Here is a 57,671-nt window from a genome sequence, read left to right on the forward strand (position 1 = left end):
CGCGGCGTTCCCGCCCTGCCAGCGGTAGCGCTCCCCGTCGAACTCCCAGCGTTGCACGCCCGATTCGTCCTGGTAGGGAGTGGCGCAGTGCTTGAGCTCCCACTGGAGGTAGAGCGGCAGCCAGGGCTGCCGCCAGACCCGGGTGTACTCGGGCCAGGGGCCCTCGGACCGGCCGTCCGGGTCGGCGAGGATGGCGTGCAGCGCGGTGCGGCCGGTGCTGCCGTCGCCCGTCGCGGTGGTGCGTACCGCCTGGTCGAGCAGGGCGAACTCGGCCAGCAGCGGGGTGAGTACGGTCGGCAGGCCGTCGGCGTTGGGCGGCAGCGAGGGGGAGGAGGGGCGCTCCGTCCACCGGTCGTTGATCTTCACCCGGGTCAGCAGCCGGGACGGCAGGCGCAGCGGCAGCGGGTCGTCCTCGTCGCGGCCCAGCGGGGGCGTCACCGAGTGGCCGCTGAGGGCGAGCACCGGGTCGGCGGGGCGGTAGTAGCTCCGCTGCGGGGAGCGCTTCAGCTCCAACTCCGGTGCCAGGCCCATGCGCTGGGCGTAGGCGTCGATGGCGGCCTGGACTTCTTCGGGGGTGGTGCCGTGCGGGACGTCCGGCACGGCCGCAAGGGCCTCCCGCGCCGTCGCCACCTGGGACTCGGCCCGGGCAATCTCGCGGTCCCACTCCGCCGGGTCGAAGGCGTAGTCGTGCGGGCGGCGGTTCTCGGGCAGGTTGCGCAGCCACCACAGGGACCACAGCCGCCACTGGGCGTCGTCCAGTTGGCGCAGGGCGCGGTCATAGGCGTCCTGGTCGCGGTTGAGCCGGGCCACCCAGGAGGGCTGGGCGGGCGGCGGCTGCTGCGCATCGGCGCCGTCCTGCGGCCGGTTGACCACCTGCCAGGCCGCGCCGCCGTCATGGGCGCTGAACCAGGACCGCCGGGTGATGTCGTCCAGCGGCAAGCGCCGGTCGGGGTCGTCCAGTTCGTCCGGGCTGCCGGTGAACAGGGCGCGGACCAGGTCGCCGGTGCGGGCGGAGCCGGTGCGGTGGGCGGTGAGCGCGGCCACCGCGTCGGCGGTGCTGTGGCCCACCGCGACGGTGACACTGTCGCCGTCCGGCCGGTCGGACGGCAGATGCCCGCCCTCGCGGTCCCAGGTGACGCCCAGTACGGTGCCCGCGTAGCGGGTACGGGCCACCGTGTCCGGCATGTCCGGGGGCGCGGCCCAGCCCAGGGCGGCCAGCACATCGGCGGCGCGCGCCGGGTCGGCCTCCGGCGGCAGCAGGCCCTCGATGCCGGCGGCGGTGCGGAGGATATCGGCGTCGTCGCTGCTGTACCAGCCGAGCACCAGATAGCTGACGGTGCACGGCGGCGGGTAGTTCTCGTTCTCCTTGAGATCGGCGAGGGTGTCGCGGAAGGAGAAGACGTTCTCGTGGTACGGCGCGAAGGCGGCGAAGGCGGGCAGGCCGCTGCCGATGGCGGTCAGAAACGGCGGCCGGGCCGCGGCTTCCTCCCAGGGGCCTTCGGTGAGCGGGTGGACCCGGCCGATCCAGGCGGCGCGCGGCGCGTCCGGGTCCACAAACGGTGTGGTGGCCACGTCCGTGTCGCTGTCGGCGGTCTCCAGGTAGTCGCTGTGCACCAGGAAGCCGGCCGTGCGCAACCGGCCGCGTACCTCGGCGTAGCGGACCACCAGCCACCGGTTGGGCACCAGCGGGAACCGTGACTCCCCGGTGCGCTGGTCGATGACCCCGGTGGCCAGGGCCTCCGGGAGCTGCCACTGGATGTGGATGCCCTCCCCGGGCCGGCCCTCGGAGTATTCGATGCCCGGTTCGGCGTGGTAGCGGTGGCGATCACTGAAGGTCCGGGCGAACCGCGGCCGCCAGCGCCGGAAGCTGTCGTGGTTGGCCACCGCGTAGTTGGCGACAAGGGCGTGCACCTCGATGGGCACGATCAGATCGGTGTCGGTCATCGGGTGTTCTCCTGGTGATCCGCCGCGGCTCGCACGGTGAGGCGCTGTTCGACGGGGGCGTTGACGAGTTGGAGGGCGAAGCCGCCCGGGGTGAGGTCGGTGAGGTCCGGGTCGAGCGCCCTGGCGAGAGCAGGGACCAGGCCGCCCTCGCCGCGCAGGGCGAGCACATCGGGGGTGCCGTCGGGCCGGGGGCGCAGATGGTGGTCGAAGAGGCTGCCGCCGTCGGCCGGGTAGGTACGGCCCAGCGGGAAGCCCAGCGGGTCACCGGGGTTGATGTCGCGCAGGTTGACCACGCCATTGCCGTGCCGGTCGGTGTCGATACCGAAGTGCAGGCCCTGGCCCGGTTCGCGGATCACCACCTCGTCCGGGACGGCATCGAGCAGCACCAGCACGGTGTCCGGGGCCATATGGTCGCGGCGCAGCTCGGCGACCGGCGAGCCCCCGGCGCTGGCCCAGAGGTCGAACACCGGGTAGGCGTGGGCGAATTCGGAGCGCATCAGCAGTCCGGCCGCCGGGCGTACCGCGCCCGTACGGGCACCGTCCACCGCCGCGGTGAGCGCGAAGTCCACGGCGGCGTCCAGCGAGGTGTGCACTCCCACATCGCGGGCGCCCGCCTCCAGTGCGCCGAGCCAGGCCGCATCGACCCGGAAAAGCCGCAGCGACTCCGGTGGCAGCATCCGGGCGTCCGGCACCAGGTAGGCGAACGGCACTCGGCGCAACAGCCGCAGGCCGTCCAGCCAGTCCGGCAGGGTACGGACCTGCCGGGCCGCGGCGGCGCGCAGGGCGGCCTGCCGGGGAGTGGAGGCCAGCAGGGCGCGGGCCTCGGTGCGGGCCATGCGGGTGCGGGGCTCGGGCGGCGGCGGGTCCGACTCCCTGGAACGGCCGCGGGGCTGGGCCAGGGCGTCCAGCAGTTCCCGGGCGAAGCCCGGGTCCGCCAGCTCCCGCAGGGCGGTGCCGCGCGGATCGGCCGGGTCGTCGGCGGAGGCCAGCCGGGGGTCGGCGGCCGTGGCCATGGTGCGGGTGGCGGTGTTGGCCAGCTCCCGGCGAGCGCGGGTGATCTCCTCGGCGTAGTCGGGGTCGGAGAGGGCCAGGGTGCGCCCCAGCGTCCACGCGGCGGCGTAGGAAACATCGAAGAGCCCGTGCTCGGGATCGTAGATCAGCGCGTGGTCCGCGGTGGTCCTGGGCTCGTCGCGGATGAAGTCCCGGGTGGGCGCGGCGGTGACCGGGGTGAACGGGCCCCGGTACCAGCCATAGGTCGTCTCGCCGGAGAGCAGCCGGTAGGGCACGGGCACATAGCCCAGCTCCAGGCGGCGCCGCGCATAGCTTGCGGCCTCGTCCGTACTGTCACTCACCGCGGGCGAGGTCAGCCGGAGCACCAGATTTTCCGGGTCCTCGTGGGCCGGTGCCACCAGATTGCCCAGCAGAGCCGAGGCATTGACCCGGCCGTCGGGGTCGCTGGTGAAGCTCCAGGAGTGCAGCACACACAGCCGCACCGCCTGTGTGCCGGCCGGCAGCGACCCGGGGGCGAGCCGCCCCTCGAATCCCTCCAGGGACACCAAGTGAGCGGACCAGGAGCCCGGTTCGCGCGGCAACCGGTTGGCGGCGACGACCGCGTACTGGCCCTCGGCGACCACCTCGCCGTTGTCCCGCTGCTGCGGCGCGGTGGTGACATCACGGACGTGGGCGAGGTAGTTCAGCTCCTCCTCGCGCGGCACGACGGCCGTGAAGAGCCCGGCCGGGACGTCGAGGGTCTGGCAGCGGGTCGCCTCTATCTCCGGGGTGATCCCGTCATCGCTCAGCAGCGGGCCGAGGATGCCCGGGCCCGGCCGGCGCAGCTCGGCCACGGTGCGGGTGGCCGTGGCGCCCAAGCCCTCGGGATCGTCCGGCAGTTCACCGGCCCGCACCACCAGCACCGCCAGCCAGGGCGCCCGGTCCGGCGCCCGCCGGGCGCGCAGCTCCCGTTCCCACGGCAGGATCGAGCGGTTGAGGGTGATATGCGGCAGGACGCGGGAGTAGTCGCCGCTGCCGCCGGGCGGCGGGTAGGTGGCATGCACCGAGGAGGGGTCGAGAACGAACCGCACGGCGCGGATCTCGAATCGCTGCTCGGCCGGTGCGATGGGCGAATCGGCGTCCAGGCGGCTGCCGTTGTGGGTCAGGTGCTGCTCGGTGCGGATGGTGTAGACGCCGGCGGTGGCCACCGGGCGGCGGTAGTCGTGGAAGGCGACCCGCAGGTCGTCGGCCGCGCTCATGGTCGGCTCACCTCTCGGCTGTGGTGGTCATGGGCGGATGGGTGAACAGGGCATGGGCGCGCTCGGCGAAGCCGGACACCGGGCCGTCGGGGCCCGGGGCGAGGCCCATGGCGGCCAGTGCCGAGTGAACGCCGGCCCGGGCGCGGACCGTTGATGCGGCGGCGATGCCCCGGTCCGGATCGGTGAGCACGGCGATGCTCTGCGGGTCCGGCTCGGACGGCGGCCCGGCGGGCGTATCGTCCCGCAGTCCGATGGGGGCGTACGGCAGCCCGTCCGCCGCCAGCGCCTCGGCACGCACCGGGCCCAGACTGTGCCCCAGTTGGAGCGGCGGCACCCGGAACTCGATGCCGGAGAGACAGCCGGTCAGCAGGCCGTCCTCGTCCAGCGCGTCCCCGGGACGGGACAGCGGACGCCCCCACAGGGCACGTGGCAGGTCCTGGGTGAGCGGGGTGACGGTCCATCCCGTGGTGTCGTATGTGGTGTCGAACCGGCGGATGGTGACGTGCTGTTCGGAGACGACGCCGCTCAGCCGCATCGGGCGGACGTCGATGGTCTCCCGGCCCTGAGTCTCGGCCAGCACCCGGCCGTTGAGCAGCAGCCGCACCGCCGGGACAGCGGACTCGGTACGTATGGCGAAGCCGTCGGCCGAGGCCAGCACCGGCTCGTCGGCTGCCGTGCGGGCCGCGCTCTCCGCCGGATCGACGTCCACCAGCAGTCCGGCCAGCGGGGTCACCGACAGCGGGGCGGGCAACTGGGTCCGGAACTCCGGCCAGTCCACCTCGGGTGCGGCCTGCCGTCCCGAGCCGATGTGCAGGGTGAAGGTGATGAACCAGACCTTCACCAGCGCCCGGCCGCCGATGGGCGGGCCCCACAACTCCAGGGAGACGCCCACCTCCAGCGAGACCCGGACCCGGACAAAGGCCACCTTCACCGTCGCCGCGACGCCGATGCTCTGGCCCATGGTCAGCTCGAAGGCGAAGGGCTTCCACTGCACCAGCACATCGAGCCAGGCGGTGAACCATGCCTGCAACTGGATGCCATGGGACTGGTCGTAGGAGGCGGACAGCTCGCCGCCCGCCATAAACGCCCGGTCGGTCAGCGCCGCGTACACCTGCCCGCGGATGGTCACCGGGCCGCGTGCCCACCGCCAGCCGACGCGTGCCGGGCGGGGGTAGTAGTCGGGGATGTCGAAGCGGGGGTGGTAGCCGCCGATGGTGAACACAAAGCCCTTGCCGCCGCCGGAGGCGGTGCGGTCCCGGCCCCACAGACGCAGGGAGAGGCCGCCGGTCAGCTCGGCGGCCGGGTCGATCACATAGGAGCCGGGCGCCAGGGCCGCGTCCATGGCGAACAGATCCTGGTCGGCGTGGTAGGCGATGGCCAGGTCCACGATGATCCGGGCGAGCGGGTGCGTATTGGTGGCCCGGCCGCGCGGCAGATCCAGCGTTGTCCGGCCGGTCAGCAGCACCTGCCAGGTCTCGCCGCCCTCGACCAGCAGCAGCGCACGGGCCCGCAGGAACTCCAGGACGCTTCCACGCCGCCCGCGCCCCAGTACTGGCCCTCGCGCGGAGTGACCCAGCCGCCCGGACCGGCCAGCCGCTCCAGCACCTCCTCCGGTGTGGTGCCGGTTTCGGTGCCGGCCAGCCGCTGCACCAGCGGGAACTCGCCGACCTCGGCGATGGACGGCGGGCGCACGGTGGAATTGACGCCGAAGCCCAGCGAGATGGCGATCACCCGGAACTGCGGCGGGCCGAACAGGCCCTTGTCGCCCCCGGAGATCTCGCCGAACAGGAACATCGACGACCAGCCGGCCTCGGCCTTGGCATAGGAGCCGGCGGCGGTCAGGGCGAAGAAGCCGGTCTCCAGGGCGACCAGGCCGTTGTACTGCTCCGTTATCCCCGGCGCCACATCGGAGCCGGTGCGGCGCTCCAGCAGGCCGCCGAGTCTGAGCGGGGGCTTGTTCAGCTCGACGCCGGCGCCGCGCAGGACCGGGGCGACGCGCAGTTCACCGTCGATGCCCAGGCCGAGTCCGAGGAGGATCAGCCGCACGGGGCCGACGGTCAGTTCGGCGTCCAGGGCGACGAATATCCGGCCCTGGGCGGAGCCCAGCCGGATCCGGCCGAGGCGTACCGGGCCGAAGACCAGGCCCAGTTCGCGTACGGCGCCGCCATCGGGGGAAGCGGCGGTGCGCGCGGGCGGGGGAGCGGCGCCGGTGACGACCGTGCCGCTGCCGCCCGTGGTGAGGGGCAGGACGAGCGGGTCCAGACGCTCCCCGGCCACGGTCAGTCCGACCTGGACGGCCATTCCCGGTACGGCGGCGGTGCCGGTGGCAAACCGGGGGAGCCGCTGGGGTTCGTTCGGATCGGCCTGGTCCAGTTCGGAGTTGAGCGCCGCGGCCCGCTCCGGCGTCCAGCCGGAGGGGGCGCTGGTGAAGGTGAGGGCGTCCAGCACCAGGTCGGAGCCGGCCGGGATGGCCTCGCCGACCAGGGGCAGTTGGGAGGCCCGGGCGTCCAGGGCGACCCGGGCCGCGACCGCCATGCCGGGCTGTCCGGCGGCGGTGGCGAAGACCCAGCCGGTGTGCTCGGTGACGGCCGTCAGCAGCAGTCGCCCGCTGCCGCTGTGGTACCGCAGGGTGAGCGCGGTCAGCTCGGGCCGCAAGATCTCCGGGAGATCGGGGAGTTCGACGCCCAGCGCCGAGGCGAGGTCGGTGAGCCCGATGCCCGGCTGGGCGGACCAGGTCCCGGTCACGGTGGCCCCGGAGCCGTCCTCCTGGTAGTCCACGGCAAAGCGCAGCACACGCGGCCCGGGGTCCTGCTCACCGGTCAGCGTGCGCCGGGCGTACGCCTCCTCCGCGTCCGCTTCGGAGTCGGGGAGGGTGATGTCCAGCACGCCGGTGATGGAACGGTCGTAACCGCTGCCGGACTCACGGCGATTGAGCTGGGTGTCCAGGGTGAGTACGGCGTCCGCCGTGCCCATCGGGAAGGCCAGCGCCCCGCCCAGCTCGAACCGCCGACCGTTGCCGTCGAAGCCGACGGTGAGTGACAGCAGCTCCAAGTCCTCCAGGAGGGAGGGAGGTTCGGCGTCAAAGGCCGCGAACAGCTCGCGGGCCGTCAGATGCGAGGCGATACCGCCGAAGGTCCAATTGCCGCCCTCGTAGGCGGCACGGAGCAGTACCTTGCCGTCGCCCAGCTCCCATATGGCTTCAAGCGAGCCCTGCCACCCGGTCGGGCCGCCGATCAGCAGCGAGAGCGCGAGGTCGGTGGTGACGACCGGTTCCACCGGCCGCCAGGTGCCCGCCAGCGCCAGATCCATGCCGAAGGCGGGTGCGCCGTCACCGGCCGTGGTCTCGAACCGCAGATCACGCACGGACAGCGCGTCTGCGGGCAGCCCCGCCCCCGGGAACCACCGCTCCAGCACTGGGGTCAGGGGCACCGGATCGACCAGCTGGGCGATCACCCTGCATTGCGGCAGCACCACCTCGGCACTGAGCTCCACCTGTTCGGCGACTGTGAAGAAGCCGCTGATCAGCGCCTGGACGGCAAAGCCGCCGGGGGCCAGGGTCACCGCGAACTCGGCCGCCGGATCGGAAATCTCGAAGTACCCCGGAAAGACCGACCAGGTGGCGTCCAGCTCCACCCGGATCCACGCCGACAGCAACCGGCCCGGCCGGCCACCGTCGCCCGGCGCGAAGGTCACCGACAGGCCGCCGATGGCCAGTTGGCCACTGCCGAACTCCGGCGGCAGCGAGAACCGTCCCGGTTCCAGTCCGGGGATCAGCGAGGCCAGATCGTCGAGACCGCGCAAGGGGACCGGCTCGAACTCGCCGGAGAGACACCAGGCGCTGTCCTCGTACGGCGGATCGAAGCCCGTGACATAGGCCAACGCCTCATCGTCCGCCCCGGCCCCGGGAAAGGACCGGGACGCGCCCAGGCCCACCCGGGGGAGCACAGCGCCGTCCGCCGCCGGTGTGGCGTCCAGGAGCAGATGCAGCGCGGTGAAGCCGAAGGTGCGCAGGACCGCCGGGTCGATGTCCAGGTGCTCCGGGGGCACGGTCCAGTCCGGAAGCTCCGCGTCGATCCGGATCCCGGCCACGAACTCCTCGTTGTCGTCGGCGAGGAAGGAGACCAGCACGGTGACGGCCATGGCAAGATGCCGCAGCCGCAGCTCTCCGACGACCGCCAGCTCGGAGGGGAAGGGTTCGCAGGCGGACAGCGTCAGTGTGGCGCCGTCCAGATGGTCGTGGAACAGGGTCTCCGCGGCGGGTATGCCCAACTCCTCGGCGGTGAGCCGGAACACGCTGCCGGCGCTTGCGGCCAGTTGCTCCCGCAGGGCCGCGATGGCCAGTGTCATACGACTTTCTCCGCTCACTTGTAGCCGAGCTTGTAGGTGTTGGGGCCGTCCGCGTCGATGGTCAAATGCCAGTCCACGCCCTTCGCGAAGCCGGTCTCGCGCTCATCGTCGGGCGGCAGCTGGCACATATTGGTGGCCAGGCCGGCGATGGCCTTCTCCGTCCGGAATCGCTCGTCCACCCGGCGGGGCAGGTCGCCGTCCTCGTCGGCGAAGTACGCGACCTTGGGCGCCGATCGCGGCTTCGCGGGCGCGGGGAGCGGCGGTTTGAAGCCCTTGCGCTGCTCCAGCACATGCTCCAGGTGGCTGAAACTGGGCATTCCGGTGCCATGGCGCCCAAAGGTTTTCGTGCCGGCGCTGATCAGCAGCCCGTCCGGGGTGAGACGTGCCAGCCATTCATCCGAGGTGGAGGTGGTGCTGCCGTGGTGCCCCATCTTCAGCCAGGTGTTGCCCGTGCGGCGGAGCCCGGGGGCGGCGTCCCCCAGGTTCTCCAGGATGCTCTTCTCGACATCGCGGCCGGCGTCCGCCGTCAGGAAGACCCGCTGCCGGGCGCCGGATGGGTTCCGTCCGGCCAGCATCAGCACGATCGAGCCACGGTTGCTGTTGTATTCCGCGGCACGCCTGTGCCTGGTCCCGGCCATCGCGGTATGGGGGCTGTCCAGGCGCTCCACCGGCAGGGGCCAGCGGTGGGAACGGGCGGCGGCGAAGGGGGCCTTGCGCTTCCGGGGACGTCCCCGGCTCGCCGCGGTATTGGCGGCGAGCACATAGAGCTCCGCCGGGTTCGTGCCCGGCCCGCTGAGCAGCAGCCGTGGCGCGGTGGGCGACGGCTCGGTGACCGGGGCGCCGGACCGCCAGGGCGGCGGGGCGCTCGAATAGGACCGCCAGTTCTCCAGAATGTCGGCTATGGAGACGCCGCCGTCCAGGTCGTTTCGGTAGTGCCCCAACTCGCCGCTGAACCGGACCTGTTTGATGGTGTAGCGGAGCTTGTTCTTGTCATTCAGCAACACCTTGGGCAACAGGTTGTAGTGATCCCTGTCGGGGTGTGTCAGGACCAGGCAGTCAAGGACATTGGGGTTCTTCATGCGCCCCAGATACTGGGCGAGCTTGGCGCCCACCCGCTTGGCGTGATCCGCCTCGCCACGGCGCAGCGGGGGCTGCTTGCTCTGGCTCCCGCAGTCGATGAGAACGGCCTTCTCGCCAACTCCTGATCCCCGTAGAAGATCAGAAGGGTGCAGTCTCCCTGGCCCACATTGAAAAAGATCACTTCAGTTGAGAAAGCGGTGGGCGTAGTGCCCCCAAGGGCAGAACCGGACACCAACGAAACCCCCTGAAAGAGAACCAGCCATGGCCGCGCGCGGCGCTGCGGACGGTGGCCGGCCGGGGACCGGATGACCGCTCCCCAACTCCATGACCTCGCTCGTCACATGGGGGAACCGGCCGGTCACGGAGGATTGGCGCGAGGCGAGCACAATGTAGCCGCGACTTGATCATGTAACAACACAGGGCGACGCGGTACTAACCGAAAGGTGATCAAGCGGCGGCCGCGGCACTGTCGGACGGCTGTTCGCCGCGCCTTGCGGGACGGCAGGCGGGGAGGGCGGGGTCGGCGCCAAGAGTGGCTGGAAATGGCCGTGGTGAGGGTCATGGCAGCGCCCAACGAATAGCGCAACGAGGGTGCCTGGCACCCGGAACCGTCGCTACTGGAATGGCGTCCACCTGGGCATGCAAGATCGCTACCTCTACTTGGCCCGCCATGGTGAGGCGACTCCCGACGAACGCGCGCTCACCGAGGCCGGGCAACGGCAGGCCGAGTTGCTGGGCAGGCGCCTGCGTGGAGTGCCGCTGACGGCCGTCCACCATGGCCCGCTGCCCCGCGCGGCGCAGACCGCCCGGCTGATCGCGGAACAACTGGGCACGGTGCCGCTGCGCGAGTGCGAGGCGGCCGGGGACTACATCCCGTACGTCCCGGAACGCGGGGAGCTCCCCCCGGACATCGCCGAGGCCATGCTGCCCCGCCTCGCCTCGGTGCCGGCCGGGGAACGTGCACGCGGCGCGGAGCTGGCCCGTCAGGCGCTCACGGACTTCACCGGGCCGGAGGAACACGGGGATCGGCCCCGTCACGAACTCGTCGTCACCCATGCCTTCCTCGTCGCCTGGCTGGTCCGCGCCGCCATGGGTGCCCCGGCCTGGCGCTGGATGGGACTCAACCATGGCAACGCGGCGCTCACGGTGATCCGTTACGCTCCGGCCCGGCCCGCGGCCGTGCTGGTCTACAACGACGTCGGTCATCTTCCGGACGACCTGCGCTGGACCGGGTTCCCGCCCGAATTGCGGACGCCGTGACGGTCTGCGACCGGGAGCACCGGCCGACGCCTGCCCGGTGCGCATCGCTCTCACCAGCCAGGGAGCGCCCTGTTTGCCGGGGCCGACGTCACCCGCCGCGCGGTGCTCGATCTTGCAAGAGACGGTGGTCGGGGAGAAGCGCCCCCTGGGCCGGGCGCCCTCGGCCGGTTAGCGCGGCGAGAGCTTCCGTTCGCCGGCCCGGATACCGCGGAGTGTCCAGAGCCCGTACAGAGCCAGCAGGGGTTTGCCGAGCAGCCACTCGCCAGGACGGTAGTCATCCGCACGCACCAGCCGCTCGGCAAGATCGGGGCGCTGGCGCCGCAAATAGGCGCGGGCCTTGAGGGCATGAGCCGGTTGTGAGGCGATCTTGATGCGGTCCACGTCTTCGAGCAGCGGGATCACGTTTATGACGTTCTCCCATGTGGTCCTGCTTCGGTCTTCGAGGAGCACTTCGCCGTCCCACCGGAGCACCGACCTCGCATAGTCGGCCAGCAACTCCGCTTCCGCGACGCCCTTGCCGGTGGCACCGCCGCTGAAGATCAGGCGGGTGTCCCGCGCATGGTCGCCGGTGATGGAACGGATACCGGCCCGGACGCGCCAGCGGTTGATGAAGTTCGCCGCCGGTTGGGGGTTGCGGAAACCCAGTACCACCACGGCCTCGGAAGGGCCCTCCCGGTTTCCCACGAGAGCTTGGGACCAACGCCAGTTCAACCATTCACCCCAGACCAGGGCGGCGGCCGCGGCCACTGCCAGTCGTGTCCCTCGTTGCATACGGCGACTCTAGAGCACCTGATATCCGGCGGCAGAGGCACCAGTTGCAGGGCGGGTGCCGGATGCGGCGAGAGCCTGCCAGTGGTCATCGTCATCATGGAGTCATGACCAAGACCAACCCCCACCTGACCACCGGCAGTATCTGGCGGCTTCACCACGGCAACCAGGAGATTGCCCGGCTGACCGTGACCGGCGCCGATATGCCCTGGACGCACGCCGAAATCGAGACGCTTGCCGGCTTCGAGGAGTTCCGTGCCCTCTTCATCGAGCACGAGCGGGCTGTCGATGAGGAGGACTGGGAGCAGGCCGAAGACTGCTGCGCCCGAATCAGCGGCGCGCTCATCATGACGTTTCCGGACGGCAGCCCGGTCGCTGAGTTCCTGCTGCGCATTCGCAACGACGGTACCGCCGCCTGGCGTTGGGACGACGAACCTTGCGGAACGGTCGGCCAATGACGCGCGGGCTTCGCTGCTTCTGGGAGGAAGCGGCCGTCTGGTTCCATGTCGAGCTGGACACCGATGGAGTGGATGGTCGCCCAGTTCGACACCGGTGTCTCCCGGTACCAATGGCTCACCCGGAGCCTGTTCGTCGGCGAAGGCCGGCTGGCCGGCCCGCGCACCATCGGATACCGGATCCACCGCTTGGATTGAACCGGGGCCACCCGTCGCCGTCAGTTGTGTTGCAAACAGCGCTTGAGCTCGTCGAGTTGGTAGAAGTGGCTGCCCTTGGCGATGGGGTGGCAGGAGGGTTTGAAGGCGGTTTCCTTTTCGTTGTAGAGCATCCGGACCAGGTAGGTGGCTGATCTGCCACTGGAGTTGTCACCGGCGCCCTTGGCATAGAGGTCCCATTGGATGTTCGCGGCCATCGGTGCGACATGGGCGCCGCGCCAGGGGTTGTTTGCGTATGAGTACGGCCGGCCGGGTTCGGCCTGCTTGGTGCTGCCGGGCAACCGCATCAAGGCGGCGAGCGGTTCGATTTCCTCGGCATGGGTGAAGCGCAGCACCGCGCCCTTGTCGCTGGTGCCATTGGCCCTGGCTTCGGCCTGGGCGAGAAGGTCGTCGAGGAGGACGCCGGCCAGTTTGTAGGTGATGGCGCGGCCGCGGAAGGCGGGGCCCTTTTCGTAGAAGTCCTCGGCGTCGTCGAGGTAGGCGAACCACTTGGCGTCGGCAGGGGTGAGGAAGGGGCCGAGATCGGCATCGGGCGCTTCAAGGCGCAGGTCGGGGGCGGCGCTGTAGAGCGCGTACAGGGACTGGGCGAAGGAGATCTGTTCGTCGGAGGAGAGGGAGCTGGTGAAGTCGCCGGTGAAGAGGCGGGTCACCACATGGTGGGCCGCTTGGGCGGTGCGCGGTCGGCCGTTGATCTCATGGAGCACGGCGGCCAGTTGGGGGTCGTGGGCCAGGTAGTCCCGGTAGTCGGCGTTCTGCGGCTGTTTGTGACTCCTCCCCCTTGTGAACGAGGGGGCTTCTCGCTATGCCGGGTTGGCGTCGCGACGGACCAGCCCGGCCCGTAGAACGTTGATCGCACCCACTGTGTCCGCGTGCGCCTGGTGGCCGCAGCTCTGACAGTGAAACTTCTCCTGGGTGGGCCGGTTCTCCTTGGCGGTGTGCCCGCATCCAGGGCATCGCCGGGAGGTGTTGCGGGGGTCCACTGCCATCACTTCCCGTCCGGCGCATTCTGCCTTGGCGGTGAGGATCGTCAGGAACACCCCCCAGCCGACGTCAGCGATCGAGCGGTTGAGCCCGGCCTTGGCTGCGGCCCCGTTGGGCAGGAAGCTGCCCGGCTGTTGGGGGTCCGGCTTGGGATCCGGGGTCTTGCTCATGTTGCGGATCTTGAGGTCTTCGTGCGCGATGAAGTCGTTGTTGCGCACGTACTCAAGAGCGGTCTTGTGCGCGTGGTCCAGACGCTGACGGCGCACCTTGCGATGCAGCCGGGCGAGCGTCTGCACGGCCTTGCGGCGTCGGTTCGAGCCCCGCTTGCAGCGGGAGAGTGCCTGTTGTGCGGCTTCGAGCCTCGCGGCGGCCTTCGCCCCGTGGCGCGGGTTGGCAACGAATGCGCCGTCGGAGTCGGCGAGGAAGTTCGCGATGCCCATGTCGAGGCCGACCACTGCGCCGGTGGGCGGGAGAGGTCCGGGCGCGGCCTGGCCGACGGTCAGGATGACGTACCAGCGTCGCCCCTCGCGCTTTACCGAGATCGTCTTGACCTTGCCGGCCACGGGCCGGTGCTGGTGCACCTTGACGTGGCCGACGCCTTGGAGGCGGACGCGGGTGACGGGGTCGTGCGGGGTGGAGTCCCAGCGGCATCCGTCGCCATCCTTGGGGAAGTCCACGGTGTCGAACCTCTTGGCCGACCGGAACCGTGGATAGCCGGGCTCGTCTCCTGCCTTCACGCGGCGGAAGAATGCGGCGAACGCCTTGTCGAGACGGCGCAGGGTTGCCTGCTGCGAGGAGAACGACCACCGGCCCTGACGCTCCGGGTCAAACGCCCGGATGTCCTTGAGCTGGGCGGACTGCTGCCCGTACCGGACGGTGGTCTTCGAGGCGTGCCGGTAGGCGTCCCGGCGTTCCTGCAACGCCCCGTTGTACAGCGAGCAGTGATCACGCAGCATCTCGCCGAGCGCGGCTTGCTGGCCCACGGTGGGCCGCAGGAGGAACTTGTACGCACGGATCACCCGGCCCACCCCCCTTCCTGGCCGGCTTCCAGGATCCTACTACACTTGGCGTATGTCACCGCGCTGGGAACCAAACCCCGATGTACGCACCGGTCGTCACGTCACTTATAGCCTTCACGCCCACTTGGTGTTCATCACCAAGTACCGGCGCGGCGTCTTCGACGACGCGATGCTGAAGCGCTGCGAAGAGATCATGCGGGAGGTGTGCGGAAGCTTCGAGGCGGAGCTACGCGAGTTCAACGGCGAAGCCGATCATGTCCACCTGCTCGTGCGCTACCCGCCGAAGATCGCCCTGTCCAAGCTGATCAACAGCCTCAAGGGCGTCAGCTCTCGTTACCTGCGAGCCGAGTACGCCGGCCGCATCAACCGCATCGGGATGGGCTCGGTGTTCTGGTCCCGCTCCTACTTCGCAGGCTCGTGCGGCGGTGCACCGCTCACCGTGATCCGTCAGTACATAGAGCAGCAAAAACGTCCGCTCTAAGGTGCAGGCTAAAGCGGTCTTAGGATGCGTTTCCCTCCCCGGCTGAAGCCGGGGATACCCACGCAAGATCAGGGAGGGAAGTAGAGAAGGTCTTTGTCGGTGACCGGTTTTTGGATCAGGGCAGCGAGTGCCGGGTCGGCGGCGGCCAGGCCGCCGGTGAAGGCGCGGGCGCTGGCGACGGTACGGTCCACTCCCGAGGTTTCGACCGTAATGGGCCGGTGCTGGGCGGCGATTGCGCGGAAGAGCGAGGGCAGCCGCCGCGCCATGCGCTGTGCCGTCTGCCGGTGTTCCTGTGCGCCGAGTGCGGAGAGGTTGCCGTACCCCAGGGTGGAGGCGGCGCTGAGCAGTGAGCGGACCCGGGGTGCCAGCCTTCTTCCGAGCCCGGTGAGGGCGTGGTGTTCTTGTCCGCGTCGCAGCAGCGCGAGCACGGTCTCGCCGTCGTCGCCGTCGGTCATGGCGCGGGATCCATGGCGGGCCACATGTTCGGTGAAGACCGGGATGTATCCCTGGGGGGCGTGCTGGTAGCGGGCCGGGTTTTCCTGGGGTGTGTAGGGGGTTTTGGTCCCGTAGAAGCCCTGGTGGGTGTGCGAAGTGTGCTGTCGGGCCTGCGCGGAGGAGGGTGCTGCGGTGGCTGCCAGGGGCAGGGACAAGGCGATGGCGGCGGCAAGGGGAGCGGTGCGTTTCACGGCGGTCCTCCTGGGTGAGGTCATGGCGGGACGGCGGGAGAGGTGGCGCATGGCACGGTCGTGCCGACGGGCGAACTGTGGCTGACGGTGTGAGGTGGGAGGAGTGAGCGGTGGGTGAACAGGTGAGTGTCCGGGCTGTTCGATCCGATCTGCCGCTATGAGCCGGGCGGCTCTTTGCCGGAGAGGGTGGCGACGCCCAACCCTCTGTAATGACCGGACAGTTCGAGGGCCCGTTGAGCGAGCCACTGGTCATGGACGGCGCTGGGGGGACGTAGCAGTGAGCGCTCAAGCAGTGCCTCGGCGCGGGTCAGGCGTTTGCGTACCGCGGATGCCGAGAGGGACAGCGCTTGGGCTGTCGGGCCGATACGGCCGTTGAGGCGCAGCCAGAGGGTGAGCGTCTGCTCGACGCAGTCCGGTACGCCGGGCGTCCGCAAGGGGCGGAACTGCCGTTCCGCCCAGGCCAGGACACCGGGCAGGGTGAGCAGTTCGTCCAGGGTGGGCGCCGGGCCGTCCCCCCGTGGGATGTCCGCGGTGCCGGCATGGAGGGCGAGTGCCAGGGCTGCCTGGTCGGCGAGTTGATCCAGGTCGAGTCCCAGCAGGCCGCTGACGAGGGCCATCCGGGACATCAGGGTATTGCGGTGGATCTTCAGATGGGCCGTGGCGCGGGTGGAGAAGTGGAGCCAGGACGCGGCGGTGGCCAGCAGGTCCGCGCTGTCCGGGTCCTGGGCCCGTCTGCTGCGGTGGGCGTGCAGCGGCGCGAGGAAGGTACCGGCCCAGGCCGCCGCGGGCGGGCCGATGGTGAGTGCCAGATCGGGATGGCCCGCGAAGGACGCCTGCCGTTGGGCGCGGTGGCGTGCGGTGGCCAGGGCGTGAAAGGCCTGGGCGTAGCCGGTGGCGGTGTCGCGCAGCGGTACGGCCTCGCTCACCCCGATCCAGCAGGTATCCGCCATGGAAGGGGGCCATTTCCACGCCGGGGCGGGGTCGGTGTCCGTGCCCGGGGCGGCGGGCGCGAGCACCATCAGATGGTCGAGATAGACGGGGCATGGCACAATCCACGCGCCCTCGGCCACTTCCGCTATCGCCTGCGCCACCGCGCTGCGCACCGCGGCCGGACCCTCGACGACATACACCCGTGCCACATCGGGCAGTTGGGGCCGCAGGGCCCCGGCGACCTGGCGCGCGGCGGCGGTATGGCCGTTCATCAGCAGGTGCAGAACGGCCTCCCGGGTCCGGGCGTCGGCGATCCGCAGCCGGCGCTGCCGGCGGCGGAGGTCCTCGGCCCGCCGGCACAGACTCAGCCCCGAGGTGGCATCCGCGAGCAGCAGCGGCAGTTCGGGCGGCACCGGGCGGGGCAGCACGGCGGCGAGCAGGAGCGCGGCGAGGTCCGGCGAGCCGTCCAGGGGCAGGATGACGCAGGCGAGGTCCTCCTGGTCGATGGCCAGGGACTTCAGGCCCCGTGCGGTGATCTCCCGCACCCCGCGCCGTACCAGAGTGCGCCCGGCCTCGCCGAGGGGCGGCGAAGGGGCCGAGGCCGCGGCGCCCGAGCGGTTCACCAGCAGGACGGTGGCCCCGCTACGGGCGGCCAGCCAGCGCAGCAGGGAGGCGGTGCCGCCCTGGCGGGCGGCGCGCTGCATGGCCAGCACATCGTCGGCCCGCCGGACCCGCCCGGCCGCCGTCGCGGTGCCCGCTCGCTGTTGGTCGGCGTGCATGCGCTCCCCTCGGAGAGGCAGCTCAACTCCCTGTGGAGCGGAGGCTATCGGGGCCCGAGCCGGGTGAACAGCGGTCTCACTGTGCAGTTCCGCACCGGAGGGGCTCCTTCACCGTGCAAGGAGATACCTCGCACCGCCGGCGGCCGCCCTAGCTTGTGGTGTGCCGCCGGACACCGGGCCGGGGCGCCGCGGGGGAGAGACCTGGCCCGGTACGGCAGCGAGAGGAGAGATGACCATGCACCTCGGACGTGCGCTGCGCACTACGGCCCTGGCCGCCGCCCTGGCGGTCCCGGGCGCCATCGTGGCCGGCGCGCCGGCCGCCCAGGCCACCGCGAGAAGCTGCCACTGGGCGGACAAGGGCGACAGCGGAGTGGTGAGGGTTCAGGACGGCAATGGGAGCCAGCTGACCGCCGGGCGGATCCATCAGCAGTTCGACTACTGCGGGAACAGCCGGGCCCGCTTTGTGTGGGACGGCTGGTTCCGCACCCACGCTCATCCCGGCATCACCGGTGCCTGGGTGCAGGTCCTCGACCTGGGCGACGACGGCCGGGGCCGCGACTCCGGGGAGTACGGCTCCCTGAGCGGCCCCGAGGTCACCACCAACCCCATCTCGGTGCACAGTTGGGGCGACAATGAGTGGTACGGGGTGGCCAATATGAGGATCACCCACGGCAATGGGTCCACGGCCCGGTGCACCGCCTACAGCAGCACCTGGGACTACCACTACGGTCGCCCGACGGAGGGCGCCCAGCCGGGAACCTGCGGCTACTGATGCGGGCGCGGTCCGGCATCCGCGCCAACGCCCGGCCGCTGCCCGGCGGTCCGCCCGTAACCGGTGTCAACCCGGCTCGTCGGGGCGGCAGTTGGGCGACGAACGCGAGGGCGAGCGACAGAACGCCTGTTTAAGGAGTTCCATCCGGCCGGGTGACTTGCCGTTTCCTCGGCTTGTCCGGTGTTCATCAATCCTTTTATGAGTGGGGATGCGTTCCTGGCGGGCCCGGCCGACCGGGCCGTGGCGGTGGTGGGAGCCGCGTGCAGGCTTCCCGGCGGCATCGAGGATCTCGCCGGGCTCTGGGCGGCCCTGAGCGAGGGCCGGGATCTGGTGGGGGAGGTGCCGCCGGACCGGTTCGTGGTGGAACGGTTCGTCGATCCGGCCGCACCACGGCCGGGCAAGAGCTACACCGCCGCCGGCGGATTCCTCACGGACATCGCGGGCTTCGACGCCGAGTACTTCGGCATCGCACCCAAGGAAGCCGCCCAAATGGACCCGCAGCAAAGGCTGTTGCTGGAGCTGGCGGCCGAGGCCATGGACGACGCCGCCATGCCGCCGGAGTCGCTGGCCGGCACCGACACCGCCGTGTTCGTGGGGATCTCGGACAGCCCCTACGGGGCGCTGCAGATGCTCACCGGGCGCCTCGGCAGCCCGTACACCCTCTCCGGAGCGGCGCTGTCGATCGCGGCGAACCGGATCTCGCATGTGTTCGACCTGCGGGGGCCGAGCATGGCGGTGGACACCGCCTGCTCCTCCGCCCTGGTCGCGCTGGTCGAGGCATGCCGGACGCTGCTGGCCGGGGTCAGCCGCACCGCGCTGGCGGGCGGCGCCAACCTCCTGCTGAACCCCTATCACTTCATCGGCTTCTCCCAGGCGTCCATGCTCTCCCCGTCCGGGCGCTGCCGGTCGTTCTCGGCCGGCGCCGACGGCTTTGTACGGGCCGAGGGCGGGGGACTGGTCCTGCTCAAACGGCTGGCGGACGCGGTGGCCGACGGGGACCGGATACATGCCGTGATCACCGGGGCAGCCGCCAACTGCGACGGCCGGACACCGGGAATCTCGCTGCCACGGCTGGAGAGCCAGGAGGCCCTGCTGCGCGGCGCCTATGGGCAGGCCGGGGTGTCACCGGACGACCTCGTCTACCTGGAGGCACACGGCACCGGCACCCCGGCCGGCGACCCGGTGGAATGCGCGGCGATCGGACGTGCGCTGGCGACCCGGCGCGGTGAGGACGCGGGTGCCCTGCCGATCGGCTCGGTCAAGTCCAACCTGGGCCATCTGGAGCCCGCTTCCGGCATGCCGGGGCTCTTCAAGGCCCTCCTGGTGCTGCGCCACGGCATCGTCCCGCCCACCCTGCATTTGACGGAGCCCAACCCGCATATCGACTTCGAGGGGCTGCGCCTGACCGTCCCCACCGCGGCACGGCCCGTCAAGGTGGGGCCCAGGAGTGTGGTGGGGGTCAACTCCTTCGGCTTCGGCGGCGCCAACGCCCACCTCATCCTGGCGGCGCCGCCCCCGGCGCCCCGGCCGGTACCGCCGCCGGTGGCCGAGTGGCCGGTGCCGGTCGCCGCCCGGACGCCCGCGGCGCTGGCCGAGGCCGCCCGCAGGCTGGCCGAACGCCTGGACCGGACGGCGCCCGAGGACCTCCACGATGTGTCGTTCACCGCCTGGCGGCGCGGCGGCGGCCACCCGCACCGGGCCGCCGTGCTGGCCCGTACCCCCGCCGCCGCGGCGGAACGGCTGCGCCGGATCGCCGCGGGCGAACCGGGCCCGGCCGCGGCGGCCGCCCGCCGGGTGGAGCATGGGCGCACCGTCTTCGTCTTCTCCGGCAATGGCTCCCAGTGGGCGGGCATGGGCGCCGATCTGATGCGCCTGGAGCCGGACTTCCACCGCGCCGTGCGGGAGGCGGACGCGCACCTCGCCCCCTTGCTGGGCTGGTCGGTCGGGGACGAACTGGCCTCACCACCGGCGGACGACGCCGGCCGGGAGCGCCTGGCACGGACCGAGATCGCCCAGCCACTGCTCTTCGCGGTGCAGTGCGGCATCGTCGCCTGGCTGCGCGGCCGGGGCGTCGTCCCGGCCGCGGTGGCCGGGCACAGCGTCGGGGAGATCACCGCCGCCCATGTCGCCGGGGCCCTGAGCCTTCAGGACGCGGCCCGGGTGGTGGCCGCCCGCGCCCGGGCCCAGGCGGGCACCGCCGGCAGCGGCGGTATGTCCGCCGTCACGCTGCCCCGGCAGCGCCTCGACGAACTCCTGGCGCGCTTCCCAAAGTTGGAACTGGCCTGCGTCAACACCGAACGGGACCTGACCGTTACCGGTCCGCGGGCCGATCTGGCCTCTCTGGAAAGGGAATTGGCCGCCCAGGGCACCGACTGCTCCCCGCTCGGCCTCGACCACGCCTTCCACAGCCGGGCGATGGACCCCGTACAGCAGCCGCTGCGGGCCGCCCTGGAGGGACTGCGGCCGCTCCCGCCGCAGATCCCCATGGTGTCCACGGTGACCGGCGAACCGGTCACCGGACCGGAGCTGGACGCCGGCCACTGGTGGCGCAACATCCGCGAGCCGGTCCTTTTCGCCCCGGCCATCCGGCACCTGCTCGCCGAGGGGTACGACATCTTCGCTGACCTCGGCCCGCACCCGGTCCTCCGGCCCTATCTGCGGCGGCTCACCCAACAGGCCACCACCCCGGTCGCCGTGGTGCCCACCCTGGCCAGAGAGAGCACCGGACCCGGCGCGCTGCGCACCGCCCTGGCCCAGCTGATCGCGGCCGGAGCCGCCATCGACGGACCCGCCCTCTTCCCCCGCCCCGGCAGGGTGGTGGACCTTCCCGCCTATCCATGGCAGCGCACCCGCCACTGGAACGGCACGCCGGCCGCTTGGACCGGCGGCATCGCCGACGGCCGCTATGACCATCCGCTGCTGGGCGAGCGGCTGCCGCTGCACCTGCCGGCCTGGCAGGGCAGGATCGAGCCGGTGCTGGTGCCCTGGCTCGCGGACCACCGCATCCGCGGTTCGATGATCATGCCCATCACCGGATACCTGGAGATGATGCTGGCCGCCGGTGCCCGGGTGTCCGAGGCGCCGGGTGAGGTGCTCGACCTGGACCCCTGGGTACTGGTGGTGCCCCGGGACGACCCCGGCCGGGTGCTCCTGCAGACGATGCTCTCCCCGGACGACGGGATCGTCACCGTGGGGGCCCTCGAGGCCCTGTCCGGGCAGCCCCGCACCCATGCCCGGGCCCGGGTCCGGCGGCTGCTGCGCACCCGCCCCGAGGCGGTGGACCTGGCAGCGGTGCGGCAGCGCTGCCCCGGCGAGCTGGACGCCGAGGCGTTCTACACCGCGATCGCGCGCCTGGGGCTGGAATACGGGCCCAGGCTGCGGCTGGTCCGCGAGGTACGGACGGGACCGGGCGAGGTGCTGGCCGCCTACCGCAACCCCTGGCCGGACGAGGCCCTGCAGGCCCATCCGGCGGTGCTCGACGCCGCCCTGCACACGGCGGTCGCCCTCCGCCTGGACCTGCTGGAGGACGGCGAGTGCTATCTGCCGTCGCATCTCGACGCCGTCCGGGTCTGGCAGCCACCGGCCGACGAAGGGGTGCTGTATCTGCGGGAGCGCGGACGGACCGAGGACGGATACCGCTGGGACACTTTGATCATGGCGCCGGACGGCACGGTCACGGCCGAGCTGGAGGGCTGCCTGGTGCGGCGCATGGGCAACGGCGCCCGGACCCCGCTGCGGCACTACGCCGAGACCATGCGGGCGGCACCACGGCCCGGCGACACGCCCGGACCCTGCCCCTTCCCGGCCCCGGAGGCGGTCCTCGACGGAGCCCGCCCGAGGATCACACTCCTCACCGAGGCATGGCAGCCACGGCGGCAGGCCCGGGTCCGGCGCCGCCTCGCCCATGCCTCGGCCCGGGTCTTCCACGCCGTACTGCGCCGCCTCCTGCCGGGCACCGGGGACATCACCGTGGACGGCGTGCTGGCCGCCGGGGTCCTGCCGCGCCACCGGCGCCTGGTCGGGGAGATGCTGCGGCTGACGGAGGCCGAGGGCCTGCTGCAACCGGTGGCCGGTGGCGGCCGGCGCCTGGCGGAGCAGGACGAGGAACCGCTGGAGGAACATCTGGCCCGGCTGGTCCGGGACTTCCCCGCCTGGGCAGCCGAGACCGCCTTCACCCTGCGCACTCCCGAGGCCCATCTGGACCTGCTGCTGGGCCGGGCGGACCCGGCGGAGGAACCGTTCTCCGCCCACCGCCTGGAACAGCTGGAGCGCCGCTATGACACCGGCGTCCACCTGCGCCACCACAACCGCGTGGTCCAGGCGCTGGTGGCGGAATCGGTACGGCACTGGCCCGCCGGCCGGCCGCTGCGGGTACTCGAGATCGGAGCCGGAACGGGCGGCACCACGGCGGCCGTTCTGCCGGTACTGCCACCCGAGCGCACCCGCTATCTCCTCACCGATGTCTCCCCCCGCTTCCTCACCCGCGCCGAATCCCGCTTCGCCGGCTATGACTTCATCGAACACCGCACCTTCGACCTGGATCTGGACCCCGCCGCCCAAGGGCTGCCCCCGGCCGGCTTCGACCTGGTCATCGCCGCCAACTCCCTGCACTGGGCACGGGACTTGCGGCTCGGCCTGCGGCGCGTCGCCTCCCTGCTGGCACCCGGTGGTCTCCTGATCGCGGTGGAGGACCATGCGCTGGACCTGCTGGTGCCGGTCTTCGGCCACACCGAGGGCTTCCTCGCCCCGGCCGACCGGCCGCTGCGCACCGAGGCGCTGATCCTGCCCGCCGACCGGTGGCCGCCCCTGCTGGAGGAGTGCGGTTTCACCGGCGTCCAGCGCATCGGCGACGGCACCCGCAACACTCCGGACAGCACCTCGGTGCTGCTGGCCGCGGCCCCCGCGGCCCCGGCCGCCGCCCCGCCCCCGCCACGGATGCCGGAGGAAGCCGGAGCCACGGTGTGGGTGGTGGCCGGCGAGCCGGCGGGCGAGCATCCGGCACCGGCGGCACTGCCCGCCGCGGTGGCTGCCGCACTCACCGAGAGGGGCGCGCCGGTCCGTCTCGCCGACGGCCCGCTGACCGAACCCGGCTGCTGGCAGCGCCTGCTGGCCGGGGACGCAGCGGCCCTCACCGTGCTGCTCTGCCTCGGTGACGGCACCGTCACCGCACCCGGTGAGCCACGGCGGGAGCTGGAAGCCGCCACCCGCCGGGCGGCGGCGCTGCGGGCACTGGCCACGGTCTGCGAGCGGCTGCCCGAACCGGTACGGGTGACGCTGTGGCTGGTCAGCCGCCCCAGCGGCGCGCTGCCCGCCCCCGAGCGGCCACTGGCCCCGGTCGATGCCGCGGCCTGGGGAGTGGCCCGTACCCTCGCCCATGAGCACATGAGGATCGCCGTCCGCCGGCTCTCCCTGGAACGGACCGACGACCCTGCCGCGGACGCCCGCCGCCTCCTGGACGAACTCCTCACGCCCAGCGAGGAGGACGAGAGCCGCGAGGAGGACGAGATCTGCCTCACCGCCGAGGGCCGGTTCGTCCCCCGGATCACCGACGTCACCAGCACACCACAGGGCATCACCGACAGCCGTGCGGTGGCCGGTTATGCCCTGCGGGTCACCGACCCCGGACTGAGCTACCGGCTGGCCTGGCAGGAGACCCCGCCGCCCGCCGAACCCGCCCCCGGCCAGGTGGTCATCGCCGTCCGGGCGGCGGGCCTGAACTACCGGGAGCTGATGCAGGCCGTCGGCCTCCTGCCCGAAGAGCCCCAGGACGAGCTGCTGCCGCGCGGACCGGGCATGGAGTGCGCCGGCATCGTCACCGCAGTGGGCCCCGGGGTCGGTTCGGTACGGGCCGGGGACCGGGTGCTGGCCCTCGCCCCGGCCTCGCTCGCCTCACACGCCACCACCGTCGAACACGCCGTGCTGCCGCTGCCCGCCGGGATGTCGTTCACCGAGGGCGCCACCCTGCCGGTGGTCTTCCTCACCGTCCACTACGGCCTGGGCCACCTCGCCCGGCTCGCCGCCGGCGAGACCGTGCTGGTCCACGGTGGCGCCGGAGGCATTGGGCTGGCGGCCCTGCAGTATGCCCGGCGCCGCGGCGCCCGGGTCGTCGCCACGGCCGGAAACCCGGCCAAACGCGACCTTCTGCGCATGATCGGTGTGGCACAGGTACTGGACTCGCGCAACCCGGACTTCGCCGAGAAGGTCCGCGAACTGACCGGTGGACGGGGCGTGGACGTCGTCCTCAACTCCCTGGCCGGCGAGGCGATTTCCCGCGGCCTTGAGGCGCTGGGCCCCGGCGGGCGCTTTGTGGAACTGGGCAAGCGCGACATCCACCAGAACAAACCGCTGGCCCTGGGGCCGTTCCGCCGCAACATCACCTTCCATGGGGTGGACCTCACCCAGCTGCTGCACCAACCCGGCCCGGCCGCCGCCCTGTTCGCGGAGGTCGCCGCCCTCATCCGTACCGGGCGCTACCGGCCGCTGCCGCACACCGTCTACCCGGCGGGGCGGGTGGCCGAGGCGTATCAGCTGATGCAGCACTCGCGGCACACCGGCAAGGTGGTCATCGCCCTCGACCCGCTGGACGAACCGCTGCCCGTGGTACGCCGCCGTACGCCGCCCGCCCCCGACCCCGCCGCCACCTATCTGGTCACCGGGGGCCTGACCGGGCTGGGCGCCGCCACCGCGCTCCGGCTCGCCGAGCGCGGGGCCCGGCACTTCGCCCTGGTCAGCCGCAGGGGCGCCGGGACCCCCGAGGCCCCGGACCTCCTCGCCGGTCTCGCCCGCCTCGGGGCCATGGCGCAGGTGCACGCCGCGGACATCACCGACCCCGAGGCGGTGCGGCGGATCCTGGACAGCGCGGCCGCCGCGGGCCACCCGGTGCGCGGCGTCGTCCACTCCGCCATGCTGCTCGACGACGCCCCGCTCACCGAACTGACCGACGAGCGCTTCACCGCCGTCCTCGCCCCCAAACTCGCCGGCGCGGCCGCGCTCCACACGGCCTGCCAAGGGCTGGACGCCGATACCTTCCTGCTCTGCTCATCGGCCACCGCGACCCTGGGCAATATCGCCCAGGCCCCCTATGTGGCCGGCAATCTCTACCTCCAGGCCCTCGCCCGCAACCGGCGGGCCGCGGGACTGCCGGCCCTCGCCCCGGGCCTCGGTGTCATCGGCGACACCGGCTGGATCGCCCGCGCGGGCCTTGTCCCCACCCTCGCCCGGTCCGGCATCGAACCCCTCACCGTACGGGAGGCGCTCGGGGTGCTGGAGGACGCCCTTGTCGCCGACTGCCCGGCCATGGCCGGCCGCGTCGTCTGGGGCCCCCTCGCCCGCTTCCTCCCCCGGCTTCGCAGCCCGCGCCTGACCGCCCTGCTGCCCGTGCTCCTCGACACGGAGGGGCAGACGCCGGAGGACGTCCTCCGGGAGCTCTCCGCCCTGCCGCCCGAGGAGGCCAGGCAGCGCATCGCCGACGGCATCGCCGAAGTCGTCGGCGGCGTCCTGCAGTTGCCGGCCGGACAGCTCGACCACCACCGCCGCCTCGACGCCTATGGCCTCGACTCCCTGATGGCCGCCGAGCTGCTGATCACCGTGCGGCAGCAGTTCGATATCGACCTGCCGCCCATGGAGATCTTCCGTAGTAACGGCACCATCAGTGACATCGCCCGCATCGTCCATCTCCGCCTGGGGCTCATGGCAGATGCCCAGGAGGCCCTGGACGATCAGCGATAAGACACCGGCGCCCAAAGCCGGCGCCCAACCTCGGCGTACGCGGCCGCCGACCGCCGGGACTTCCTCCGCGTCAGGGCGGCGTCAGGGAAGTGGCGTGCCGCTTGCGCCCGGACCGGGGGCTTCGTTGGATGGTGCCCGTGAACAGCCACCTCCGCCATGACGACCGGCCGCCGCATACGGCGCTGCCCGGCTTCATACGCGGTGCGCGGAACGCGCGCTGAGCGCTCCGCCGTTCACCAACACCCCGGCCGCGCCTGCCACCACCAGGCAGCCGCTATCGCCCGGAACAGCGGCTCCCGGCCCCCAACGGGCCTTCCGCTGAGGCCACTTCACATTTTCACGCTCGCACAGCAGCTCCGCACGATGGCGGACCGCCGCTGCCTTTGCCCTTCCCGGAGTGGATTTCCATGCCTTCATCTGTCTCGCCCGCCCCCAGGACCGTACTGGTCACCGGTGCCACCTCCGGCATCGGCTGGGAGACCGCCCGGCTGCTGGCCGGACGGGGCGATACGGTCATTCTGCACGCCCCGGACCAGGCATCCGGTGACCAGGCCAGGGCCCGCCTGGTGGCGGCCGGGGCCAATGCCTCGCAACTGCGCCTCGTCGTGGCCGACTTCGCGCGGCTGGACGAGGTGCGCGCCATGGCCGCCCGTATCGCCGACCAGCACCCCGTCCTCGACGTCCTGGTCAACAACGCGGCCCTGGCCGCTCCCGAGCGGCGCACCATGACCACCGACGGCAATGAACTCTCCCTCCAGGTCAACTTCCTGGCCGCCTACCTCCTCACCCATGAGCTGGCCGGCCCGCTCAGCGCCCGGCCCGGCAGCCGGGTGGTGAACGTCTCCTCCTCGATGCACCGCACTGCGTCCATCTCCTGGAACGACCCGCATCGCGCCAAGCGCTACTCCCGGCTCGCCGCCTACGCCCAGTCGCAGCTCGCGCTGACCATCTTCGCCCGCGAACAGGCCCCCTGGACCTCGGTCAGCGTCCACCCCGGAGTGTGCGACACCGGCCTGCTGCCGCTGTACGCGCATGAGGGCGACTCCGCGGTGCAGGGCGCCGAGCGCGTGGTCCGGCTCTGCGATCCGGCCACCGAGCTCGTCCCCGGCGCCTACTACGACCGTACGGCCCTTTCCCCGGCGGCTCCGGTCGCCCTGGAGGACCGCACGGTGCGCCGCCTGTGCAAGCTCGCCGACCAGCTGGTCGCCGCCAAGTAACGGCCTGTGCTTGACGTTTGACGTCCGGGGCGGCCCCCGGCCGGAACCTGGTAAGTCAGGAGGCCGCCCTTCCCCCGCCGACCCGACAGCCCAGCGGGCCATCGTGGCTTTTTCGACGAAGGCGCGCAGCAGCCATGCGGACATGCGTCCGGATGCTCGTCGGGATCTCCCGGCGGCCCCTCAGGGCCTCCCGTCAATGGGCCGGCCGCCGCTTCCTTCCGGCGGTGGGTTTATGACGGCTCTGGCGGAACCGGAATCCATCTGAGCGGTTAAGCGTACGAACGCCAAGGCTGAGCTCCTGCCCCAGCCGGCACCCCCCAAAAAAGAGAACCAGGAGAACCATGTTCCAGCGCGTCAGCACGCCTGCCCTCGGGTTGGTCCTCGCCTCGACCGCCGTGCTCGGTCTGGCCCTCCCGGCCGGTGCCGACGACGGGCGTCGCCACGGCGACGGCGACCACGGCGCCGGAGGACACCACGTCGGACGCCTGGTCGCGCCCGACGAATGCAGCGCCGGCAACATCTGCTTCTGGTCCGAACGCGGCTTCCGCGGTCAGAAGACCGTCTACAAGTCGGCCCTCGTGGAATGCACCCGCATCGTCAAGCCCTCCGCGGGTGACCCCGCACGGCTGATGACCGCCCGCTCGGTGAAGAACCGCACCGACCGCACCGTCGTCATCGGCTACAACGACCCGCTGTGCCTGATCCCCAGCAGCATCACCCTCTCCCAGACCCCCCTCCACCTCGCCCCGCTGTCGGACAACGCCGACCTCGGTTCGGGCATCCGCTACATCCGTTCCACCTGACCGGCAGCGGGTACGCGCCGCCGCGTTTCGCTCCTTGACGCGCACCTCTCCGGGCACGGACGGCTGTTCGCCCGGTCCTTCCGCCGGAGAATCTGCAATGGCTGCCGACGGGTTCGGATCGGCGACGGGCCACTGGCTGTGGCGCAGCTCTTCAGGGCGCTGCCCGAAGGACGGCTTCACATGGCAGGAGCCGCGGGCTCTTGCCCATCTCCCGGCGGACCCGCCCCGCCGCCGCCTACCGGCCCTCGGACCCGGGAGCGAAAACGCCCACTGACACCCGCCGATGCGGCGGCCTACCGGCCCGCCCCCGTGCGGGCGCGGCGCCAGGCCGTATCGGCGAGCAGGCGCAGGCCGTTGAGGCCGACGATGACGGTGGAGCCTTCGTGGCCGGCCACGCCGAGGGGGAGGGGCAGGGTGCCGAGGAGATCCCAGACGACCAGGCCGGTGATGAACACCGAGGCGATGACGAGGTTCTGGACCACCAGACGGCGGGCGCGGCGGGAGAGAGCGACGACGGCGGGGATGGTGGCCGGTTCGTCACGGACGACAACGGCGTCGGCGGTCTCCAGGGCCAGATCGGAGCCCGCGCGGCCCATGGCGATACCGGTATGGGCCGCGGCCAGGGCGGGGGCGTCATTGACGCCGTCGCCCACCATCAGCACCTTCCGGCCCGCCCGGGCCATCTCCCGCACCGCGGCGACCTTGTCCTGCGGCAGGAGCCCGGCGCGGACGTCGCCGATGCCGGCCTCTTCCGCGAGGCGGGTGGCGGCGCGGATGTTGTCACCGGTGACCAGGACGGGCGGGGCGCCCGTCAGCGCGGCGAGTTCGGTGACCGCGGCGGCGGCCTCGTCGCGCAGCCGGTCGGCGATGCCCAGCACGCCGGCCGGGGCGCCGTTCACCTCGATCAGCACCGCGGTACGGCCCGCCCGCTCCAGCTCCGCCGCGAGGCCGGCGGCCGGATGCTCCTCGCGGCCGTTCAGCAACCGCGCGGGGCTGCCCACCGCCACGGCCTTGCCCTCGACGGTGGCGGTCACGCCGATGCCGGGGGCGGAGGCGAAGTCCGTCACCAGGGGAATGGCCAGGCCGCGGGTACGGGCGGCATCCACGACGGCGCGGGCCAGTGGGTGCTCGCTGGGGTGCTCGGCGGCGGATGCGAGGGTCAACAGCGCGTCCTCGTCCAGACCGGAGGCGGGCAGCGGGCGGATGTCCGTGACACGGGGGGTGCCCTCGGTGAGGGTGCCCGTCTTGTCCAGGGCCACGGCGTCGATCTGCCCCAGCCGTTCCATCACCACGGCCGACTTCACCAGCACACCATGGCGCCCGGCGTTGGCGATGGCGGACAGCAGCGGGGGCATGGTGGCCAGCACCACCGCGCAGGGCGAGGCGACGATCATAAAGGTCATCGCCCGCAGCAGCGTCGGCTGCAAGGCGGCACCGAAGAACAGTGGCAGCGCGAACAGGGCCACGGTGGCGGCCACCATGCCCATCGAATACCGCTGTTCGACCTTCTCGATGAACAGCTGGGTCGGGGCCTTGGTCCGGGACGCTTCCTCCACCATGGCCACAATGCGGGCGATCACCGAGTCCGAGGGGTCCCGCTCGGCCTTCACCCGCAAGGCGCCGGTCCCATTGAGGGTTCCGGCGAAGACCTCGTCCCCGGCCTCCTTCATCACCGGCAATGGCTCGCCGGTGATGGTGGACTGGTCCACCTCGCTCGCGCCGTCCACCACCCGCCCGTCCGCGCCGATGCGCTCGCCGGGCCGGACGAGAACGATGTCACCGACCCTCAGACCGGAGCTCGGCACGGTCTCCTCGCCGCCGTCGTCCATGAGGCGGGTCGCCGTGGCGGGAGCGAGGTCGAGCAGCCCGCGCACCGAGTCGGCCGTGCGTGCCGTGGCGATCGCCTCCAGGGCGCCGGAGGTGGCGAAGATGACGATCAGCAGCGCACCGTCCAGCACCTGCCCGATCGCCGCCGCGCCGATCGCCGCGACGACCATCAGCAAGTCCACGTCCAGGGTCTTCTCGCGCAGGGCCTGAAGGCCCGCCCAGCCGGGTTCCCAGCCGCCGCAGACATAGGTCAGCGCATACAGCGGGCCCCATGCCCAGGCCGGTGCGCCGGTCAGCTGGAGCGGCAGCGTGACCAGGAACAGCAGCAGGGCGGCGGCCGCCCACCGCGTTTCGGGCAGGTCGAAGATCCGGGTGCGGTGGCGGGGCGCCACCGGGCCGGGGGAGGAGCCGGTCACCGGGGACGTGGGGGTCCCCCCGGCCGGAGGCTGGGGGAGGGTGAGGGTGGAGGTCATCGCGGCGGTGATCCTTTTCGGACGCGCGGAAGGGAGAGCGGGCCACCAGAATACAGGAACACATGAACATCGATTCATCCATTCATCCGGGCCGGTACGATGAACCCATGGGTCATGGAGCCGCTCCCGCGAACAACGCCGTCCCGCGTGCCCGCCTGGACGCGGCCGGCGCCGCCAAGGTGGCCACCACCCTCCAGGCGCTGGCCACCCCCTCCCGCCTGCTGATCCTCGCCCGGCTGCGGGAAGGGCCCCTGCCCGCCACGGAGTTGGCCGCCGAGGTCGGCATGGAACAGTCCGCCTGCTCCCACCAGCTGCGCCTGCTGCGCAACCTGGGCCTGGTCACCGGCACCCGCAAGGGCCGTTCCGTGGTCTACGCCCTCTACGACAACCATGTCGCCGAACTTCTCGACCAGGCGCTCTATCACGTGGAACACCTCCGGCTCGGCCTCAGCGACGCACCTGCGGAGGCGGACGCCGCAGCCCCTTAGAGGGTGCCTGGATGGCCTCTTGGCAGGACAAAGCAGCGATGAGTTGAGCTTCGGCCTTGGCTCGCTGTGCACTTTGCAACCAGCGGGAGGAAGTCGCTGTGCAAAGGTGATCCGCACACTTTGATCGTTACGTCATATGGTCCATCTGGCGGCGTTACCGCGTCGCCCACAGGGGGCCTAGCAGCACTTGATACGGGGGCTAGGCATGACCAGAAGAGGGGACGATCACTATGAAGAAGACGTTCGCCAAGGGCGCCGCGGTGGCTGCGGCCGTTGCAGCCCTCGGGCTGGGGCTGGCCGGCACCGCCAGCGCCAATGTGACCGCCAGCAGCGAATGCAGCACCGGTAGCAACACCCTGTGCACCAGCGGCTCCATCCCCGCCGGTCCCAGCAACCAGGTCTGCTATTCCGGTGTGCACACAAGCATCGCGTGGGGCCGTGCCGAGGTCTGGGACGCGGACACCGGCGTGATGGTCGGCTCGGTCGCGACCAACTTCAATCAGGTCAAGCGGCAGTGCATCGGCGGTCTCTACGGCCAGCACTACTACCTGAAGGGGACCGGCGACCACTTCGCCGGCCAGATCTGGAATTACTGATCAAGAGCATCCGGTTCCACTCCGATCGCGGGATCGTGGCGCCGGCGGACCGCAGCCTGTGACCTTGAGCCACCCCGCGGGTGCTGACCCTGGGAACCCGGCCACTGTCTGTGGGCGGATTCGCCAGGGTCACGTGCCGTGCCGACGATCCAGGAGTCCACGGAACGCCGACCAGCGTCCTTGGGGACCGCCGACAGCCGCCTGGTCACCTGACGGGTGATCAACAGGCTCGATGTGAACACTTAAACCAGCCAGCATGATCACTTGCGATGCATGCGCACCGTTTACCTGACCAGGGGGCATCTTGAACATCAAGCGCATAGCCAAGCGCGCGGGCGTCGCGGCGGCAGTAGCTCCCCTATTGCTTGCCGTCACCGCCGGCAGCGCCCATGCCGACGGCACGGTTACTTGGTCAATGAACTACTACCCTGGCTATCTGTCCGACGTCAGGGGCGGCCACGACATCACGACGTACGCGGACACGTCCAAGATTCCCATGGCGCATGTCTGGTATGACATCCAGAACAGCGACGGGAGTTGGAACGAGGTCAACGCGAACACCGGCTGGTGCCTGACCTCGTACGACACCCAGGTGTACACCGAGCCGTGCAACAGCGCAAAGGACGGCACCAACTGGTACCAGCGCTGGTACGAGATCAAGACCGACGCCGGCTGGAAGCTGCAGAGCCGCATGAGCGGTTACACCCTCGACGGGGGCGCCGACCCAACAACCAACAACGTCTACGCCAACCCCAAGGACTACGGCAACTCTTTCCAGCGCTGGAACTGAACCTGTGCGAGCTGGCGCCATTGCCGGCTGAGGTGGCGTAGCGCCGCACCGCACAACTGACCGCGGGAATGGACACGACTGCCCGACGGGCCGACTCCCACATGGGAGCCGGCCCGGTCCGACTCGCGCGGCAGCCTTCGATGGACGAAGCCTCCCGCTGGCGGGTTAGGAGCCTGTGGCGGTCAGCTGGCCTTCGCGGGTTCCCGGCGCGCGCCCGCGTTGAGAGCTCGTTTTCTCCTGGTGTTTCATCCTGAGATTTGCGGTTGGCGGGGCTTTGCGGGGTCACGCCAGGAGATGGTGGCTTCGCCGGTGAGGCGGCGGGCCATGAGGTCGGTCATCGCAAGAACGAGGGCGATGCGATGCGGTGGGTGCGGGGCCAGGAGCGAGGCTGGGCAGCGCAGGAGCGGTTCGGGTTAGCGGTTCTTGAAGCGCAACCCGGTTCGCCCCATGGGCAGTTGGTGGGCCATGTGGTCCTCAAGGAGGTAGGCCTCGACACAGTCCTGCCTGCGGCGCCGCCCTTCTTTCCCGCGAGGGGCATCTGCACATACGGCACAGGGATGCCTGAGATCCACTCCGTAAGGCTGCTCAAGCCGCGGGGACCTCGGGGCGTTCGGCAAGGTGGCCGTTCTCGAAGTGGGCCCCGGCGCGGACCAAGGCGACGAGGTGGGGCGCAGTGATCGCGCGCCAGCGGGCCTGGGCGGATTCGGCGAGCTTGAAAACCATCGCGAGTGCGGCGGCCGGGCTGCCCGCACCGCGGGGTGACTTTGGTCCGGAGCGTGACCACAGGCCCATCGCACCGTCTCCGACGACCAGCTCCCGGCCACGCATGCCGCGCCGCCGGCAGTCATGCAACAGGTCGGCCCAGGACTCGGCGGACTCCCGCAGGCCCTCGTCCAGACGGACCTTGGGGTGCACGCCGTCCGCCCACACGTAGACGTAGTCGCTCTCGGAGAGATCGCGCTGCTGGAACGCGGCATGGTCGTCCTGCCACTGCTTCGTGAGCCGGTTCACGGTGGCTGGCGACAGCCCGGCGGACGTGCCGAGGAACTGCTCCAGCGCGGGTACGGAGCCCCCGGCTGACAGGCCGTGCAGATACAGCAGCGGCAGCACCTCCGATACTTTCGGCGACTTGCGGCACCACGGTGGCAGGATCTTCGAGGAGAACCGCTTCCTCTCCCCCGTCTTATCGTCAACGCGTTTGTCGTCCACTCGAGGAGCGCGGACCTCGACCGGGCCAGCCGCAGTGGTGACAGCGCGCGGCCGGTGGTGACCGTTACGGACCACCAGACGGCGCCCCTGATCGTCCTGCTCGGCAGCCAACTCGGCTATGTACTGGTTGACTTCGGCTTCCAGCGCGGCTGCGAGCATCCGCCGAGCGCCTTCGCGCACGATGTCATCCAGCAGCGAGCCGGTCTCGGTGGTGCCGTCATCGGTGACTACGCCGAGCACGGGAGTGCCTTCCCGGCCCGCGCTGCGAACGCGGGCCTACTCGGTGACCATCACAGGATCATTCGGGAAGGTACGCCCTTCGCGTCCCGCCCCGAGGACCGATCCACAAGTCCCGAGCATCGCTCGGCCCCGCCACCGGCGGGGCCGTTTTCGCTGTCCGTGCTCGCCTGACTCCAGGGCGAACTGATCGTGATGAACAGCGCTGACCCACTGTTTCTGGGTTCGGAAATACGCACTTGGCGGGAGCGCCAGTCGCATGGCGGAGGCCTCCACCGTGCCTGTCCGCCCCGGACGGTACCGGTACTGAGCGGCCGGTGAGGCCCGAACTGCGCCACCTGGCCCAGGCGATCGACGAGCACATTCAAGCGGACCGGCTGGCAGCCGGCCCATACCGGTCAGGAACTGACCGATACACCCCAGGAGTTGGAGCGGATGCTCACGGCCGCGCTGCACCGTCACCAGCCGGAGATCCGGCGGACCTTCCGCTCCGCAATCGGCGGCGACCCCTTCGCCGGGAACGGACATGTCGCCCGGATCCAGGTGGCGGTGGAAGACGCGGCGGACGGCGGCAAGTTCTCCTTCGGGGCCACCTCCAGCGAGGAGGTCTGGGACCTGCGCCACCAGGGCGCCCGGCCGCCCGGCTTCGAGCCGGGCATGCGCTTCACCAGGATCGCGCCGCATGACCGGGCTTCCCGGGACGAGCGGGACACCGTCCGGATCCACTTCGGGCGGTGACCGGCTCGGCCCTGGCCTGGGCTCCGCCCTCATCCGCCCATCAGGAGCCGGGATCAGTGATCTGTACCGGCTGGGAAGACGGCTACTCCAGCCCCAGCCTGGGCCTCGTCCCACAGCCGATCCGCATCCACGCCCGTGCCCACTACTTCTGCTCCGGGCGGCCGGGGGAGGACATTGTCACCGGCACCTTCGAGGGCTTCGCCCCGGCCGCGTCCTGTATCGCCACCGACAAACCTCGTCCGGCTGGACGGCGAAGTGACCCAAGGCCGCGGCAAGGGCCGGCAGGCGCACCGCAGCCTTGCGACGGTGGCCGACGGTGCCATGACCGAGTGCTTGACGCACACAGGCGTCCATCACGCTCCGGGCGGCGTGCAGTTGGAGATCGGCACCGGGTGACGAGACCGGCAGCGGCCCGGTGATCGAGCCGCACCGCCGCCGGATCGCTCAATCGCTCATGCCCACAGCGCCTCGGCCAGCGCATTGCCGGTGAACGCCGCGCCGAGACCCGCGACCAGGCTGCCGAGGGCATAGGCCGCGGCGAAGAACCGCGCGCCGTCCTCGGCCAGCCGCAGGGTTTCGTAGGAGAAGGTCGAGTACGTGGTCAGCGCCCCGCACAGCCCCGTGCCGATGAGCAACTGCAGCTGCGAGGAGGCGGCTCCGGCCGCCACCGCGCCGGTGAGCAGGCCGAGGATCAGACAGCCGGTCACATTGACAATGAACGTCCCCCAGGGGAAGACGGTGTCATGCCGCTTCTGTACGGCCCGGTCGGCCAGATAGCGGGCGGGGGCGCCGACCATGGCGCCTATGACGACAAGCAGCCAGGTCACGCCTCGGGCTCCTTCCGCTGTCGCTCGCGGCCGGTGTACCGGTGGACCTCGACCTCGTCGAGCATGACCAGGCCCTCGCCGACGAGCTCGTCCAGCTGGGGCAGAAAGCCCCGGACGCGCTCCGCGGTGTCCACGATCACGATCGCCACCGGGAGGTCCTCGCTCAGTGACAGCAGCCGGGTGGTGTGGATCAGTGAGGAGGCGCCGAACCCCTCGATGCCCTTGAACACACTCGCTCCCGCCAGCCCCGCGGCGTGGGCGCGGTGGACGATCTCGGTGAACAGCGGCCGGTGATGCCAGCGGTCGTTCTCCCCGACGAAGATCGTCAGTCGTAGTGCGCTGCCGTTCAGCCTGGTCATCGCGTCCTCCACCGGATGAAGCGCCGGGTGAGCGCGGCCGCCGTCCACACCGCCGTCAGGGCACAGACCATGGTCAGTGCCAGGTAGGCCAGAGCGGTCGCGGCGTGGCCGCTTTGCACCAGACGCTGGATGTCCACCGCATAGGTCGAGAAGGTGGTGAAACCGCCCAGGATCCCGGTGCCGAAGAAGGGGCGCACCAGCCGGTGTGCCGCCCACACCTCGGTGATCACGACCATGAACACGCCGATGACCGCGCAGCCGGCCACATTGATCACAAAGGTCGTCCAGGGAAAGGCGCCGGCCGGCGTCGGCCACAGCAGGGACATTCCATAACGGGCGGCGGCTCCCGCCGCACCGCCGACGGATACGGCGCATACCACCGGCCACTGCTCCCGGCGGGCCCGCCGGCGGTGCTCCGCTGGCGGCAGCCCGATATCCGGATCGACGCGCTCCTGAACGGCCCGTGCCCGAGGCGCTCCCATAAAACACTTCTCCCACTCGCCGGCACCCTCGCTGGGTACGCATGATCGCAAGCAGGGACCGTTGGCGGCCAAATCGCCGCGGTTCGGGTACGGCGGGCCCCACCGCCGCGCGGCCACCCGCAGGTCACCGCAGAGAGCCAGGGTACGCCAATGACGCCCCAGGGCGTGCGGCGATGCACCGGGGCGCCAGGGCGCGCACCGGGGTGCGGAATGACGGTGGTGCTCTTGGACGTCCGTGGCACCCGGTGCGATCCGGGATGGCCGGGGGTAGTCAAGTGGCGTTGTAAGCAAGGTGGTTCGGGCCTGCGAAGGGATACGACTGGTGATCGGTAAGCGTGGTGTTGCGGGGATCGCCCTGTCCTCCCTGACCCTGCTGGCGGCAGCCGTCGGCGGAGTACCGGCGGCCCAGGCCCATGACCGGACCGCCCTGGAGTGCGCGGGCCAGGAGAACATCACCTACGGCCCGGGACTGGGCCTGTCCTCCGCCGGGTCGGCGAGGGTCACCGTGGACGGGACGTACCACTGCACGGACGCCGCCGGCCGCGGCGCCACCGCCAGGTACCACACCGTGGGGGAGACCGGGAGCGGCTGCCTGCTCTTCGCATGGAACCGGTCCAAGGAGGTCCTGCACTTCGCGGACGGTGCCACCACGGTCATCACCTATCGGTCAGGGCCCTCGGTCCGGGTGGCCGGCGTCAATGCCGCGCTGCTCAGGGGAACGGTGACCGGCGGGCGCGGCAAGGGCGCGGCGGCCGAGAAGGTGATCGAGACGGTGCCGGGCAGCCTGCCGACCGAGTGTGTGCTCGGCGCGGGAATCCGGCACACCACGGGGCTGACCCGGTTGAGCATCCGGCCCTGACCCTGAGGGGACGCTGCCGTACCGGCTCGGCGGGCCGGCCGCCGGACACGCTCCTGGTACCACTGGCCATCCGGCACTCTCAGGGCCGCCGCAGCGCCCAGCTGCTGGTCTCTCCCGGGCGGATGGTCAGGGTGCGGTCCGGCAGTACGACGCGGATTGCGGATTCCTCGGAGTCCGGGACGCTGATCGTCAGCTGGTCACCGCTCAGGCGCACACCGATTCCCCAGTGCCGTTGATAGCGGATGGTGAAACCGCACTCGGAGAGTTCAGGGAGTTCCACCGGGTCGAGCCAGAGGGCGTCCTCACGCGTCTCCAGCCCGGTCAGACCGCGCTGGACCAGGTCCAGGGTGCCGGCCATGGCGCCGAGGTGAATGCCCTCGGCGGTGGTGCCGCGCTGGACGTCGGCGACGTCCTCGGTCAGCGCCTCGCGGCAGTAGCGCCAGGCGTCGGCGCGGCGGGCCCGGGCCAGCACCCAGCCGTGGACCAGGCCGCTGAGGGTGGAGCCATGGCTGGTACGGGCCAGGTAGTAGTCCACCGTGCGCTGCCAGAGGTCATCGGTGAGCCGGTAGTCCAACCGCCGGAAAATTGCCGCGAGTTCGGCGGGCGAGAAGAGATAGCCGAGCATCAGGACATCGGCCTGTTTGGACGCCTGGTAGCGGTTGACCGAGTCGCCCTCCGCCTCCAGGATGCGGTCCAGCCGCCGGATCTCGCCGTACCGTGCGCGGTAGGCCGCCCAGTCCAGCTCGGCCAGCTCCCCATAGCCGTCGAACTGACTGATGACGCCCCGGTGGAAGGGCACCCGCAGACGCCTGGACACCTCCTCCCAGCGCGGGAGTTCGGTGGCGTCCAGGATGCCGCGTTCGAAGAGCTCCTGGCGGCGCCGCGGCGGCAGGCCGCGTACCAGCTCCAGGGCCCGGGTGAGGACCCAGGCGGCGGTGACATTGGTGTAGGCGTTGTCGTCGATGCCCGGACGTCCGGTGCCGGGGTAGGCGTCGTGGTACTCGTCGGGTCCGACGATGCCGCGGATGCGGTAGCGGCCGCTCGCCGGGTCGAGTACGGCGCCACCAGCCCAGAACCGGGCGATCGACAGCAGCATCTCCGCGCCCTTGGTGTGCAGATAGCCGGTGTCACCGGTGGCCTGGCAGTACTGCCAGACGTTGTAGGCGATGGCCGAGTTGACATGGTGCTGGAGACGGGAGTGGTCGGGCACCCAGCGGCCGGAGACGGGGTTGAGGTGCAGCGTCTGGGTCTCGTCCCGGCCGTCGCTGCCGCTCTGCCAGGGATAGCGCGCCCCGGCCCGGCCCTCCCGGCGGGCGGCCGCCAGCGCCCTGGGCAGGCGGCGGTGCCGGTAGTCCAGCAGGGCCCGGGACACCTCGGGGAAGTGCAGGTTCAGATAGGGCAGGACGAAGAGTTCGTCCCAGAAGACATGGCCCCGGTACGCCTCGCCGTGCAGCCCGCGGGCCGGAACCCCGACGTCCAGGTCCGCGGTGTGCGGGGAGAGCGTCTGCAGGACATGGAACAGGTGCAGGCGCAGTACGCGGCCGGCCTCGCCCGGTACATACAGGTCCGCTCGGCGCCACAACTGCTGCCAGACGGCGGTGTGGGAGCGCAGCAGGGCCGGGAAGTCCGGTGCCGCGGCGGCCCGTTCGACGGCCGCGGTGAAGGGATCGCTGATAGCCCGGTCATGGGAGGTGTGCAGGGCGACGGTCTTGTCCACGGTGACGGAACGCCCTGGAACGAGGGTGAGTTGGAGCAGGTGGGCGGCGCGGTGGCCGGAGGCTTCCCTGGTGATGGACGGTGCCGGGGAGCCGGACACGGTGGTGCGCTGGGCCAGGCCGATACCGGTGCCGGAACCCCTGGTGCGGCAGCGCAGCCAGACCAGCTCCGGGTCGCTCGTACCCGCCTGGAAGCCGGTGAGATGGCGGCGGTCCAGGGGCCGGTAGCGCGGCACATTGGCATTGACGACATCGCCGTCCAGGGCGGACTCGACGTCGATGCGTCCCGTCCAGCCCTCCGCGGTGAAGACGGTGCGCAGGGCCGCGAGGTGCGGATCCGCCATATGGACCAGCCGTTGCTGCTCGACCCTCAGCACCCGTCCGCCGGCCGCCCGGCAGCGCAGGGTCCGGCCGAGGGTGCCCTGCCGCAGGCGCAGCACCAGCCGGTGCTCCAGTACCTCGGTTTCTTCCATGGTGATCCACGGGCCGGGCGCGGCGTCGGCGGCCGGCAGGCGGAAGCGCAGCGGCAGCCAGTTGGGGAGATTGACGATGTCCTCGTTCTCCACCTGGCGCCCGGCCACGGTGGAGACCAGGCGGTCATAGCATCCGGCGGCGTAGGTGCCGGGGTAGTGGCCCTGCCCGGCCCGGCTCTCGGGAGCGGCCCCCCGGGTGGCGAAGTAGCCGTTGCCCAGCGTGCACAGCGCTTCGCGCAGTCCCTCGGTGGCAGGGTCATAGCCGGTGTACTCCCAGGTCCACTCCGGCATGGTCGGCCTCGCTTCCGTTCAATCGGGCTCAAGGAGAACAGATGCGGCCGGGATACGGAGTCCTGTGCCACCCCGCCGGGCGTGTGATCGTGGAAGCCGCAGCCCCGGGAGAGGAGTGAGCCATGACGGTCCGCGGGCGCATCGTGGTCATCGGGGTCGGCAATGAGTTCCGCCGGGATGACGGGGTGGGCCCGGTGGTCATCGCCCGGCTGCGGGAGGGGGCGTTGCCGGCCGGTACGGTGCCGGCCGTGAGCGATGGCGACCCCGGCCGGCTGATGGGGCTGTGGGAGAACGCGGGACTGGCGGTGGTCGTGGACGCCGCCCGTGCACACCCGGGGTGTCCGGGCCGGGTGCACCGCCTGGAACCGGCGGCGGGGCGGGTGTTGGCGCGGCGGAGTGCGGCCGGCTCGCATGGGCTCGGCCTCGCGGAGGCCATGGAGCTGTCGCGGGCGCTCGGGCGGGCGCCCGGACGTCTGGTCGTCTACGCGGTCGAGGGGGCGGATACCTCGTTGGGGGTGGGGCTGACGGAGGGGGTCGCGGCGGCGGTGGAAGCGGTGGTGGGGCGTATCCATGAGGAGATCGCGCGGCACTTCGGCGCCGGAGACGCCCGGATCCCGGCGCGGTAAGGCCATGGGCCCAGCGCGGCGCCTTGTGGCCGCGGATACGGCCGTGCGTGGTGAGCTGCGCCCGGTGGGGTGGTTCCGTGCGGGCGCCATGACTGGTCGCGCCCACGCCGCGGGGCGCCCTCGCGTCCCATGGGGCGCAACCCGCACGGAGCGACAGCGGGCCCGACCCGCCAAGTGGCTCAACTCCCCGCCCGCCCGGAGTGCGGGGCGTCGGCGGCATGGCCACGCTGGGAGGGCGGCCGGCGCGGGCCGGTTCCGGTGCCGCCACGGCGCAAGGCGACCATGGACAGGAGAATCGCATGCCCTCCGCGACCACCACGCGGGACCCCGCACCCCCGGCCTGCGTCCTGGACCGCCAGGGACTGGACGCCCTGGTTCAGGCCCTGCGGGCCCGGGGCCGTACGGTGATCGGGCCCACCCACCGCGGTGGGGCCATTGTGCTGGAGGAACTCCGCTCCGCCGCCGAGCTGCCCTATGGCTGGGGCGTGGAGCTGGACGGCGGCCACTACCGGGTGGTGCGCCGGGAGGACGAGGCCGCCTTCGCCCACAGCGCCGGACCGCAGTCCTGGAAGAACTATCTGCTGCCCGAGCGGGTACGGCAGTGGACCGCCGACCGGGCGCCGGACGGCGAGCTGACCGTACGGCAGGAGCGGCATCCACCCGCCTCCTACGCCTTCCTGGGCGTACGGCCCTGCGATCTGAGGGCCATCGCCATCCAGGACCGTGTGCTGCTCGGCGGCTGGCACCGTGACGACGCCTATCAGGCCCGGCGCAACGGGGCCTTCCTGATCGCCGTGGAGTGCACCGAGCCGGGCGCCACCTGTTTCTGTGTCTCCATGGGCACCGGCCCGGCGGCCGGACCCGGCTATGACATCGCGCTGACCGAGGTGCTGGACGAGACCGGACACCGCTTCCTGGCCCGGGCCGGAACCGCCGAAGGGGCCGAAGTGCTGGCCGGGTTGCCGCAGCGCGATGCCGACGCGGCCACCCGGACCGCGGCGGCGGAAGCGGTGGAGTCGGCGGCCGGACGCATGGGCCGCAGCATGCCACCGGTGGACCTGCACACCCTGATGGCCTCCAGCCTGGAAGCCGAGCGCTGGGACGAGGTGGCGTCCCGCTGCCTGACCTGCGGCAACTGCACCATGGCCTGCCCCACCTGCTTCTGCACCACCACCGAGGACATCACCGACCTCACCGGCGACCACGCCGAGCGCTGGAGCCGCTGGGAGTCCTGCTACGACCTGGACTTCTCCCATCTGCCCGGCGGACCGGTCCGGCAGTCCGGCCGCAGCCGCTACCGGCAGTGGCTCACCCACAAACTGGGCACCTGGTGGGACCAGTTCGGCAGCTCCGGCTGTGTGGGCTGCGGCCGCTGCATCGTGTGGTGCCCGGTGGCCATCGACATCACCGAGGAAGCGCACGCCCTGCACCAGGAGCAGCTGGCCCGCCGGGCGGCGGGGGAGGGGACGCCATGATGGGCCACGGCGGGCTGTTCGCCGCGCTGCCCGAGGGGCGGCGGGAGGCGCTGCTGGCCATCGCCCGCGAGGTCAAATACCCGGTGGGCAGCCGGATTTTCGAGGAAGGCGGCCGAGCGGACCGGTTCTGGGTCGTCAACACCGGGACGGTCGCCCTCGATCTGCATGTGCCCGGGCGCCGCGCGGCCGTCATCGACACCGTCGGCCCCGGTGAACTGCTGGGCTGGTCCTGGCTGTTCCCGCCCCACCACTGGCACCTGGGCGCCCAGGCCACCGGCGAGGTCGGCGCCTGGGAGTTCGGCGCCGATTCCGTCCGCGCCCTGTGCGCCCGGGACCCGGAACTGGACCACGCCCTGCTGATGTATGTCTCGGAGACCATCGGCAAACGGCTGCGCTCCGCCCGTACCCGGCTGCTCGACCTGTACGGACCGGCCGGCAGCGGGCAACTGCGATGACGGACCCGCCCGTTCCCTACCGGGTGCTGGACACCCGCCCAGAGACCGCCGACACCGTCACCTTCCGCCTGGCCCCGGCCGGACGGGCGCTGCCGCCCTTCGCCCCGGGACAGTTCGCGATGCTCTACGCCTTCGGCGTCGGCGAGGCACCGGTGTCGGTGGCCGGAATCCTCCCGGACAGCGGCCTGATGCACACCGTCCGCGCGGTCGGCGCGGTCTCCCGGGCGCTGCACCGGCTGCGGTCCGGCGATGTGGTCGGAGTGCGCGGGCCCTTCGGCACCGGCTGGGACCTGCCCCTGGCCGCCGGGGACGATCTGCTGGTGGTCGCGGGCGGCATCGGCCTGGCCCCGCTGCGCCCGCTGGTGCAGGCGGTACTGGCCGCACCGCAGGGGTACGGGCGGCTGAACGTCCTGGTCGGCGCCCGCAGCCCGGACGATCTGCTCTACCGCGAGGAACTGGGCGGCTGGGCCCTGCCCTACTGCGGCGTCACCGTGGACCGGGCCGGCGCCGGCTGGCCGGGCCGGGTGGGGCTGGTCACCGCGCTGCTGGACCAGGCCCGGTTCTCGCCCGCCGAGACCACCGCCTTCATCTGCGGCCCGGAGGTGATGATCCGTGCCACCGCCCGGGAGCTGCTGCACCGCGGCGTCCTGCCGCAGCGGATCCTGATCTCCCTGGAACGCAATATGCACTGCGCCACCGGGCACTGCGGCCACTGCCAGCTGGGACCGCTGCTGCTGTGCCGCGACGGCCCGGTGGTCGGCTATGACCGCGCCGAACACCTGCTGACCGTACGGGAGTTGTGATGACCACCCAGGCGCGCCCACGGCTGGCGGTCTTCAAGTTCGCCTCCTGCGACGGCTGTCAGCTCACCCTGCTCGACTGCGAGGACGAACTGCTGCCGCTGGCCGGAGAGGTGGACATCGCCTACTTCCTGGAGGCGTCCAGCGCGGTGGAGCCCGGCCCCTACGATCTGGCGCTGGTGGACGGATCGATCACCACCGCCGAGGACGCCGAGCGCATCCGCCATATCCGCGCCGAGTCCCGCCATCTGGTGAGCATCGGCGCCTGTGCCACGGCCGGCGGGGTGCAGGCGCTGCGCAACTTCGCGGATGTGGCGGAGTTCCGTGACATCGTCTACGCCCGGCCCGAATACATCGAGACCCTGGCCACCTCCACCCCGATCGCCGCCCATGTGCCCGTGGACCTGGAGCTCCAGGGCTGCCCCATCGACCGCGGACAGCTGCTGGAGGTGATCACCGCCTTCCTGGCCGGACGGAAACCCGACATCCCCCGGCACAGCGTCTGCTTTGCCTGCAAGCGGCGCGGAACGCCATGTGTGACGGTCGCCCATGGCACCCCCTGCCTGGGGCCGGTCACCCACGCCGGATGCGGCGCCCTCTGCCCGTCCTACGGCCGTGGCTGCTACGGCTGTTTCGGCCCGTCGGGCTCGGTGAACATGCCCGCGATGATCCCGCTGCTGCGCAGCGACGGACTGAGCGACCAGGATGTGCTGCGACTGCTGCACACCTTCAACGTCGCAGCCTTCGCCGAACTGGAGACCACCGAGGAGGCGCCGCACCGCTGGGCCCGGCCGGAGGGGGAGCGGTCGTGAACCGGGTGCTGCGGGTCGGCGCGCTCGCCCGGGTCGAGGGCGAGGGAGCGCTCCACCTCACCATCGACGACGGCACGGTCACCGCGGCCCGGCTGCGGATCTTCGAACCCCCGCGCTTCTTCGAGGCCTTCCTGCGCGGGCGCCGGCACACCGAGCCGCCCGACCTCACCTCCCGGGTCTGCGGCATCTGCCCGGTCGCCTACCAGATGAGCGCCTGCCGGGCCGTGGAGGACGCCTGCGGTGTCACCGTGGACGGCCAACTGGCCGCGCTGCGGCGCCTGTTGTACTGCGGCGAATGGATCGAGAGCCAGACCCTGCACATCCATCTGCTGCACGCCCCCGACTTCCTCGGCCAGGACAGCGCCATCCAGCTCGCCCGGGAGCACCGCGCCGCCGTCGAGCGCGGCCTGCGGATCAAGCAGGCCGGAAACGCCATCGTCGAGCTGCTGGGCGGGCGTTCCATCCATCCCGTCAACATCCGGGTCGGCGGCTTCCACCGCGTCCCCGGACGCGCCGAACTGCGGGCGCTGGCCGAGCGCTTGCGCCCGGCCCGCGATGACGCGCTCGCGGCCCTGCGCTGGGTGGCGGGCTTCGACTTCCCCGAGGCCGAGTGCCAGGCCGACCTGTTCGCCCTGGCGGAGCCCGACTGCTACGCCATCGACGGGGGCACCCCCACCGTGCTGCCCTACGGGCAGGAGCGGCGGGCCTTCCCGTTGCGCGACTTCACCGCTCATGTGGTGGAGGAGCAGGTGCCCTACTCCCACGCGCTGCACGCCCGGCTCGACGGCCGCCGGCACCTGTGCGGCTCGCTGGCCCGCTATGCCATCAGCGGCCATCTGCTGCCCGCCCCGGTACGCCAGGCCGCGCGGGAAGCGGGCCTGGACGGGGAGTGCCGCAACCCCTACCGCAGCATTGTGATCCGGGCCGTGGAGGTCCTCTATGCGCTGGAAGAGGCCCTGCGCCTGATCGACGACTATGACCCGCCGCCCCGCCCGGCCGTGGACGTACCGCCGCGGGCCGGCACCGGCCATGGCGCCACTGAGGCCCCGCGCGGCATGCTCTACCACCGCTATGCCCTGGACGCGGACGGCATCGTCACCGACGCCCGCCTGATCCCGCCCACCTCACAGAACCAGGGCGCCATCGAGGACGACCTGCGCCGGATCGTGCAGCACCGGCTCACCGGCTCGGAGGCCACCGACACCGAACTGACCCGGCTCGCCGAACGCGCCATCCGCAACCACGATCCCTGCATCTCCTGCTCGGCCCACTTCCTCGACCTGACCGTGGAACGGGGTCCGGGGGGCTAGTTGCCGGCCCAGGCGTTCCGCTTGCCACGGCGGCCAAGTGGGCCGGCGGGCTCCCCCACGCGCGCGGGCGAGGGATCGTGGAAGTGAGGAGAATCCCGCACACGGAGGTGACGGGCGATGCTCTTCTGGATGGGCCACGGCGGCTGGAGCTGGTTCGCCATGTCGGTCAGCATGATCCTCTTCTGGGTGCTGCTGATCCTCGGCGCCGTCCTGCTCTTCAGCGCCCTCGGCCGCCTGCGCGAACACCCTCGTCCACACGCCCCATGGCATGCTCCGCCTGCGCCCGGCCCCGAGCAGATCCTGGGCGAGCGCTTCGCCCGCGGGGAGATCGATGAGGAAGAGTACCGGCGCCGCCTGGCCGTACTGCGCTCCTCGGGCCCGTCCGGACCGGGGCCGCAGCCTTGACCGGCTCCGGCGTCAGGACCTACCCGGCGCTCCCGCCCGTGGCGCCGAGCCGGGAGCCGCCGTTCTCGGCTGCGGTGACAGCCGGGCGGGACCATGGGAGGAGGGGAGCACATACGGCAAGGAGGTGCGCCATGGCCGAGACATCGCCGGCCCGGCGCCGGTCAGGGCTGCCGGAGCTGATGGAGTGGCTCGGGTCGGGGTTCCCCGACTGGCCGGGGGCCTGGGGGGCGCGGGAATCCCATGTGATCCCGATCGAGGTGACGGACGACGGCGAGCGGTATGTGCTGCGCGCCGAGCTGCCCGGCATGGACCCGGAGAAGGACATCGAGATCACGGTCGAAGGGGACACCCTGACCGTCCGGGCCGAGCACACCGAAACCAAGGAGGACAAGCGGCACTCGGAGTTCCGTTATGGCTCCTTCCAGCGTTCCGTCCGGTTGCCGTTCCCCATCCCGGAGGACGGACCCGCCGCCGAGTACCGCGATGGAATCCTCACGGTGACCGTTCCAAGGGCGGCCAGGGAGGAGCGGGCCACCCGCACCGTCCAGGTCCGGCGCGCCGGGTAGCCGGCCGAGTGGGTCATCATCCGGACCGAACAGCGGGCCCGCAATCGAGCCCTGCGGCTGCCGTGCCGCGCGAGGCCCGGCAGCCCGCCGTGGTGCGGTGGGCCCGACGGCGGTTCCGCGGACCGCATCCGGGTGGCCGGTGACCACCGCCTACGCGCATGAGCAGCGCGCCCTGGCTTTCCCCGGGGGCACATGCTGAGCGGGCGCTGCGGATGCCCGCGGCTCACCGCCGGGCGGCGTCGCCCCGCCCGCCCGGCCATCAGCCGGAGACCAGGCGCTGCCGGATCTGCCCGCGCACGCGCTCGGCGAGCGCGGTGAGCCGGGCGGAGAGCCCCGCCCGCGGGGCCGTCGGTGCCTCGATGCGCCGTGACTCCGGCGGCAGTTCGGCGAGGTCGGCCAGGAGCCGCTGCCGGGCGGTGCCCAGCGGGGCGCGCTCCGCCGTACGCCTGCCGTCCGTCATCACCGTCTTCAGCAGCGGGACGCTCCCGGCCGGCGGCCGTTCCACCGCCAGCCCGATGACGTCCGTACAACCGGGCCGCCGGAAGACCTGCTTGCGGCCCGGCGCCGTCGCCTTGGCCGAGGAGAGCTTCATCACCGGGCGGCCGTCGTACTCGACCAGTTTGTAGGCGGAGTCCAGATAGGGGGCGTCCGCCGAGGTGCCGACCCGGGTGCCGACCGCGTAGACGTCGATGGGCGCCTTGGCACGGACCAGCCGCTGCACCGCGAACTCGTCCAGACTGCCGCTGGCCACGATCCGTACCTCGGAAAGCCCGGCCGCGTCCAGGATGGAGCGGGCCTGGAAGGCCAGAACTCCCAGGTCGCCGCTGTCCAGCCGGACGGCGCAGCCCGGGCCGAGCCCCAGCGAACGCAGCACGCGGGCGGCCGTGGCCACGCCGCTCCGGGTGTCATAGGTGTCCACCAGGTAGGTCACCGGGCCGGGGTGGGAGCGGGCGAAGGCGCGGAACGCCGCCTCCTCGGTCTCGAAGGCTTCGACATAGGAATGGGCCATGGTGCCGACCGCGGGAATGCCTTCGGCGTGGGCCGCCGCCACATTGCTCGTCCCGGCGAGCCCGGCGATCGCACTCAGCCGGGCGGCGTCATAGGCGGCGCCCGGCCCGTGCGTACGGCGCAGGGCGAAGTCCACCACCGGGTGGCCGTCGGCGGCCAGTACGCACCGGGCGTACTTGGAGGCGACGGCGGTCTGGTGGCTGACCCGGTTGAGGATGTAGCTCTCCACCAGCTGCGCCTGTGGCAGCGGCGCGGTGACCTCCAGCAGAGGTTCGCCGGCCAGCACCACCCGCCCCTCCGGTACCGCCCGGACCTCCCCGGTGAACTCAAGGCCCAGCAGCGGTGCCAGCTCCCCGGCCGGCCGCCCCAGCACCGAGGCGAAGACCTCCACGTCCTGCTGGGTCACCCGGTAGCGGTGCAGGTAGTCCAGGACCGGCTCCAGCCCCGCGGCCACCAGGAAGCCCCGGTCCGGCGGCAGGTCGCGGACGAACAGACTGAAGGTCGCCGGGCGGGTCATGCCCTCGCGCAGATAGGACAGGGCCATGGTGACCTCGTAGAGGTCGGTGGTCATGGCGTCGGACACGGGCCGCACCTCCCCGTCCCGCGGGGTCGCGCCGGTCCTGGGGCGCCCCGGTGACCGGCTGCTCGCCGAGGTATGCGTGCATGGAGAATTTTCCCTCGCCGGGCGCGGCATGTCGCGCCGAGCGGTCGTCCGCCGTCGTCGGCGCCGGACCGATGCCCTGCTCGGGGGCCGGGGGCCGGTCCGCACGGGAACGGGGCCGCCCGGCCCTGGCGGAAGGACCCGTGGCGTGGTGTGCTGGAAGTGGCGGGAGGGACCCCGCGAGGCGCGGGGCAGCGGCGTCAGGCCGTGCACCGCGCAATCAGGATCCGCGAGAAGCGGATGGGGCCCTTCCCGTCCAGCTGCCACCCCGCGCGGCGCTGCCCTCGTCCGGGGCATCTGACCCGAACGGCACTCCGGCCGTGCGTGCCCCTCCGCCTGCCGCGAGGATCGGCATGGTCCCGCGATCCCCGGTGAGGGCAACGGAGGTGGCGCGTGGTGCGACCGGTGTCCGTGGGCATCGACGGCTCCGCCGAGAGCCTGGCCGCTGCCGCCTGGGCGGGCCAGGAGGCGGCGCGGCGCGGCCTGCCGCTGCATCTGGTGTACGCCCTTGAGTGGCGGACCAGCAATCTGCAGTTCTCACCGGGGGCCTCCGCCCAGCGTGAATGGGTGGAGAGCCGGATCGAGGTGGCGCAGGAAGAGCTCAGCGAGACGCATCCGGAACTGGAGGTCGGTGTGCGGCGGCCGGCCGGTCCGCCGGCCAAGGCGCTTATCGACATCGCCGGGGAGTCGGAGGAGCTGGTGCTGGGCTCGCGCGGCCTCGGAGTACTGGAGGGCTTCCTGCTGGGGACGGTGAGCCTCACCGTGATCGCTCACGCCTCCCGGCCGGTGGTGGCGGTCCGTGAGGCCGGGACGGGCGACGGCCCGGTAGTGGTGGGACTGGGCCATGAAGGGCCGTACGGTCCGCTGCTGGACTTCGCCTTCCAGGCCGCCGCCGGCCGGGGCACCGGGGTGCAGGCGGTCGGAGCCGAACCCACCGCGCCGGCCGCGAAGGAGCGTGAGCCCTTGGCCCGGACGCTCGGTCCGTGGCGGGAGCGGTGGCCGCAGGTCGAGGTGGAGGAGCGGCTGCCTACCGGGCCCGCGGTGCGCCAACTGGTGGCCGAGGCCACGGATGCCGCCCTGCTGGTGGTGGGCCGCCGGGTGCGCAGGCCCGCCCTTGGCGTGCGGCTCGGGCCGGTGGCCCATGGCGTCCTCCACCACGCCCCGTGCCCGGTCGCGGTGGTCCCGCACGGCTGAGCGGCCCAGGCACCTCCGGTCCATGGGCCACGCACACAAGGGGCACGGGGCGGCCGTGCCACGCCGTCGGCCGTCGGCTAATCCTCGGTGACCAGAACCTCCCGCACCGGCCGGCGCGGTGTCCTCGGCCCCTTGGGGCCGTACCCCAGGCGCAGCATCATCTGGACATAACCCGCGCCGGAGGACGGATCGCGCAGTGGCCAGCGCAGATCGGGCCACTCCAGGGCCTCGGTGGAGAAGGAGGTGGCCAGGCCCTCCAAGGTGGCCAGCAGCAGGACGCGCTCCATGGCCTGGCCCGCGCACAGCCAGTCCCGCGGCCCGTCGCCGTCGGTGCTCAGCAGCGCCAGATGGGGCTCGTCCTCGAAGGCGGTCGAGCCGAAGCCGGCGGTGGGACGGCCGCCCGAGAAGTCGCGCACGGGCGCCCTGCCGCCGCGTTTGCGCGGCCCAAAGGCATAGTCCGGTACGCCGTCGGTGGCGGTATCGGCCTCGGCGGCCCCGATCCGGGTCCAGCGGGCCAGGTCCGCGTCCCGGTCGCGGTCGGTGAGGTCCCGGGCCCCGGCCTCCTCCGCGAGTTCCTCGATCCAGCGCAGATGCCAGGCGGAAGGAAAGTCCAGCATGGCCCCTTCCCGGCGCGCGGCCTCGATCAGGGCGGCCCGCAGATTGGGCCGGATCTCCGTGGGGGCGAAGGGGTACCGGCTGGTATGCCGCTCGTGGACCGCCGGATACAGCAGGGCCAAGGCCACATCACCACCGGTCGGGGCGGTGAGCCGCACGGTCGCCAGCAGGGTGCTGTCCTGCGGGTCCGGCAGGAGCGCCACCTGCGGATGACAGCCGGCGTCGGCGGCCGCGACACGCAGGTTGAACAGTGCCGCACCGCACCCCAGGTGCAGCGCGCGGGCATCGGGGTCGGCATGCGGTATGACCCGCCCGAAGTCGGCATACAGCCGGAAGGTGCCGTTGCCCCGCGAATAGCGGAACCGCCAGGGCTGCGCATTGTGCATGGAGGGGGCGGCGGTGGCGTCACGCACCAGCTCCGCCACGCGGGTTTCGTTCAATGTCGGAGGCGCGTTCACCGCAGGCTCCTCTCCGGAGACGCCGGGCCCGGCCGCCGGGCTTCTTCCAGGCTCCGGCGGCCCGCCAGGTCCGGGCAGCGGCCGGGTGTCCCGGGAAGAGGGCCGATCGGCTCAATGCCCGATTCCGCCCAGGCTGCCATGCTAGTAAATGCGGGCAATCCCGGCGATCGAGAGGAACGCCACCATGCTGCAGCATCGAACGGTCGGGGAACTCATGACCCGGAGGGTGGTCCAGGTCCGGCCGGATACCCCGTTCAAGGAAATCGTCAGAGAGCTCGCCGAGAACGATGTCACCGCCGTACCCGTGGTGACGCACGACGGGCGGGTGATCGGCGTGGTGTCCGAGGCGGATCTGATGCGCAAGTCCGCCGACCAGCCCGACCCCTTCGGCCGCGTCCCGGTCCCCAACCTTGAGGAGTGGGAGCGCGCCAAGGCGGAGGGCGCCCGCGCGGAGGAGCTGATGTCCGCGCCCCCGGTGTGTGCCCGGCCGGAGTGGAATGTGGTGGAAACCGCCCGTCTGATGGCCGTCCAGGGCGTCAAGCGCCTCCCGGTGGTCGATGAGACGGACCAGCTGGTCGGCATCATCAGCCGCGCCGACGTCCTCCGTGTCTTCCTGCGCGAGGACGCGGCCATCCGCGCGGAGATCGACCACGATCTGCTGGAGCGCACCCTGGGCCTGGCCCCCTCGGCGGTCACGGCCGAGGTGTCGGAAGGGCAGGTGGTGCTCACCGGAACGGTCGAAGCACGCAGCATGATCCCGGTCATCGAGCGGCTCTGCCGCTCCGTGGACGGCGTGGTCTCGGTCAGGCAGCGCCTGGACTACCGGAGCGACGACACCGGCGGACGCTTCCCCGCCCCCTGAACACCGGCGACACCAGGAGGTCATCGCCATGGACGAGAGCGCTCCCATCACGGTCGGACTCGACGGCTCCGCCGAGAGTCTGGCAGCCGCCCACTGGGCGGCGGACGAGGCCGCCCGGCGCGGTCTGGGGCTGTGCCTGCTGCACGCCTGGATCATGATGACGCCCGAACCGGCCGAAAGCCTGTCCCATACCGACCCCAACTACTGGGCGAAGCGCATCATCAGCGCCGCCCGGACCGAGATCCAGCAGCGTCACCCCGATCTGCCGATCACCGAGGAACTGGTCGCCGAGCGGCCGGATGCCGCCCTGCTGGCGGCGGCGGAGGACGCCGCCATGATCGTCCTGGGCTCACGCGGCCTGCACCGCCTGGAGAGCTTCTTCCTCGGCGACGTCAGCCTCCAGCTCGCCGGCCGCGCCGAGTCGCCGGTGGTCCTGGTACGGGTGGCCGACGGCGAGCGGCGGCACGACGATGCTCCGCCGGGCCCCGTGGTGGTGGGAATCAGCCTCAACGGCCCCTGCGACGACCTGCTGGAGTTCGCCTTCGCCGGCGCGGCCGCCCGCCGGGCGCCGCTGCATATCGTCCATGGACGCTCGCTGCCGGTCCAGGCGTACGCGCCCTGGGGCATCGACCCCGATGTCGCCCAGGCGGTCTCCGGCGACGCCGCCCGAGAGCTGTCCGAAGCCCTGGAACCCTGGCGCACCCTGCACCCCGAGGTCTCCGTGACCCAGACCGTCCGGCTGGGCAGCCCGGCCCGTGCGGTGCTGAGCACGGCGGAGGGCGCCGGGCTGCTGGTCGTCGGACGGCGCAGGCACCACGCGGCTCTCACCCCGCGCCTGGGCAATGTCGCACAGGCATGTGTGCACCATGCGCCCTGCCCGGTCGCCGTCGTCCCGCACAACTGAGCCGGAGCCCCGGATGAACCAGCGCACCGTCAGCGATGTGATGACCCGGACGGTCGTCGCGGTCAGCCGCGACGCCTCCTTCAAGGAGATCGCCAAGGCGCTCGCCGACTGGCACGTCAGCGCGGTGCCGGTGCTGGCGGAGGACGGCCGCGTCATCGGAGTGGTCTCGGAGGCCGACCTGCTGCCGAAGGAGGAGTTCAAGGACCGCGACCCCTCCCGGCTGGAACAGCTCCAGTACCTGGACGACCTGGCCAAGGCCGGCGGGGCGACCGCGGAGGGCCTGATGAGCGCCCCCGCGGTCACCGTCCACAGCCATGCCACCCTGGCGGAGGCCGCCCGGGCGATGGCCCGCACGGGCGTCAAACGGCTGCCTGTGGTCACTGCGGAAGGCACGCTGACCGGCATCGTCAGCCGTGCCGACCTGCTCAAGGTCTATCTGCGCGAGGACGCCGACATCGCCCGGGAGGTCCGCGAGGCCATCGCACCGCTGTTCCGCAACCAACAGCCGGCCCTGCACGTCCAGGTGGCCGAAGGCGTCGTCACCCTCTCCGGTTCACTGGCCGACACCGCGCTGGTCCCGGTGCTGGCCCGGCTGGCCCGTGCCGTGGAGGGCGTCGTCAACGTCGAACTACAGCTCAGCGCACCCGCCGGCGGGACGGGCCGGGCACGGCCGCCGGTCACCGGCCCACGGGCCTGACGTCCGGCCGGCGGCCGTCCAGCGCTGGCACGACACCGCCCGCTCTGCTCCCCTGGGAAGCAGCGGCCGGCCGGAGTCCCGGACCCGGTCGGCGAGAAGCAGCGGCGGCCAGCGAACGAAGGAATGGCACGTGCAGGGCGAAGGCACGTCATCACCATCACCGTCACCGTCCTCGCCGGAGGAACCGGCGAGCACGTCGCCCACGGCCGACACCATGGCCACCCGTGCGTCGCTGCGCCGGCGGCAGCTGGGCCTGAGCCGGGAGCAACTCGCCGGACGAGCCGGTATGTCGGTGGCCTATCTGCGCCAACTGGAGAAATTCAGCGGCGACTTCGACCCTGCCGCACTGATGCGTCTGGCCGCCGCCCTGGAGATGCCCTACGAGGAACTGGTCGCCGGCCGCGAGGACGCTCCGCCCGGCCAGCGGACGGCGGCGGCCCGCCCCATGCTGATGCGGCTGTCGAAACAGGAGTGCTGGGAACGGCTGGGCACCCATGGGATCGGCCGCCTGGGCCTGTCGGCGGACAGCGGCCCCCTGGTGCTCCCGGTCAACTACCTGGTCGATGCCCATACCCTCGTCTACCGCACGGACCCGGACGGCGCGGCGGCGGTGGCCGCGGGCGAGCGACTGGCCCTGGAAACCGACCACCTCGATGAGCGGATGAGCAACGGCTGGAGCGTCCTGGTGACCGGAACCGCGGACCGCATCACCGATCCGGACGCGGTACGCGCACTCATGGAGCGGCCGGGCGCCCAGCCGTGGGCGGGCGGGGCCCGGGAGCTGTGGATCCGCATCGTCCCGAGCGAGGTGAGCGGCCGCAGGATCCGGGTTGGGTGACCGCTCGATGGCGGCGCGTAGGCGATCCGCAGTGCGTCCGGCACGAGGTTGAAGAGCGGTGGCCGGCCCCGCCGACGCACCACGCACATCGGCGCAGTAGCGTCCGGTCTCCGGTGGGCCTGCGTACCCATGGGCCGCCGTCACCGAAAAGCCCGGCGGCGGCCCAGGCCCGGTCCGGGTCCCGCTCGACCATGAAGAGTCCGGCGTCCGCCGGAGCCCGGAGCGCAGTCAGGGCAGTGCCCACGCCGAATCCGGTATTGCTCTCCGCGATCCGTGCTCGCCCAGCGCCAGGGTGGCGGGCAACCGGCCGAGCGGACGTTCAAAGCCAGCTCACCCGGGCCTGGGCCGGCTGATCGTCCGTCGCCCCGGCGGGCGGGAGCGCCAGTTCTCCACGCGATACACCGTCCAGCAGCCTGCGCACCGCGTCCATGATTTCCGGCACCGCACCGGCTACCCGGGCCGGGTCGTCCGGGCCGACCTCATGACCGGCGATGCCGGCCTCCGCCAGCAGGGAACGGAAATCCGTCAGCCGCTCGCCCACCCATGTCAATGGATCGGCCGACAAGGCCTCCGCAAAGACCCGCTCCCCGGGATCCCAGCCGTGGAAGCGCGGATGGTGGTGAGCGCGGTTCAGGCTGCCGACCGGCCCCGACACCGACTCCAGCAGATCCGCTCGCCAGACCGGCCGGTCAACGACGATGGGCCGGGCGGCATAGATCGACCCCCTCAGCGGGCCCCGTTCCAGCAGACGGACTTCCAGGCGCACCCCCCGTTCCGGCCCCTCCTGCCCCGGAATCGGATCCGGGTCAATGAAGTACAAATCGCCCGCGACCACTCCAATGCGTTCGAAGCCGAAGGCATAGAGCATGGACCCTCCCGGTGTATGGCCATTGGACTGCCGGATCGCAATCGCGAAGCATCCCTACCCGCGGCCGCCGGCCTCCGAACTGCCTGCCGTCGGGAGACGGGCAGAACGCCCGACCCAGCCCTTGCCGGGACGGTTCGCCACAGCGAAGCAGCGATAACCCTCCTACATACTCCAGTCCGGTTTCGTGATCAGTATGGTGTTGCCCTCCCCGAGGCCCCAACGCCAGGTCGGATTCCCGCCAGCTTCTGGCGCTGGTGCCAGCAATGCTCATCGTCATGAACCGACTTGAAGGAAACGTAGCGTTGATCACGGGCGGCAGCCGGGGCATCGGTGCCGCTGTTGCATTGCGGCTGGCCGAAGAGGGCGCTGACGTCGTCCTGACCTATGAGAACAGCGCGGAACGCGCCACCGAGGTGGTGGAGCAGATCAAGGCCAGAGGGCGCCGGGCACTGGCCATCCAGGCCGACAGCGCCATCCCTGAGGCGCTCACCGCCGCGGTGGACGAGGCCGCCGCGATGTTCGGCAGACTCGACATCCTGGTCAACAACGCCGGGGTTTTCCTCGTTGGCCCACTGGAAGACCTGGGGCCGGCAGAGATCGATCGCACTCTGGCGGTGAACGTCCGGGCGCCGTTCGCAGCGTCCCAGGCGGCAGTGCGTCATATGGGCCAGGGCGGCCGCATCATCAGTATCGGCAGCAATGTCGCCGAGCGTGCGGTCTTCCCAGGACTGGCGCTGTACTCGATGAGCAAGACGGCTCTGGTCGGGATGACGAAGGGCCTGGCCCGAGAACTCGGTCCCCGTGGAGTCACCGTCAACCTGGTGCATCCCGGCCCCACCGACACAGACAGCAACCCCGCTGACGGGCCGAATGCCGAGGTGATCGCCGGCTTCACGGCTGTGGGCCGCTATGCGGAAACGGCCGAGATCGCGGCCACCGTCGCCCACCTGGCAAGCGCCGACGGCTCGTACATCACGGGCGCCTCGATCCATATCGACGGCGGCTTCACCGCCTGACACGCGAGCTCGACGTCGCGACCATGCTGAGGCTCCGCCCGTAAGAAGGACGGCCACCGCGTGATCATCCGGGGGTTTTGTGGACTCCTGAAGATCATGCGGTGGCCGCAGGCCATACCGTAGACCCTGACCGCTGGCAGGCGATGCTCGACCAGGTCATGGCCCGAATCGCGGGCGGGTTCAGACGAGTTGAGCCCCGGGCCGCGGCCCGCGCTTACCTGCTCGGGCTGCTGTCGGGCGTCGAACGGAAGAGCTGCTGGCAGCTGGCCGAGCAGACGGGCCTCGCGCGGCCCGGGCCGATGCAGCGCCTGCTGCGCTTCGCCCGTTGGGACGCCGAGGGCAGTACACCGGCACCGCGGGGCGGATCGAGAACGCGCAGATCGGCGTGTTTCTCGCCCTGGCCACCAGCCGGGGACGGGCCCTGATCGACCGGCGGCTCTACCTCCCGGAACACTCCTGGTCCAATGATCCCGAACGCCGTGACACGGCCGGGATACCGAAACGGTGCAGTTCCCCAACAGCGGCACAGCGCCGGAATCGGCGCGAAAGGGCCGCGCTACTACGACTGGGCGTGGATCCACACCAGCACCAGCCGCCGGCACCTGCTCATCCGACGCAACCGCTCCACCGGCGAACTCGCCTTCTACCTGACTGGAGTACTAACCCCCCTTCCGCTTGCGCCAGGTGTGGGTGTCCCGTGGTTCGACGTACGGCTCGGCGCCGGGCGGGCGTCCGCCCAGTACGGCGCGTTCGCGGGCCAGCTCGGCGTCGAACTCAAGGCCCAGCAGAATGGCCAGGTTGGTGATCCATAGCCACACCAGGAAGACGATCACCGCGGCGAGGCTGCCATAAGTCTTGTTGTACGAGCCGAAGTTCGCCACATACACCGCGAACCCGGCCGAGGCGGCCAGCCAGATGAGCAGGGCGAGCGCACTGCCCGGGGTGACCCAGCTGAAGCCACGGCCCCGCACATTGGGGGCGGCCCAGTAGAGCACGGCGATCATGATGATGACCAGGAAGACCAGCACGGGCCACTTCACAACTGCCCATACGGAGACCGCCGTATCACTCACCCCGAGTGCGGAACCCGCGCGACGGGCCAGGCTGCCGGAGAACACCACGATCAGCGCGCTGATGCAGGCCAGAACCATCATGACGATGGTCAGCGCGAGCCGCAGCGGGGTGAGCTTCCACACCGGGCGCCCCTCGCGCAGGTCGTAGACGGCGTTGGCGGCCCGGATAAAGGCCGCGATATAACCGGAGGCCGACCACAGCGCCCCCAGCAGCCCCACCACCGCCAGGACCGATCCGATGCCGGCGCCGCCCTGCAACTGGCGGACGGCGTTGGTCAGTACCTGCCGTGCGGCCCCCGGCGCCAGGTGCCGGAGATTGTCCAGCACCCGGTCGGTGGTGGATTTCCCGGCGATGCCCAGCAGGGAGACCAGCACCAGCAGGGCGGGGAAGAGGGACAGAACCCCGTAATAGGTCAGCGCCGCGGCCCGGTCCGGCAACTCGTCATTACGGAACTCGGTAACCGTGCGCCGCAGCACAGCTCCCCATGACCGCATCGGCACACCGGCCGGTGTATCCGGAGCCTTCCGCTGCTCCCGCGGCCCGGGACCTCCGCCCCTGTCACTCCGCCGCTCCCCGGCGGAACGCCGGTACGGCCGCCACTTCCGGCTTCCCGCCATGCCGACCGGGTAACCGATTCCGTGCCGGGCAAACCAGCACGCACGCCCAGTCAATCGGCGCCCTACCGGCATCCCGCCTGTACTTGGACGTTCCGGCCACCGACTGGTGGGCCTAGGACGACCGCCGTGGGCGCCCGAAGACGGCACAGCTGCGGGCGCCTGTTCCTGCGGCCGGCGCGGCGAACCCCGGTCCCTGGGCGTGCCCGAGCGGGAGGCCGGCCCGCTGCCGGCTGGGCCTCGCCGCGAACCCACTGGGGGAGCACCCTGGGAGAGCCCCCTCCCTACAGTGCGGGGTTGACCCTCGTACTGCCTCGCTGGTTTGACGACGCGGCCGCCTTGCGGGCGTAGCTTCCATGCCTGGCACAACGCACTCAAGGACCGACTCACAAGGGGGAGTAGCCGTGGCCAAAACAAACCTCGTCCGCGCACTGGCAATGGGCGCATCGGCCATTGCCCATGGCGGCCACCGGTGCGGCAGTTGACGCTTCGTCTGCCAACGCGGCGGACCGGGCACCAGCGGCGCCCGCATCGCCTGCCAGGTCAACTTCCACGGCAGGGTGGGGTACAAGATGGCTCCTGCGCCCCGCGAACTTGCCACGATGGAGCAGTGGCCGGCCGCGAATCCACCTCCGCGCTCGCCCGGCAGATTGACACCGGGCGTGCCGAAGACCTCCCACTCATGCGGCGCGAGAAGGCTGCATCCTTGCGTATGGCCGCCTATGCCCTGTGCGCCGAACGCGAATTGCGCGAGCAGATCGCCGCCCAGGCCGCGGAGCGACACCACATCGGGCAGTGGGCGCGCCGACCAGCAGCGGCGGTTCCCCCGGCCCGGTGCACCGAGGCCGGCCATCACCTTCGTCAGGGCACTGAGCACACACTGCATCCTGATCGGGCACCCCGCCGACGGCCGTGACGCCCAGGGTGGTGGGCCCAGCGCGGCACACTCCCGCGCCTGCGGGACGGGCCAGTGGCGCTGAGCCGGTAGCGGGCCGCGTTGCTTCGTCAGGTCCTCGGCTGGCGCGGTCCGGAGGCCGGCGAGGTCGGGCAGGGGTCACCCTGGCAGACTTCGCCGCATGGGATTGTTCAAGCGAGTCGGCAAACCGGATAACGCCCCGCAGAGCCCTGACCTGGAGGGGCTGAGCACGCTGCTCCTGCAGGGTGAGGACATGATCGACCAGTTGGCCAACGCGCACATGTCCTGGGGGCTCGGCTCGGCGGACCGATGGGACCTTGATCAGCGGACCGGCGTCATCACCTGGACTTTCCCGGACAAGACCGCTACCGCTCCAGCACAGATCCTCGGTAGCTGGAGCCCCTCGTCGTCCTCGTGG

General features: G+C 71.6%; 45 protein-coding genes and 4 pseudogenes (1 of these 49 running past the window's edge). 29 read left to right on the plus strand and 20 right to left on the minus strand.

Annotation, left to right across the window (positions count from 1 at the left end; translation table 11 throughout):
* From CV755_RS12015 to CV755_RS12035, 4 genes and pseudogenes are all read right to left on the minus strand, one after another.
* A pseudogene (locus CV755_RS12015) lies at window positions 1-1,944 on the minus strand (hypothetical protein); the annotation flags it as partial.
* Complete coding sequence (locus CV755_RS12020; RefSeq protein ID WP_109280213.1) at window positions 1,941-4,193, minus strand: hypothetical protein; 2,253 nt, start codon at window positions 4,191-4,193, stop codon at window positions 1,941-1,943. The gene CV755_RS12020 and the pseudogene CV755_RS12015, both read right to left, overlap by 4 nt.
* Before the next feature lie 7 nt (window positions 4,194-4,200).
* Window positions 4,201-8,540, minus strand: a pseudogene (locus tag CV755_RS12030) (DUF6603 domain-containing protein).
* A 14-nt stretch (window positions 8,541-8,554) separates the two neighbouring features.
* On the minus strand, window positions 8,555-9,652 hold the full coding sequence (locus tag CV755_RS12035) for a ComEC/Rec2 family competence protein (RefSeq protein ID WP_109280216.1): 1,098 nt from the start codon (window positions 9,650-9,652) through the stop codon (window positions 8,555-8,557).
* Window positions 9,653-10,259: 607 nt separating this feature from the next.
* Here CV755_RS12035 and CV755_RS12040 point away from each other — a divergent pair.
* The gene (locus tag CV755_RS12040; protein ID WP_109280217.1) at window positions 10,260-10,880 is read left to right on the plus strand and encodes a histidine phosphatase family protein; all 621 of its coding nucleotides are present in this window, start codon (window positions 10,260-10,262) and stop codon (window positions 10,878-10,880) included.
* 168 nt (window positions 10,881-11,048) lie between these two features.
* On the opposite strand, the gene CV755_RS12045 is transcribed toward CV755_RS12040, so the two are convergent.
* Complete coding sequence (locus CV755_RS12045; RefSeq protein WP_109280218.1) at window positions 11,049-11,651, minus strand: YdcF family protein; 603 nt, start codon at window positions 11,649-11,651, stop codon at window positions 11,049-11,051.
* A 104-nt stretch (window positions 11,652-11,755) separates the two neighbouring features.
* Between CV755_RS12045 and CV755_RS12050 the strand changes: the two genes are divergently transcribed.
* Both CV755_RS12050 and CV755_RS12055 read left to right on the plus strand, forming a co-directional pair.
* Window positions 11,756-12,106, plus strand: coding sequence for a hypothetical protein (locus CV755_RS12050; RefSeq protein WP_109280219.1), 351 nt, complete (start codon window positions 11,756-11,758; stop codon window positions 12,104-12,106).
* 45 nt (window positions 12,107-12,151) lie between these two features.
* Window positions 12,152-12,301 (plus strand): DUF3237 family protein, encoded by a 150-nt coding sequence (locus CV755_RS12055; RefSeq protein ID WP_109280220.1) that lies wholly within the window; start codon window positions 12,152-12,154, stop codon window positions 12,299-12,301.
* A 20-nt stretch (window positions 12,302-12,321) separates the two neighbouring features.
* Here the strand turns inward: CV755_RS12055 and CV755_RS12060 are convergent, their stop codons facing one another.
* Window positions 12,322-13,023 carry a histidine-type phosphatase gene (locus tag CV755_RS12060; RefSeq protein ID WP_241561152.1) on the minus strand — a complete coding sequence of 234 codons (702 nt, stop codon included), beginning with the start codon at window positions 13,021-13,023 and terminating at the stop codon, window positions 12,322-12,324.
* 96 nt (window positions 13,024-13,119) lie between these two features.
* Window positions 13,120-14,319 (minus strand): RNA-guided endonuclease InsQ/TnpB family protein, encoded by a 1,200-nt coding sequence (locus CV755_RS12065; RefSeq protein WP_109280277.1) that lies wholly within the window; start codon window positions 14,317-14,319, stop codon window positions 13,120-13,122.
* A gap of 52 nt (window positions 14,320-14,371) precedes the next feature.
* Here CV755_RS12065 and tnpA point away from each other — a divergent pair, with 52 nt between their 5' ends.
* Entirely contained in the window at window positions 14,372-14,800 is a 429-nt protein-coding gene (gene tnpA / locus CV755_RS12070; RefSeq protein ID WP_109280222.1) for an IS200/IS605 family transposase, read from the plus strand.
* A 68-nt stretch (window positions 14,801-14,868) separates the two neighbouring features.
* Here the strand turns inward: tnpA and CV755_RS12075 are convergent, their stop codons facing one another.
* Window positions 14,869-15,486 carry a histidine-type phosphatase gene (locus CV755_RS12075; RefSeq protein ID WP_206608420.1) on the minus strand — a complete coding sequence of 206 codons (618 nt, stop codon included), beginning with the start codon at window positions 15,484-15,486 and terminating at the stop codon, window positions 14,869-14,871.
* A 155-nt stretch (window positions 15,487-15,641) separates the two neighbouring features.
* Entirely contained in the window at window positions 15,642-17,195 is a 1,554-nt protein-coding gene (locus CV755_RS12080) for a helix-turn-helix domain-containing protein (RefSeq protein ID WP_338323645.1), read from the minus strand.
* A 235-nt stretch (window positions 17,196-17,430) separates the two neighbouring features.
* Here CV755_RS12080 and CV755_RS12085 point away from each other — a divergent pair, with 235 nt between their 5' ends.
* The 4 genes from CV755_RS12085 (at window position 17,431) to CV755_RS12100 (ending at window position 27,715) form a co-directional block, all read left to right on the plus strand.
* Window positions 17,431-17,967 carry a hypothetical protein gene (locus CV755_RS12085; protein ID WP_153068649.1) on the plus strand — a complete coding sequence of 179 codons (537 nt, stop codon included), beginning with the start codon at window positions 17,431-17,433 and terminating at the stop codon, window positions 17,965-17,967.
* A 198-nt stretch (window positions 17,968-18,165) separates the two neighbouring features.
* Window positions 18,166-25,695 (plus strand): type I polyketide synthase, encoded by a 7,530-nt coding sequence (locus CV755_RS12090; RefSeq protein ID WP_109280225.1) that lies wholly within the window; start codon window positions 18,166-18,168, stop codon window positions 25,693-25,695.
* A gap of 407 nt (window positions 25,696-26,102) precedes the next feature.
* Window positions 26,103-26,912, plus strand: a complete 810-nt coding sequence (locus tag CV755_RS12095) for an SDR family NAD(P)-dependent oxidoreductase (RefSeq protein WP_109280226.1) — start codon at window positions 26,103-26,105, stop codon at window positions 26,910-26,912.
* Window positions 26,913-27,253: 341 nt separating this feature from the next.
* Window positions 27,254-27,715, plus strand: a complete 462-nt coding sequence (locus CV755_RS12100; RefSeq protein WP_109280227.1) for a peptidase inhibitor family I36 protein — start codon at window positions 27,254-27,256, stop codon at window positions 27,713-27,715.
* Window positions 27,716-28,008: 293 nt separating this feature from the next.
* Here CV755_RS12100 and CV755_RS12105 read toward each other — a convergent pair whose 3' ends face one another.
* Window positions 28,009-30,015, minus strand: coding sequence for a heavy metal translocating P-type ATPase (locus CV755_RS12105; protein WP_109280228.1), 2,007 nt, complete (start codon window positions 30,013-30,015; stop codon window positions 28,009-28,011).
* A 107-nt stretch (window positions 30,016-30,122) separates the two neighbouring features.
* On the opposite strand from CV755_RS12105, the gene CV755_RS12110 reads away from it, so the two are divergent.
* The 3 genes from CV755_RS12110 to CV755_RS12125 all read left to right on the plus strand — a co-directional run bounded on the left by CV755_RS12110 (window position 30,123) and on the right by CV755_RS12125 (window position 31,889).
* Window positions 30,123-30,503, plus strand: coding sequence for an ArsR/SmtB family transcription factor (locus CV755_RS12110; RefSeq protein ID WP_109280279.1), 381 nt, complete (start codon window positions 30,123-30,125; stop codon window positions 30,501-30,503).
* A 230-nt stretch (window positions 30,504-30,733) separates the two neighbouring features.
* Window positions 30,734-31,099: a hypothetical protein gene (locus CV755_RS34625; RefSeq protein WP_161968669.1), complete on the plus strand. Its 366-nt coding sequence runs from the start codon at window positions 30,734-30,736 to the stop codon at window positions 31,097-31,099.
* A 304-nt stretch (window positions 31,100-31,403) separates the two neighbouring features.
* Window positions 31,404-31,889 (plus strand): hypothetical protein, encoded by a 486-nt coding sequence (locus tag CV755_RS12125; protein WP_153068650.1) that lies wholly within the window; start codon window positions 31,404-31,406, stop codon window positions 31,887-31,889.
* 245 nt (window positions 31,890-32,134) lie between these two features.
* On the opposite strand, the pseudogene CV755_RS37155 reads toward CV755_RS12125, so the two are convergent.
* Window positions 32,135-32,233 (minus strand): annotated as a pseudogene (locus tag CV755_RS37155) (IS5 family transposase); the annotation flags it as partial.
* Between the two features lie 241 nt (window positions 32,234-32,474).
* Entirely contained in the window at window positions 32,475-33,338 is an 864-nt protein-coding gene (locus CV755_RS12135; RefSeq protein ID WP_109280232.1) for a transposase, read from the minus strand.
* Window positions 33,339-33,770: 432 nt separating this feature from the next.
* On the opposite strand from CV755_RS12135, the gene CV755_RS12140 reads away from it, so the two are divergent.
* A complete protein-coding gene (locus CV755_RS12140) occupies window positions 33,771-34,073 on the plus strand; it encodes a hypothetical protein (protein WP_109280233.1) in 303 nt (100 codons plus the stop codon).
* Between the two features lie 452 nt (window positions 34,074-34,525).
* Here CV755_RS12140 and crcB (CV755_RS12145) read toward each other — a convergent pair whose 3' ends face one another.
* Genes crcB (CV755_RS12145) through crcB (CV755_RS12155) form a run of 3 tightly spaced genes read right to left on the minus strand, consistent with a single transcriptional unit; the run spans window position 34,526 to window position 35,741 of the window.
* Complete coding sequence (crcB, locus tag CV755_RS12145; protein ID WP_109280234.1) at window positions 34,526-34,900, minus strand: fluoride efflux transporter CrcB; 375 nt, start codon at window positions 34,898-34,900, stop codon at window positions 34,526-34,528.
* Window positions 34,897-35,259, minus strand: a complete 363-nt coding sequence (locus tag CV755_RS12150) for a DUF190 domain-containing protein (protein ID WP_109280235.1) — start codon at window positions 35,257-35,259, stop codon at window positions 34,897-34,899. Before CV755_RS12150 ends, crcB (CV755_RS12145) begins: the two co-directional genes overlap by 4 nt.
* Window positions 35,256-35,741, minus strand: a complete 486-nt coding sequence (crcB, locus tag CV755_RS12155; protein ID WP_109280236.1) for a fluoride efflux transporter CrcB — start codon at window positions 35,739-35,741, stop codon at window positions 35,256-35,258. The genes CV755_RS12150 and crcB (CV755_RS12155) overlap by 4 nt, the downstream gene beginning before the upstream one ends.
* 322 nt (window positions 35,742-36,063) lie before the next feature.
* Here crcB (CV755_RS12155) and CV755_RS12160 point away from each other — a divergent pair, with 322 nt between their 5' ends.
* Window positions 36,064-36,600 (plus strand): hypothetical protein, encoded by a 537-nt coding sequence (locus tag CV755_RS12160; RefSeq protein ID WP_109280237.1) that lies wholly within the window; start codon window positions 36,064-36,066, stop codon window positions 36,598-36,600.
* A gap of 79 nt (window positions 36,601-36,679) precedes the next feature.
* Here the strand turns inward: CV755_RS12160 and CV755_RS12165 are convergent, their stop codons facing one another.
* Complete coding sequence (locus tag CV755_RS12165; protein ID WP_109280238.1) at window positions 36,680-39,079, minus strand: glycoside hydrolase family 65 protein; 2,400 nt, start codon at window positions 39,077-39,079, stop codon at window positions 36,680-36,682.
* 122 nt (window positions 39,080-39,201) lie between these two features.
* Here CV755_RS12165 and CV755_RS12170 point away from each other — a divergent pair, with 122 nt between their 5' ends.
* From CV755_RS12170 to CV755_RS12205, 8 genes are all read left to right on the plus strand, one after another.
* Window positions 39,202-39,705 (plus strand): hydrogenase maturation protease, encoded by a 504-nt coding sequence (locus CV755_RS12170; RefSeq protein ID WP_109280239.1) that lies wholly within the window; start codon window positions 39,202-39,204, stop codon window positions 39,703-39,705.
* A 299-nt stretch (window positions 39,706-40,004) separates the two neighbouring features.
* Window positions 40,005-41,180, plus strand: coding sequence for a 4Fe-4S dicluster domain-containing protein (locus CV755_RS12175; RefSeq protein WP_109280240.1), 1,176 nt, complete (start codon window positions 40,005-40,007; stop codon window positions 41,178-41,180).
* The gene (locus CV755_RS12180) at window positions 41,180-41,635 is read left to right on the plus strand and encodes a cyclic nucleotide-binding domain-containing protein (protein WP_109280241.1); all 456 of its coding nucleotides are present in this window, start codon (window positions 41,180-41,182) and stop codon (window positions 41,633-41,635) included. Before CV755_RS12175 ends, CV755_RS12180 begins: the two co-directional genes overlap by 1 nt.
* On the plus strand, window positions 41,632-42,438 hold the full coding sequence (locus CV755_RS12185) for an FAD/NAD(P)-binding protein (RefSeq protein ID WP_109280242.1): 807 nt from the start codon (window positions 41,632-41,634) through the stop codon (window positions 42,436-42,438). Before CV755_RS12180 ends, CV755_RS12185 begins: the two co-directional genes overlap by 4 nt.
* Window positions 42,438-43,247 carry an NADH-quinone oxidoreductase subunit B family protein gene (locus tag CV755_RS12190; protein WP_109280243.1) on the plus strand — a complete coding sequence of 270 codons (810 nt, stop codon included), beginning with the start codon at window positions 42,438-42,440 and terminating at the stop codon, window positions 43,245-43,247. The genes CV755_RS12185 and CV755_RS12190 overlap by 1 nt, the downstream gene beginning before the upstream one ends.
* On the plus strand, window positions 43,244-44,557 hold the full coding sequence (locus CV755_RS12195; protein WP_109280244.1) for a Ni/Fe hydrogenase subunit alpha: 1,314 nt from the start codon (window positions 43,244-43,246) through the stop codon (window positions 44,555-44,557). Before CV755_RS12190 ends, CV755_RS12195 begins: the two co-directional genes overlap by 4 nt.
* Window positions 44,558-44,674: 117 nt before the next feature.
* Window positions 44,675-44,962: an SHOCT domain-containing protein gene (locus CV755_RS12200; protein ID WP_109280245.1), complete on the plus strand. Its 288-nt coding sequence runs from the start codon at window positions 44,675-44,677 to the stop codon at window positions 44,960-44,962.
* A gap of 131 nt (window positions 44,963-45,093) precedes the next feature.
* Window positions 45,094-45,528, plus strand: a complete 435-nt coding sequence (locus tag CV755_RS12205; protein WP_109280246.1) for an Hsp20/alpha crystallin family protein — start codon at window positions 45,094-45,096, stop codon at window positions 45,526-45,528.
* Window positions 45,529-45,787: 259 nt separating this feature from the next.
* On the opposite strand, the gene CV755_RS12210 is transcribed toward CV755_RS12205, so the two are convergent.
* Window positions 45,788-47,119 carry a nicotinate phosphoribosyltransferase gene (locus CV755_RS12210; RefSeq protein ID WP_109280247.1) on the minus strand — a complete coding sequence of 444 codons (1,332 nt, stop codon included), beginning with the start codon at window positions 47,117-47,119 and terminating at the stop codon, window positions 45,788-45,790.
* 471 nt (window positions 47,120-47,590) lie between these two features.
* Here CV755_RS12210 and CV755_RS12215 point away from each other — a divergent pair, with 471 nt between their 5' ends.
* A complete protein-coding gene (locus tag CV755_RS12215) occupies window positions 47,591-48,391 on the plus strand; it encodes a universal stress protein (RefSeq protein WP_109280248.1) in 801 nt (266 codons plus the stop codon).
* A gap of 77 nt (window positions 48,392-48,468) precedes the next feature.
* Here CV755_RS12215 and CV755_RS12220 read toward each other — a convergent pair whose 3' ends face one another.
* Window positions 48,469-49,446, minus strand: a complete 978-nt coding sequence (locus CV755_RS12220) for an Acg family FMN-binding oxidoreductase (RefSeq protein WP_422070539.1) — start codon at window positions 49,444-49,446, stop codon at window positions 48,469-48,471.
* Window positions 49,447-49,651: 205 nt separating this feature from the next.
* Here CV755_RS12220 and CV755_RS12225 point away from each other — a divergent pair, with 205 nt between their 5' ends.
* The 4 genes from CV755_RS12225 (at window position 49,652) to CV755_RS12240 (ending at window position 52,765) form a co-directional block, all read left to right on the plus strand.
* Window positions 49,652-50,326 (plus strand): CBS domain-containing protein, encoded by a 675-nt coding sequence (locus tag CV755_RS12225; RefSeq protein ID WP_109280281.1) that lies wholly within the window; start codon window positions 49,652-49,654, stop codon window positions 50,324-50,326.
* 28 nt (window positions 50,327-50,354) lie between these two features.
* Entirely contained in the window at window positions 50,355-51,230 is an 876-nt protein-coding gene (locus CV755_RS12230; RefSeq protein WP_109280249.1) for a universal stress protein, read from the plus strand.
* Window positions 51,231-51,243: 13 nt separating this feature from the next.
* The gene (locus CV755_RS12235; RefSeq protein ID WP_109280250.1) at window positions 51,244-51,927 is read left to right on the plus strand and encodes a CBS domain-containing protein; all 684 of its coding nucleotides are present in this window, start codon (window positions 51,244-51,246) and stop codon (window positions 51,925-51,927) included.
* A gap of 214 nt (window positions 51,928-52,141) precedes the next feature.
* Entirely contained in the window at window positions 52,142-52,765 is a 624-nt protein-coding gene (locus CV755_RS12240; protein WP_109280251.1) for a pyridoxamine 5'-phosphate oxidase family protein, read from the plus strand.
* A gap of 319 nt (window positions 52,766-53,084) precedes the next feature.
* On the opposite strand, the gene CV755_RS12245 is transcribed toward CV755_RS12240, so the two are convergent.
* A complete protein-coding gene (locus CV755_RS12245) occupies window positions 53,085-53,633 on the minus strand; it encodes a hypothetical protein (protein ID WP_109280252.1) in 549 nt (182 codons plus the stop codon).
* A 263-nt stretch (window positions 53,634-53,896) separates the two neighbouring features.
* On the opposite strand from CV755_RS12245, the gene CV755_RS12250 reads away from it, so the two are divergent.
* Both CV755_RS12250 and CV755_RS37160 read left to right on the plus strand, forming a co-directional pair.
* Complete coding sequence (locus CV755_RS12250; RefSeq protein WP_109280253.1) at window positions 53,897-54,649, plus strand: SDR family NAD(P)-dependent oxidoreductase; 753 nt, start codon at window positions 53,897-53,899, stop codon at window positions 54,647-54,649.
* A 158-nt stretch (window positions 54,650-54,807) separates the two neighbouring features.
* Window positions 54,808-55,350 (plus strand): annotated as a pseudogene (locus tag CV755_RS37160) (transposase); the annotation flags it as partial.
* Here the strand turns inward: CV755_RS37160 and CV755_RS12260 are convergent.
* Window positions 55,309-56,340, minus strand: coding sequence for a YihY/virulence factor BrkB family protein (locus tag CV755_RS12260; protein ID WP_109280254.1), 1,032 nt, complete (start codon window positions 56,338-56,340; stop codon window positions 55,309-55,311). The pseudogene CV755_RS37160 and the gene CV755_RS12260 overlap by 42 nt on opposite strands.
* A 1,073-nt stretch (window positions 56,341-57,413) precedes the next feature.
* Between CV755_RS12260 and CV755_RS12265 the strand changes: the two genes are divergently transcribed.
* A protein-coding gene (locus CV755_RS12265) for a DUF6882 domain-containing protein (RefSeq protein WP_241561153.1) crosses the window boundary here: on the plus strand, window positions 57,414-57,671 show its 5' portion. 285 nt of this gene lie beyond the right edge of the window; 258 of the gene's 543 nt are visible here — the first part of the coding sequence; it begins with the start codon at window positions 57,414-57,416; the stop codon falls past the right edge of the window.

Origin of the sequence: Streptomyces orinoci (assembly GCF_003121295.1) — a bacterium.
Classification (GTDB): domain Bacteria; phylum Actinomycetota; class Actinomycetes; order Streptomycetales; family Streptomycetaceae; genus Streptomyces; species Streptomyces orinoci.

Coding starts and splice junctions, on each gene's coding strand:
- CV755_RS12020 (WP_109280213.1), bottom strand. CDS start 4,193: ATGAGCGCGGCCGACGACCTGCGGGTCGCCTTCCACGACTACCGCCGC.
- CV755_RS12040 (WP_109280217.1), top strand. CDS start 10,260: ATGCAAGATCGCTACCTCTACTTGGCCCGCCATGGTGAGGCGACTCCC.
- CV755_RS12045 (WP_109280218.1), bottom strand. CDS start 11,651: ATGCAACGAGGGACACGACTGGCAGTGGCCGCGGCCGCCGCCCTGGTC.
- CV755_RS12050 (WP_109280219.1), top strand. CDS start 11,756: ATGACCAAGACCAACCCCCACCTGACCACCGGCAGTATCTGGCGGCTT.
- CV755_RS12055 (WP_109280220.1), top strand. CDS start 12,152: ATGTCGAGCTGGACACCGATGGAGTGGATGGTCGCCCAGTTCGACACC.
- tnpA (WP_109280222.1), top strand. CDS start 14,372: ATGTCACCGCGCTGGGAACCAAACCCCGATGTACGCACCGGTCGTCAC.
- CV755_RS12080 (WP_338323645.1), bottom strand. CDS start 17,195: ATGCACGCCGACCAACAGCGAGCGGGCACCGCGACGGCGGCCGGGCGG.
- CV755_RS12085 (WP_153068649.1), top strand. CDS start 17,431: ATGCACCTCGGACGTGCGCTGCGCACTACGGCCCTGGCCGCCGCCCTG.
- CV755_RS12090 (WP_109280225.1), top strand. CDS start 18,166: ATGAGTGGGGATGCGTTCCTGGCGGGCCCGGCCGACCGGGCCGTGGCG.
- CV755_RS12095 (WP_109280226.1), top strand. CDS start 26,103: ATGCCTTCATCTGTCTCGCCCGCCCCCAGGACCGTACTGGTCACCGGT.
- CV755_RS12100 (WP_109280227.1), top strand. CDS start 27,254: ATGTTCCAGCGCGTCAGCACGCCTGCCCTCGGGTTGGTCCTCGCCTCG.
- CV755_RS12105 (WP_109280228.1), bottom strand. CDS start 30,015: ATGACCTCCACCCTCACCCTCCCCCAGCCTCCGGCCGGGGGGACCCCC.
- CV755_RS12110 (WP_109280279.1), top strand. CDS start 30,123: ATGGGTCATGGAGCCGCTCCCGCGAACAACGCCGTCCCGCGTGCCCGC.
- CV755_RS34625 (WP_161968669.1), top strand. CDS start 30,734: ATGAAGAAGACGTTCGCCAAGGGCGCCGCGGTGGCTGCGGCCGTTGCA.
- CV755_RS12140 (WP_109280233.1), top strand. CDS start 33,771: ATGCTCACGGCCGCGCTGCACCGTCACCAGCCGGAGATCCGGCGGACC.
- CV755_RS12150 (WP_109280235.1), bottom strand. CDS start 35,259: ATGACCAGGCTGAACGGCAGCGCACTACGACTGACGATCTTCGTCGGG.
- crcB (WP_109280236.1), bottom strand. CDS start 35,741: ATGGGAGCGCCTCGGGCACGGGCCGTTCAGGAGCGCGTCGATCCGGAT.
- CV755_RS12165 (WP_109280238.1), bottom strand. CDS start 39,079: ATGCCGGAGTGGACCTGGGAGTACACCGGCTATGACCCTGCCACCGAG.
- CV755_RS12170 (WP_109280239.1), top strand. CDS start 39,202: ATGACGGTCCGCGGGCGCATCGTGGTCATCGGGGTCGGCAATGAGTTC.
- CV755_RS12175 (WP_109280240.1), top strand. CDS start 40,005: ATGCCCTCCGCGACCACCACGCGGGACCCCGCACCCCCGGCCTGCGTC.
- CV755_RS12180 (WP_109280241.1), top strand. CDS start 41,180: ATGGGCCACGGCGGGCTGTTCGCCGCGCTGCCCGAGGGGCGGCGGGAG.
- CV755_RS12185 (WP_109280242.1), top strand. CDS start 41,632: ATGACGGACCCGCCCGTTCCCTACCGGGTGCTGGACACCCGCCCAGAG.
- CV755_RS12190 (WP_109280243.1), top strand. CDS start 42,438: ATGACCACCCAGGCGCGCCCACGGCTGGCGGTCTTCAAGTTCGCCTCC.
- CV755_RS12200 (WP_109280245.1), top strand. CDS start 44,675: ATGCTCTTCTGGATGGGCCACGGCGGCTGGAGCTGGTTCGCCATGTCG.
- CV755_RS12205 (WP_109280246.1), top strand. CDS start 45,094: ATGGCCGAGACATCGCCGGCCCGGCGCCGGTCAGGGCTGCCGGAGCTG.
- CV755_RS12230 (WP_109280249.1), top strand. CDS start 50,355: ATGGACGAGAGCGCTCCCATCACGGTCGGACTCGACGGCTCCGCCGAG.
- CV755_RS12235 (WP_109280250.1), top strand. CDS start 51,244: ATGAACCAGCGCACCGTCAGCGATGTGATGACCCGGACGGTCGTCGCG.
- CV755_RS12240 (WP_109280251.1), top strand. CDS start 52,142: ATGGCCACCCGTGCGTCGCTGCGCCGGCGGCAGCTGGGCCTGAGCCGG.
- CV755_RS12245 (WP_109280252.1), bottom strand. CDS start 53,633: ATGCTCTATGCCTTCGGCTTCGAACGCATTGGAGTGGTCGCGGGCGAT.
- CV755_RS12250 (WP_109280253.1), top strand. CDS start 53,897: ATGCTCATCGTCATGAACCGACTTGAAGGAAACGTAGCGTTGATCACG.
- CV755_RS12260 (WP_109280254.1), bottom strand. CDS start 56,340: ATGGCGGGAAGCCGGAAGTGGCGGCCGTACCGGCGTTCCGCCGGGGAG.